General features: G+C 39.8%; 48 protein-coding genes, 5 tRNA genes and 2 pseudogenes (1 of these 55 running past the window's edge). 24 read left to right on the top strand and 31 right to left on the bottom strand.

What is annotated here, in order from left to right; translation table 11 throughout:
* Positions 1–666, top strand: the 3' portion of a protein-coding gene (locus tag AAHJ11_RS20455) for a tRNA1(Val) (adenine(37)-N6)-methyltransferase (protein WP_320975244.1). 45 nt of this gene lie to the left of the window's left edge; the window shows 666 of its 711 coding nt (coding positions 46–711); its start codon lies beyond the left edge, outside the window; its stop codon occupies positions 664–666.
* A 282-nt stretch (positions 667–948) separates the two neighbouring features.
* Here the strand turns inward: AAHJ11_RS20455 and AAHJ11_RS20450 are convergent, their stop codons facing one another.
* The 4 genes from AAHJ11_RS20450 to AAHJ11_RS20435 form a co-directional block, all read right to left on the bottom strand.
* Positions 949–1458 carry a hypothetical protein gene (locus AAHJ11_RS20450; protein ID WP_320975245.1) on the bottom strand — a complete coding sequence of 170 codons (510 nt, stop codon included), beginning with the start codon at positions 1456–1458 and terminating at the stop codon, positions 949–951.
* 536 nt (positions 1459–1994) lie between these two features.
* Positions 1995–2069, bottom strand: a tRNA-Pro gene (locus AAHJ11_RS20445).
* A 35-nt stretch (positions 2070–2104) separates the two neighbouring features.
* A tRNA-Pro gene (locus AAHJ11_RS20440) sits at positions 2105–2179 on the bottom strand.
* A gap of 126 nt (positions 2180–2305) precedes the next feature.
* Positions 2306–3043, bottom strand: coding sequence for a class I SAM-dependent methyltransferase (locus tag AAHJ11_RS20435; RefSeq protein WP_320975325.1), 738 nt, complete (start codon positions 3041–3043; stop codon positions 2306–2308).
* A gap of 149 nt (positions 3044–3192) precedes the next feature.
* Here AAHJ11_RS20435 and AAHJ11_RS20430 point away from each other — a divergent pair, with 149 nt between their 5' ends.
* Positions 3193–3387: a hypothetical protein gene (locus AAHJ11_RS20430; RefSeq protein WP_074558541.1), complete on the top strand. Its 195-nt coding sequence runs from the start codon at positions 3193–3195 to the stop codon at positions 3385–3387.
* A 63-nt stretch (positions 3388–3450) separates the two neighbouring features.
* Here the strand turns inward: AAHJ11_RS20430 and AAHJ11_RS20425 are convergent.
* Positions 3451–3594, bottom strand: a pseudogene (locus tag AAHJ11_RS20425) (ATP-binding protein); the annotation flags it as partial.
* A 496-nt stretch (positions 3595–4090) separates the two neighbouring features.
* Here AAHJ11_RS20425 and AAHJ11_RS20420 point away from each other — a divergent pair.
* Positions 4091–4363, top strand: a complete 273-nt coding sequence (locus AAHJ11_RS20420; RefSeq protein WP_175486903.1) for a hypothetical protein — start codon at positions 4091–4093, stop codon at positions 4361–4363.
* On the opposite strand, the gene AAHJ11_RS20415 is transcribed toward AAHJ11_RS20420, so the two are convergent.
* Both AAHJ11_RS20415 and spt read right to left on the bottom strand, forming a co-directional pair.
* Positions 4306–4872: a DNA-3-methyladenine glycosylase I gene (locus AAHJ11_RS20415; RefSeq protein WP_148366666.1), complete on the bottom strand. Its 567-nt coding sequence runs from the start codon at positions 4870–4872 to the stop codon at positions 4306–4308. The genes AAHJ11_RS20420 and AAHJ11_RS20415 overlap by 58 nt on opposite strands.
* Positions 4873–4962: 90 nt before the next feature.
* The gene (gene spt, locus AAHJ11_RS20410) at positions 4963–6147 is read right to left on the bottom strand and encodes a serine palmitoyltransferase (RefSeq protein ID WP_148366667.1); all 1185 of its coding nucleotides are present in this window, start codon (positions 6145–6147) and stop codon (positions 4963–4965) included.
* A gap of 220 nt (positions 6148–6367) precedes the next feature.
* Between spt and AAHJ11_RS20405 the strand changes: the two genes are divergently transcribed.
* The 3 genes from AAHJ11_RS20405 (at position 6368) to AAHJ11_RS20395 (ending at position 9651) form a co-directional block, all read left to right on the top strand.
* Positions 6368–7393: a diacylglycerol/lipid kinase family protein gene (locus tag AAHJ11_RS20405; protein ID WP_167511853.1), complete on the top strand. Its 1026-nt coding sequence runs from the start codon at positions 6368–6370 to the stop codon at positions 7391–7393.
* Between the two features lie 108 nt (positions 7394–7501).
* Entirely contained in the window at positions 7502–9265 is a 1764-nt protein-coding gene (gene aspS, locus AAHJ11_RS20400) for an aspartate--tRNA ligase (RefSeq protein ID WP_148366668.1), read from the top strand.
* Entirely contained in the window at positions 9262–9651 is a 390-nt protein-coding gene (locus tag AAHJ11_RS20395; protein WP_004295929.1) for a GtrA family protein, read from the top strand. The genes aspS and AAHJ11_RS20395 overlap by 4 nt, the downstream gene beginning before the upstream one ends.
* Before the next feature lie 193 nt (positions 9652–9844).
* On the opposite strand, the gene AAHJ11_RS20390 is transcribed toward AAHJ11_RS20395, so the two are convergent.
* The 3 genes from AAHJ11_RS20390 to AAHJ11_RS20380 all read right to left on the bottom strand — a co-directional run bounded on the left by AAHJ11_RS20390 (position 9845) and on the right by AAHJ11_RS20380 (position 12544).
* A complete protein-coding gene (locus tag AAHJ11_RS20390; RefSeq protein ID WP_413580067.1) occupies positions 9845–10729 on the bottom strand; it encodes a carbon-nitrogen hydrolase in 885 nt (294 codons plus the stop codon).
* A gap of 67 nt (positions 10730–10796) precedes the next feature.
* Positions 10797–11918 (bottom strand): agmatine deiminase family protein, encoded by a 1122-nt coding sequence (locus AAHJ11_RS20385; RefSeq protein WP_195650303.1) that lies wholly within the window; start codon positions 11916–11918, stop codon positions 10797–10799.
* A gap of 83 nt (positions 11919–12001) precedes the next feature.
* Positions 12002–12544 (bottom strand): ferredoxin domain-containing protein, encoded by a 543-nt coding sequence (locus tag AAHJ11_RS20380; protein WP_099147042.1) that lies wholly within the window; start codon positions 12542–12544, stop codon positions 12002–12004.
* Positions 12545–12724: 180 nt separating this feature from the next.
* Here AAHJ11_RS20380 and AAHJ11_RS20375 point away from each other — a divergent pair.
* From AAHJ11_RS20375 to AAHJ11_RS20360, 4 genes and pseudogenes are all read left to right on the top strand, one after another.
* Positions 12725–12829: pseudogene (locus AAHJ11_RS20375) on the top strand (AAA family ATPase); the annotation flags it as partial.
* A gap of 41 nt (positions 12830–12870) precedes the next feature.
* Positions 12871–13491 carry an ATP-binding cassette domain-containing protein gene (locus AAHJ11_RS20370; RefSeq protein WP_148366670.1) on the top strand — a complete coding sequence of 207 codons (621 nt, stop codon included), beginning with the start codon at positions 12871–12873 and terminating at the stop codon, positions 13489–13491.
* A gap of 47 nt (positions 13492–13538) precedes the next feature.
* The gene (locus AAHJ11_RS20365; RefSeq protein ID WP_148366671.1) at positions 13539–14333 is read left to right on the top strand and encodes an ABC transporter permease; all 795 of its coding nucleotides are present in this window, start codon (positions 13539–13541) and stop codon (positions 14331–14333) included.
* Positions 14330–14626 (top strand): hypothetical protein, encoded by a 297-nt coding sequence (locus tag AAHJ11_RS20360; RefSeq protein WP_148366672.1) that lies wholly within the window; start codon positions 14330–14332, stop codon positions 14624–14626. The genes AAHJ11_RS20365 and AAHJ11_RS20360 overlap by 4 nt, the downstream gene beginning before the upstream one ends.
* Positions 14627–14644: 18 nt before the next feature.
* On the opposite strand, the gene AAHJ11_RS20355 is transcribed toward AAHJ11_RS20360, so the two are convergent.
* The gene (locus AAHJ11_RS20355; RefSeq protein WP_259022946.1) at positions 14645–15058 is read right to left on the bottom strand and encodes a DUF4891 domain-containing protein; all 414 of its coding nucleotides are present in this window, start codon (positions 15056–15058) and stop codon (positions 14645–14647) included.
* A gap of 221 nt (positions 15059–15279) precedes the next feature.
* Positions 15280–15783: an RNA polymerase sigma factor gene (locus AAHJ11_RS20350; protein WP_004303051.1), complete on the bottom strand. Its 504-nt coding sequence runs from the start codon at positions 15781–15783 to the stop codon at positions 15280–15282.
* A gap of 278 nt (positions 15784–16061) precedes the next feature.
* Here AAHJ11_RS20350 and AAHJ11_RS20345 point away from each other — a divergent pair, with 278 nt between their 5' ends.
* The 5 genes from AAHJ11_RS20345 to AAHJ11_RS20325 all read left to right on the top strand — a co-directional run bounded on the left by AAHJ11_RS20345 (position 16062) and on the right by AAHJ11_RS20325 (position 24008).
* Complete coding sequence (locus AAHJ11_RS20345; protein ID WP_148366674.1) at positions 16062–17156, top strand: Nif3-like dinuclear metal center hexameric protein; 1095 nt, start codon at positions 16062–16064, stop codon at positions 17154–17156.
* A 5-nt stretch (positions 17157–17161) separates the two neighbouring features.
* Positions 17162–17992 carry a zinc ribbon domain-containing protein gene (locus AAHJ11_RS20340; RefSeq protein ID WP_004295942.1) on the top strand — a complete coding sequence of 277 codons (831 nt, stop codon included), beginning with the start codon at positions 17162–17164 and terminating at the stop codon, positions 17990–17992.
* A gap of 161 nt (positions 17993–18153) precedes the next feature.
* A complete protein-coding gene (locus AAHJ11_RS20335; RefSeq protein WP_320975296.1) occupies positions 18154–19551 on the top strand; it encodes a TolC family protein in 1398 nt (465 codons plus the stop codon).
* A gap of 33 nt (positions 19552–19584) precedes the next feature.
* Positions 19585–20718 carry an efflux RND transporter periplasmic adaptor subunit gene (locus tag AAHJ11_RS20330; protein WP_167511854.1) on the top strand — a complete coding sequence of 378 codons (1134 nt, stop codon included), beginning with the start codon at positions 19585–19587 and terminating at the stop codon, positions 20716–20718.
* A gap of 140 nt (positions 20719–20858) precedes the next feature.
* Entirely contained in the window at positions 20859–24008 is a 3150-nt protein-coding gene (locus tag AAHJ11_RS20325) for a multidrug efflux RND transporter permease subunit (RefSeq protein WP_320975297.1), read from the top strand.
* Between the two features lie 173 nt (positions 24009–24181).
* On the opposite strand, the gene AAHJ11_RS20320 is transcribed toward AAHJ11_RS20325, so the two are convergent.
* The gene (locus tag AAHJ11_RS20320) at positions 24182–24631 is read right to left on the bottom strand and encodes a type I restriction enzyme HsdR N-terminal domain-containing protein (RefSeq protein ID WP_004295946.1); all 450 of its coding nucleotides are present in this window, start codon (positions 24629–24631) and stop codon (positions 24182–24184) included.
* Positions 24632–24694: 63 nt separating this feature from the next.
* Between AAHJ11_RS20320 and AAHJ11_RS20315 the strand changes: the two genes are divergently transcribed.
* The 5 genes from AAHJ11_RS20315 to AAHJ11_RS20295 all read left to right on the top strand — a co-directional run bounded on the left by AAHJ11_RS20315 (position 24695) and on the right by AAHJ11_RS20295 (position 29834).
* Positions 24695–25471, top strand: coding sequence for an AMP nucleosidase (locus AAHJ11_RS20315; protein ID WP_004295947.1), 777 nt, complete (start codon positions 24695–24697; stop codon positions 25469–25471).
* Positions 25472–25494: 23 nt separating this feature from the next.
* On the top strand, positions 25495–26514 hold the full coding sequence (holA, locus tag AAHJ11_RS20310) for a DNA polymerase III subunit delta (RefSeq protein ID WP_074558529.1): 1020 nt from the start codon (positions 25495–25497) through the stop codon (positions 26512–26514).
* A 1097-nt stretch (positions 26515–27611) separates the two neighbouring features.
* Entirely contained in the window at positions 27612–28082 is a 471-nt protein-coding gene (locus tag AAHJ11_RS20305) for a helix-turn-helix domain-containing protein (protein WP_074558527.1), read from the top strand.
* Between the two features lie 76 nt (positions 28083–28158).
* Positions 28159–28935, top strand: coding sequence for a dihydroorotate dehydrogenase electron transfer subunit (locus tag AAHJ11_RS20300; RefSeq protein ID WP_148366676.1), 777 nt, complete (start codon positions 28159–28161; stop codon positions 28933–28935).
* Positions 28923–29834, top strand: a complete 912-nt coding sequence (locus tag AAHJ11_RS20295) for a dihydroorotate dehydrogenase (protein WP_148366677.1) — start codon at positions 28923–28925, stop codon at positions 29832–29834. Before AAHJ11_RS20300 ends, AAHJ11_RS20295 begins: the two co-directional genes overlap by 13 nt.
* Positions 29835–30050: 216 nt before the next feature.
* Here AAHJ11_RS20295 and trmD read toward each other — a convergent pair whose 3' ends face one another.
* The gene (trmD, locus tag AAHJ11_RS20290; RefSeq protein WP_148366678.1) at positions 30051–30728 is read right to left on the bottom strand and encodes a tRNA (guanosine(37)-N1)-methyltransferase TrmD; all 678 of its coding nucleotides are present in this window, start codon (positions 30726–30728) and stop codon (positions 30051–30053) included.
* 75 nt (positions 30729–30803) lie between these two features.
* On the opposite strand from trmD, the gene ligA reads away from it, so the two are divergent.
* Positions 30804–32804, top strand: coding sequence for an NAD-dependent DNA ligase LigA (ligA, locus tag AAHJ11_RS20285; RefSeq protein ID WP_148366679.1), 2001 nt, complete (start codon positions 30804–30806; stop codon positions 32802–32804).
* A gap of 59 nt (positions 32805–32863) precedes the next feature.
* The gene (gene dapA, locus AAHJ11_RS20280) at positions 32864–33757 is read left to right on the top strand and encodes a 4-hydroxy-tetrahydrodipicolinate synthase (protein WP_004303039.1); all 894 of its coding nucleotides are present in this window, start codon (positions 32864–32866) and stop codon (positions 33755–33757) included.
* A 481-nt stretch (positions 33758–34238) separates the two neighbouring features.
* Here the strand turns inward: dapA and AAHJ11_RS20275 are convergent.
* From AAHJ11_RS20275 to AAHJ11_RS20250, 6 genes are all read right to left on the bottom strand, one after another.
* A tRNA-Arg gene (locus AAHJ11_RS20275) sits at positions 34239–34312 on the bottom strand.
* A 29-nt stretch (positions 34313–34341) separates the two neighbouring features.
* Positions 34342–34415 (bottom strand) — tRNA-Arg (locus AAHJ11_RS20270).
* Positions 34416–34435: 20 nt separating this feature from the next.
* A tRNA-Arg gene (locus AAHJ11_RS20265) sits at positions 34436–34509 on the bottom strand.
* A 79-nt stretch (positions 34510–34588) separates the two neighbouring features.
* Positions 34589–36886, bottom strand: coding sequence for a patatin-like phospholipase family protein (locus tag AAHJ11_RS20260; RefSeq protein ID WP_413580066.1), 2298 nt, complete (start codon positions 36884–36886; stop codon positions 34589–34591).
* A gap of 171 nt (positions 36887–37057) precedes the next feature.
* Positions 37058–39103 carry a molecular chaperone HtpG gene (gene htpG / locus AAHJ11_RS20255; RefSeq protein ID WP_148366680.1) on the bottom strand — a complete coding sequence of 682 codons (2046 nt, stop codon included), beginning with the start codon at positions 39101–39103 and terminating at the stop codon, positions 37058–37060.
* 133 nt (positions 39104–39236) lie between these two features.
* Positions 39237–41765 carry an ATP-dependent Clp protease ATP-binding subunit gene (locus AAHJ11_RS20250; RefSeq protein WP_148366681.1) on the bottom strand — a complete coding sequence of 843 codons (2529 nt, stop codon included), beginning with the start codon at positions 41763–41765 and terminating at the stop codon, positions 39237–39239.
* 357 nt (positions 41766–42122) lie between these two features.
* On the opposite strand from AAHJ11_RS20250, the gene gyrA reads away from it, so the two are divergent.
* A complete protein-coding gene (gene gyrA, locus AAHJ11_RS20245; protein WP_148366682.1) occupies positions 42123–44699 on the top strand; it encodes a DNA gyrase subunit A in 2577 nt (858 codons plus the stop codon).
* Between the two features lie 32 nt (positions 44700–44731).
* Positions 44732–45946, top strand: a complete 1215-nt coding sequence (locus AAHJ11_RS20240; RefSeq protein ID WP_074559631.1) for a tetratricopeptide repeat protein — start codon at positions 44732–44734, stop codon at positions 45944–45946.
* 240 nt (positions 45947–46186) lie between these two features.
* Here AAHJ11_RS20240 and AAHJ11_RS20235 read toward each other — a convergent pair whose 3' ends face one another.
* From AAHJ11_RS20235 to AAHJ11_RS20185, 11 genes are all read right to left on the bottom strand, one after another.
* Positions 46187–47308, bottom strand: a complete 1122-nt coding sequence (locus AAHJ11_RS20235) for a universal stress protein (protein ID WP_148366689.1) — start codon at positions 47306–47308, stop codon at positions 46187–46189.
* A gap of 77 nt (positions 47309–47385) precedes the next feature.
* Positions 47386–47676 carry a hypothetical protein gene (locus AAHJ11_RS20230; protein WP_004295969.1) on the bottom strand — a complete coding sequence of 97 codons (291 nt, stop codon included), beginning with the start codon at positions 47674–47676 and terminating at the stop codon, positions 47386–47388.
* Between the two features lie 128 nt (positions 47677–47804).
* Complete coding sequence (locus AAHJ11_RS20225) at positions 47805–48638, bottom strand: tetratricopeptide repeat protein (protein WP_148366690.1); 834 nt, start codon at positions 48636–48638, stop codon at positions 47805–47807.
* An 18-nt stretch (positions 48639–48656) separates the two neighbouring features.
* Positions 48657–50486, bottom strand: coding sequence for a BatD family protein (locus AAHJ11_RS20220; protein ID WP_074559637.1), 1830 nt, complete (start codon positions 50484–50486; stop codon positions 48657–48659).
* 31 nt (positions 50487–50517) lie between these two features.
* A complete protein-coding gene (locus tag AAHJ11_RS20215; protein ID WP_004295972.1) occupies positions 50518–51240 on the bottom strand; it encodes a tetratricopeptide repeat protein in 723 nt (240 codons plus the stop codon).
* Between the two features lie 8 nt (positions 51241–51248).
* Positions 51249–52277: a VWA domain-containing protein gene (locus AAHJ11_RS20210; protein WP_074559641.1), complete on the bottom strand. Its 1029-nt coding sequence runs from the start codon at positions 52275–52277 to the stop codon at positions 51249–51251.
* Positions 52278–52322: 45 nt separating this feature from the next.
* Positions 52323–53306 (bottom strand): vWA domain-containing protein, encoded by a 984-nt coding sequence (locus AAHJ11_RS20205; RefSeq protein WP_148366691.1) that lies wholly within the window; start codon positions 53304–53306, stop codon positions 52323–52325.
* Between the two features lie 49 nt (positions 53307–53355).
* On the bottom strand, positions 53356–54444 hold the full coding sequence (locus AAHJ11_RS20200) for a hypothetical protein (protein ID WP_085930530.1): 1089 nt from the start codon (positions 54442–54444) through the stop codon (positions 53356–53358).
* Positions 54444–55313: a DUF58 domain-containing protein gene (locus AAHJ11_RS20195; protein ID WP_148366692.1), complete on the bottom strand. Its 870-nt coding sequence runs from the start codon at positions 55311–55313 to the stop codon at positions 54444–54446. The genes AAHJ11_RS20200 and AAHJ11_RS20195 overlap by 1 nt, the downstream gene beginning before the upstream one ends.
* An 83-nt stretch (positions 55314–55396) precedes the next feature.
* Positions 55397–56392: an AAA family ATPase gene (locus AAHJ11_RS20190; RefSeq protein WP_148366693.1), complete on the bottom strand. Its 996-nt coding sequence runs from the start codon at positions 56390–56392 to the stop codon at positions 55397–55399.
* 237 nt (positions 56393–56629) lie between these two features.
* Positions 56630–57671 (bottom strand): HU family DNA-binding protein (locus AAHJ11_RS20185; RefSeq protein ID WP_413580065.1); only part of this gene is annotated, 1042 nt, incomplete at its 5' end.

The following is a 57671-nucleotide window of genomic DNA, read 5'->3' as shown; positions in this document are numbered from 1 at the left end:
GATAAATGTGCCATGAAAGTCGGTACGGATGGAGTACTTCTGGGGGCTTGGACTCTCGTTGAGAGTGCGCACCGGATTCTGGACATTGGGACGGGAACTGGGTTGGTGGCTTTAATGTTGGCGCAACGCAGTTTGCCGGATGTAAATATTGTAGCGTTGGAAATAGACGAAGCGGCTGTCGGGCAAGCCAGGGAAAATATCATTCGTTCGCCTTGGAAGGAGCGGGTAGAAGTGGTGCAGGCTGATTTTAAGAAATACAGGTCTTCGGATAAATTCGACGTAATTGTTTCTAATCCTCCTTATTTTGTCGATTCGCTGGAATGTCCGGATCGTCAGAGAGCCGCGGCTCGTCACAATGATTCTTTGACTTATGAAGATTTGTTGGAAGGAGTAAGCGGATTATTGGCAGAAGACGGATTTTTCACAATGGTGATTCCGGCAGATGTAGCTGAACGGGTAAAAAAGATAGCTTATATGAGAAAGCTATATGCAGTCCGTCAACTGAATGTAATCACTAAGCCCGGCGGTATTCCGAAACGTGTTTTGATTACTTTTTCTTTTTCCAATCAAGAGTGTATTGTAGAAGAACTATTGACAGAACTGGCTCGTCATCAATATAGTGAGGAATATATGACGCTAACCCGGGATTATTATTTGAATATGTAAAAGGGTGACGCTATCCGGTAAAGATAGTGACGGTATATGACAGCGATACCGTCACTATCGCGAGCATATACCGTCACTCTTTCAAAGCTGGTTCAAATACGCTATTTTGAGATCTTTGTTTTGTTCCTTTCTAACTCATAATTCAAGAGAGTAATTTCTAGCTTTTGAACACTATTTTTTAGCAGTACTTTCTGAAGTTGCTCTCGAAGTGAAATTATTATTTTGTCTTTTGATAGTCTTAAATTCAATAAGCTGCTGCAATAACTAAACTACTCTCTTAAATTATTTGTTTTGTATATGCTTTATTTTAAATTCTTTCAGTGACTTTTCTATCTTTTGATAAAGGTCTGTCGTTTTTGTTGAGTATGTAGATAAAGAGCCCCTAGGCTCATCTGCAAATCTGAATAATTCATCTGCATCTGCATATATTGATACTAACTCATTATAAGCATCTTTACAATTTGAAGGATAATCATTTAGTTGTGGCATTATAGCCTCAATTGAATCTTTCTTTTGTTTGAGCCTCTTATAGGTGTCTGTTGTGATTATAAACTCCTGATGCTTCGCTAAGGCTTCATTGAAATCAGTACAATATTCTCCATTGTATTCATGATCATAAATCACTTTTCTCCAAGTATCACAATAATGAAGAGCTATTGCTTCACTTAAATCAGCTTCTTTCTCAATCATGGAAGCGGTATTAGAGAGCTTTGCTATATACTCCTTTTCTGAATTACATGAAGCCAAAACGATGGCTAGTATCGCACTCAAATAAAAAAACTTTTTCATCATATCGTTACTTTTGTTATACAATCAATTTATTGGAATCCTGTTTGTAATACTGTATTAGAGTATTACAAGGTTGATATTTTATATTCAAAAAAAACATCTATTTTATTACTTGAAGAATATCCAATGATACGCTTATTTGATTTTTCTGGAATTCTAAAATTCAGAAAGGGACTTTGTGAATGCGAATATAATGAAATGAAAATAACAACGAGCATCAGCAGAGTTTTCTTCATGTGTTTAAGTATTTTGTTTGTTATCGTTTTCTCTATAAACAATGTTTGTATTTCCGCTATAAAGTTAACGCAAAACATTGATAACGCCAATATAAAAGGGGAATAAAGTTAACAAAATAGATTTTTACTCTAAATTAAATAAGAAAATGAAGATAATGCTAGGAATCTGTTCAAAGATATTTCAAAGAATTGCCCTTTTTATTTGTCCCCAAACAGGGATAATTGCACTTATCCTATATATAATAAAAAGCCAATACTAATTGTACTGGCTTTATTTTGTGAATCTTGACTCGATTTTCTTCGTCGGGGTAGCGGGATTCGAACCCACGACCCCCTGCTCCCAAAGCAGGTGCGCTAACCGGACTGCGCTACACCCCGAAAAACTTTGAACTTAATAACCCTCTTTTTTGTAGTCGGGGTAGCGGGATTCGAACCCACGACCCCCTGCTCCCAAAGCAGGTGCGCTAACCGGACTGCGCTACACCCCGAAAACTTTGGGGTTATTATTTCCAAAAGCGGTGCAAAGATAGGGAGTATTTTTTAATTAACAATAGCTAAGCGAATGTTTTTTATTTATTATTTTTCAATACCTTGAATCTCATTGCTTTGCGGCTTCACTTTTTTTTCTTGGCAGAGATCAGAAGCATCATGGGGCGTCGTAGTTCATCTTTCATTCCCGGAATAGTATCCAACAACTTTTCGTCGGGTTGTGGCTCTATCAGTTCGCATATCTCAAATCCGGTTTGAAGGAGGCTGTTTATATAGGTAGTCAATGTTTTGTGGTATTTGACCACTTCTTCGCCCAGAAAGACTGCCGTGCGTTTACCTTCTGTAAAATAATGATCTACCGGCCAATGGATAGGATTCCCCTCCTGGTCGTAATGCCAATCCTGATTGCCGTAAGCTGTAAATATAGGATGCTCGACAGAAAAGACAAAAGCCCCTCCCGGAGTTAAGCAATGATTAATTTTCCGGCATATATCTATAAAAGATTCGAGGTAATGGAAAGCTAATGAGCTGATAACTATATCATAAGAATCCGGCTGAAAATCAAAGTCCTCAATAGCCATACATTGATATCCAATGAGTGGAGACAGGTTTCTTTTCCGGGCTTCTTCGAGCATTTTTTCAGAAATATCAATTCCGGTAACGTGTGTCGCTCCATGTTCTATTGCATAAATGCAATGCCATCCGAATCCGCAGCCTAAATCCAACACCCTTTTTCCTGCAAAATTGGGGAGCATTTTCTGTAATACGTGCCATTCTCCAGCACCTTTCAAACCTTCCACCGAACGGGACATTTGCGAATATTGACTAAAGAAGCGATTATTATCGTATTTGTTTTCTTTCATAATTTATTAAGAGGATAAGTGGAATGAAAGTACAAATATAAGATTTAGTTTGTATATGACGGAAAAGATATACATAAATAATCTGCGGGTATGAACCATCTTTTGCTGTTTTCTGTTCTCTAAATAAGAAATTTAAAATGAAAAGTCTTATGAAAACAAAAAAACAAAACGAAGCAAGTGAAAAAGAAGTGCACTTGTTAGAGCAAAAAGGATATGAAAGAATGGTGAATGAGATTGTCCCCGTACAACAGGGGGAAGCATACCGCAAGCCGAGTAACAAAGCAGTCAAAGAGGCTGTAAAGGAGCTGAATCCCGATGCGAATAGCTTGGGGAGCAGAGGATAATTCCTCTGCTGTTACCCTGATTATTACATCAGTCTCAAAGGTTCAGGAGGCTTTCAGTGATTCTCATTTAGGGAAAGTAAGAATAAAATAACTTCCTTTCCCTGATTCCGATTTTATATTGATACTTCCGTCATGCAAAGTTATGATTTGTTTGCACAGGCTCAATCCGATGCCCGAACCGGATGTTTGGGTAGTAGAGAATTGGATAGGAGGGGTGAGGTAAAAAACAGAGGTTCCGTTTGCTTGAAACGAAGCCTCTGAATGTATCAAACGGAGCCTCTTCCGCACAGGTTTGGAGCCTTCATTTAGGGGATAAAAAAGCGTCTTTTTCCTGAACGCATTGCGAAGGACACGGAAAATATTCCGTCGCAAATTGCGAGAACGGTTTGAAGCCATTGATGATGTAGGTTTCCGTGCCTGTTTTGTCTTCTTTCATTATAAAAAATTAAATTGTATATCAAACCTGTACTGTCGGCTTAATTTCCCGCAAAAGTATGAAAAGGAATTGATTTATAACTGTAAAATAAATTGATTTTTAAGGACGTAAATTAGGTGTGTCAAAATCTATTTTTAGTTTTGTTTTGTCGAATAAATTCGGCTGTTAAATCAGTAAACAATAATTATTAAAAAAGCTGATGAAGAAAGAAGATTTGATTTCGTTTATGGAAGAAATCGCTGTCTTGATAAGTTCAACGAGTTTAAAGTGAACAGCGAAAAATATGAACTCACACTAGCGCTTAACGTGAAAAAGGGTGATTATGCCGCTATCAAGGCCGAGCTGACCAGCAGTAAAGGAATGGAAGTAGCTATTGTAAAAGTTACCACTCGTGCAGCTGCTACTCCCTGGGGTGTAGAACTTACCAGTCCGACATTCAAAGAAGATAAGACGATTGATGTTAACGCTAAGGTAACTTTCTCCTACCGGCAAATACAGTCTGCCAGATGGTCGTTAATAAACCCTGCTGCCTGCAAGTGAGCATAACAAATCGTAGCTCCAAAGAATTTAAATCCTCGTTTCTTCATATCCTTGCTCATGGCATCAGATTCGGGAGATGATACCGGAATCTCACTCAATGACTGAAAGGTATTGATGATCGGTTTTCTTTCGGGAAAGAACGACAGTGTATAGTCGTAAAAACTACCGAATTCTTTTTGTATGGCTAAGAACTGTCTTGCATTTGTAATTGTCGCTTTGATTTTCAGACGGTTTTTCACAATGCCATCAAATTGCATCAGTCGTTCAATATCTTCATCGTTCATTTGTGCCACTCGTTCAGGGTCGAAATCACAAAAGGCTTTGCGATATCCCTCTCGCTTTTTAAGGATAGTTATCCAACTCAATCCTGCTTGAGCACTTTCCAGCACAAGAAACTCAAACAGTGTCTTGTCGTCGGTCACTAACTTTCCCCACTCCTGATCGTGGTATTTCACATACAGTTCGTCAGTTCCGCACCAACCGCAGCGTCCGTTTACTATATCTTGCATAATCACACATATTGTTGTAGGCGTAAAGATAATAAAAAAGTCTGATACATTACTGTACCAGACTTTTTAAGATGATTTATATAAATCGGATTATAAAATATCCAGTGCTTTAAATGCCTTAACCAGCTTCTCTACAGCGCGGTCAATTTGATCTTTTGTATGAGTAGCCATCAATGCCACACGCACCAAAGTATCTTGCGGTGCACATGCCGGAGGAATAACAGGATTGATAAATACACCCTCGTCGAAAGCCAATTTAGTGACCATGAATGTTTTCTCCGTGTCACGTACATAAAGAGGAATGATAGGTGATTCTGTTGCACCGATTTCAAAACCTGCTTCACGGAAACGCTTTAATGCATAGTTGGTAGCTTCCCACAGCGCTTCAAGTCTTTCCGGTTCATTCTGGATGATGTGGAGAGCTTCAAGAGCAGATGCGGTAGCAGCCGGAGTGTTGGATGCACTAAATATATAAGTACGTGCGTTGTGACGTAACCAGTTGATGATAGAAGAATCAGCAGCAATGAATCCACCGATAGAAGCCAGCGATTTGCTGAAAGTACCCATAATCAGGTCAACTTCGTGAGTCAGACCGAAATGGTCGCAAACGCCACGTCCTTGTTTTCCAAATACCCCCAATCCATGAGCTTCGTCTACCATGATAGTAGCGTTGTATTTATGTTTCAAGCGTACGATTTCGGGCAAGTTTGCCAGGTCGCCTTCCATAGAGAACACGCCGTCTACTATGATGAGCTTCACTGAATCCGGGTTGCACTTTTGAAGTTGCTTTTCCAGATCCGCCATATCGTTATGCTTATATTTCAGTTGTTGAGAGAAGGAGAGGCGACGGCCATCTACGATAGATGCATGGTCGCGGTCGTCACAAATGATATAATCATTGCGATCTGTCAAAGCAGGAATAACTCCGGAATTCACCGTAAAACCGGTTGAGAAGCAGAGCGCTTCATCTTTGCCTACAAAGGCAGCCAGTTCTTTTTCCAACTGAACGTGCAGGTCAAGTGTACCATTCAAGAAGCGCGAACCTGCGCATCCGGAACCATATTTATGCATGGCCTTGACACCTGCTTCAATCACTCTTTCATCTCCCGTAAGGCCAGTGTATGCATTGGAACCGAACATCAACACTTCGTGTCCGCCCATTTCTACCTCTGTACCCTGTTTTCCTTCTATCTCACGGAAATATGGGTAAACGCCCTGTGCCATAAACTTTTGTGGCAGGTCGTACTTAGCTAACTTCTCTTGTAATAATCCCATGAATTATAATTTATTATACTCATAATCAGATCGTTCGCTGACGATCTAGCATCTTTTTATCTTAACAAGTGTTTAAAAACAGGGGGCAAAGATAACAAAATTTGCTTTTATCTGTTCTTTTTAAGAGAAAAAAGTTGCTTGCATGTGATTAGAAACCTCTAATAGATTAAAATTTAAGATATTTATATTACTTTTGTCGTCTACAATTGACAAAAATGGCATGAACGAAAGGATGAAAAAAATAAAATTCGTCGTCAACCCTATTTCGGGAACACAAAGTAAAGAATTGATTCTTAACTTGCTGGACGAAAAAATAGACAAGGCGAGATACTCTTGGGAAGTAGTGTATACGGAAAGAGCCGGTCATGCAGTAGAAATAGCTGCCAAAGCTGCCGAAGAGAAAACTGATATAGTAGTGGCTATCGGCGGGGACGGGACAATCAATGAAATAGCTCGTTCGTTGGTGCATACTGATACCGCACTGGGAATTATTCCTTGCGGATCGGGCAATGGACTGGCGCGGCATTTGCATATACCGATGGAACCGAAAAGGGCGCTGGAAGTGCTGAATGAAGGTTGCATGGATGTTATAGATTATGGTAAGATTAATGGTGTGGATTTTTTCTGCACTTGCGGATTGGGGTTCGATGCTTTTGTTAGTCTGAAGTTTGCACATGCCGGTAAACGCGGGCTGTTGACTTATCTGGAAAAGACCCTGCAAGAGAGTCTTAAATATGAACCGGAAACGTATGAACTGGAAACGGAAAACGGAGTTTCCAAGTATAAGGCTTTCCTGATTGCCTGCGGAAATGCGTCGCAATATGGAAACAATGCTTATATCGCCCCGCAAGCTACGCTGACGGATGGCTTGCTGGATGTGACCATTCTTGAACCATTCACCGTATTGGATGTCCCCTCATTGGCTTTCCAGTTATTCAATAAGACAATCGATCAGAATAGCCGTATCAAGACTTTCCGTTGCAAGCAGTTGTGTATCCGCCGCACTTCTCCGGGAGTAGTGCACTTTGACGGCGACCCCATGGAAACGGACGCTAATGTGAACATTGAGTTGATCCAAAGGGGATTGCGCGTAGTGGTGCCGCAAGCGTCGGAAAAGGATGCTGCCAATGTGCTCCAAAGAGCGCAGGAATATATGAATGGCATCAAATTGATGAATGAAGCCATCGTTGACAATATAACAGACAGAAACAAGAAAATATTGAAAAAGCTGACAAAGAAAGTCTGATAAAATAACGGATTACTGACAACGAATTACAAATTATTGCGTACTTTTGCGCAGTTTTGGTTCAATCAAAATAAAAACGCGAGTGATAATCGTTTAAATAAAAAATATATGTTCAGAACGCACACATGTGGAGAACTAAGAATCTCTGATGTAAACAAGCAAGTTACGCTGTCCGGATGGGTACAGCGCAGCCGTAAAATGGGAGGAATGACTTTTATTGACCTCCGCGACCGTTACGGAATTACCCAGTTGGTCTTTAACGAAGAAATTAATGCTGAACTCTGTGAACGTGCTAATAAATTGGGACGTGAGTTCGTCATTCAAGTGACAGGAACGGTTAATGAACGTTTCAGCAAGAATGTAAACATTCCTACCGGAGACATTGAAATTATCGTTTCCGAACTGAACGTACTAAATACTGCAATGACTCCCCCGTTCACCATTGAGGATAATACGGATGGTGGTGATGATATCCGCATGAAATATCGTTACCTGGATTTGCGTCGTAACGCTGTCCGCTCTAATCTGGAACTGCGCCACAGAATGACGATTGAAGTTCGCAAATATCTGGATAGTCTGGGCTTCATCGAAGTGGAAACGCCTGTTTTGATCGGTTCTACTCCTGAAGGTGCACGTGACTTCGTGGTGCCGTCACGTATGAATCCGGGACAGTTCTACGCACTTCCGCAATCTCCGCAGACATTGAAGCAATTGCTGATGGTTTCCGGTTTCGACCGTTACTTCCAGATCGCAAAATGTTTCCGCGATGAGGACTTGCGTGCTGACCGTCAGCCGGAATTTACGCAGATTGACTGCGAAATGAGCTTCGTTGAGCAGGAAGATATTATCACTACTTTCGAAGGAATGGCTAAACATTTGTTCAAAACACTGCGTGGTGTGGAACTGGCTGAACCGTTCCAGCGTATGTCTTGGGCGGATGCCATGAAATATTATGGTAGCGACAAACCGGACTTGCGTTTCGGCATGAAATTCGTGGAATTGATGGATATTATGAAAGGTCACGGATTCTCTGTTTTCGATAATGCTGCTTATGTGGGTGGTATCTGTGCCGAAGGTGCTGCAACCTATACCCGTAAACAACTGGATGCATTGACGGAATTCGTAAAGAAACCGCAGATTGGTGCAAAAGGTATGGTATATGCCCGTGTAGAAGCGGACGGAACTGTGAAATCGAGCGTGGATAAATTCTATACGCAGGAAGTGCTTCAGCAAATGAAAGAGGCATTCGGTGCTAAACCGGGTGACTTGATTCTGATCCTGTCCGGCGACGATGTGATGAAAACACGTAAACAACTTTGTGAGCTTCGTCTGGAAATGGGCGCTCAACTGGGATTGCGTGATAAGAATAAGTTTGTTTGCCTTTGGGTGATTGACTTCCCGATGTTCGAATGGAGCGAGGAGGAAGGCCGTCTGATGGCTATGCATCATCCGTTTACTCATCCGAAGCAGGAAGATATTCCTATGTTGGACACTGATCCGGCAGCTGTACGTGCAGATGCTTATGATATGGTAATTAATGGTGTGGAAGTTGGCGGCGGATCTATCCGTATCCACGATGCGAAATTACAGGCGAAGATGTTCGAGATTCTTGGATTCACTCCGGAGAAGGCAGAAGCACAGTTTGGCTTCCTGATGAATGCCTTTAAGTATGGTGCACCTCCTCACGGTGGTTTGGCATACGGACTCGACCGTTGGGTATCTTTGTTCGCTGGTTTGGATTCTATCCGCGACTGTATTGCGTTCCCGAAAAACAATTCCGGACGTGATGTGATGCTGGATGCACCGTCTGCAATCGACCAGACTCAACTTGATGAACTGAATTTGATCGTTGATCTGAAAGAGGGCGAGTGAAAGAATCTGTACGTATATTCCGTTTTATAGTCATCGGTACAATGAACGCCTTAATTATGGCGTTGGTTGTATGGTTAATGATGAAAGAAATGTCATTCGACGGTGACTATATGGTGGCTAATATAACAGCGTATCTGATAGCTCAAATCCATAACTTTATCTGGTGCAAATACTGGATATTCCCCGTAGAAAATAAAAAGAATAGTATCTGGAAACAGATACTGCTCTTTTGTTCTGCTTTTGCCGTGGCTTACACCGCACAGTTCTTATTTCTTGTGTTATTGGTAGAAGGATTGGACGTGAATGAATATCTGGCCCAATTCCTGGGATTGTTTATTTATGGAGGGGCTAATTTCCTAGCCAACAAAAAAATAACGTTTCAATGAAATAGTTATTTATGATAATATATTGAAAGGGCACAGAGTTCTAAAATTAGATTTGAACTCTGTGCCTTTCTTTTTTTCTTTATTAGATAAACTTTATATAGGAAACTTTATGTGATAAAATTCAGGCAATAAATTTCCTGTAATAAACTTCCTACAATAAACTTTTTGCAGTAAAGTTATGTTGGAGCAATCTTTAATCCAGAAAGCGTTTGGTTAGCCCATCATATTCGTCAATCCGGCGATCACGAAGGAAAGGCCACCAACGGCGAACGTTTTCCGAACGTTCCATATCTATTTCCACTACCATGTTTTCCGGGTGATCGTTTCCGGCTTGTGCCAGAAATTCCCCTTGTGGTCCCGCTACAAAACTGTTTCCCCAGAATAAGATACCGTTTGTTTGTCCGGATGGATCAGGCTCGTGTCCTACACGGTTGACGGAGATAACAGGAAGTCCATTGGCAACGGCATGAGCGCGTTGTGAAATAATCCAGGCATTGAGTTGACGGGCTTTTTCATCGTCCGTATCGCTGCTTTCCCAGCCAATGGCGGTAGGATAAATTAAAAGTTCTGCACCTTTCAGTGCCATCAGACGGGCAGCTTCCGGATACCATTGATCCCAGCATACTAATACGCCCAGTTTTCCTAAAGAAGTTTGAATCGGTTCAAAACCGATGTCTCCCGGAGTGAAATAGAACTTTTCGTAGTAAGCCGGATCATCGGGAATATGCATTTTCCGGTATTTTCCTGCAATGCTTCCGTCTCGGTCGAATACGACAGCGGTGTTATGATAAAGTCCGAGAGCACGTTTCTCAAAAAGAGAGGTGACAAGGACTACTTCATTAGCTGCTGCCAACTCGGAATAAAAGCCTGTGGAAGGCCCGGGAATTGGTTCGGCAAGATCAAACAGGTTAGTGTTTTCTGTCTGGCAGAAATAAAGTGAATTGTGCAACTCCTGGAGCACAATCAGTTGTGCACCGTGAGCGGCACAAGCCTCGATACTCTTTGCGAGGTTCATCAGATTGGCTTTAATATCTGCGGTATTGGATTGTTGGATGATTCCGACTTTTATCTTTCTCATGATGAATAATTAGTGGGTTGATTCATTCATTATTTTATAATTCCTTTATATCTCCTTTGTAATTCCTTTATGACTCCTTTATAACACCCAGCGGATATTGCATGGTGATGCAGTGTAGGGAACCGTGCTGTTTAATCAGGGCACGGCAGTCTATTCCAATTATTTGATGGCTTGGAAAGGCTTGCTGCAATACTTCTCCTGCTTTTTTGTCATTCGCCGGCTGATTGTATGTCGGGTAGAGAATAACGTCGTTCATAATCAGGAAATTGGCGTAAGTTGCAGGCAGGCGTTCACCGTCTTCTTCTATCTTGTCTGCCATGGGTAAGGCCAATAGGCGATAGGGTTCTCCTGCTAAGGTGCGGAATGTTTTCAGCTGTTCTTCCATTGCGAGCAGTGCTTCGTAATGTTCATCTTCTTTGTTTTCACATTTCACGTAAGCAATGGTGTCCGTAGAACAGAAGCGTGCCAAAGTGTCGATGTGGCTGTCGGTATCATCACCGGCCAGATAACCGTGATCTAACCAAAGCACCTTTTGCAGGTGGAAGGTTGATTTCAGGTATTCTTCTATCTCTACCTGATTCAGTCGTCCGTTTCGTTGGGGAGAGAGCAGACATTCGGAAGTGGTGAGTAATGTACCCATTCCGTCGCTTTCGATAGAACCTCCTTCAAGAACGAAGTCAAGATGGTCTATATACTGGCCTTTCAAGGCTCCGGCTTCTACGGCATGCTTGGTAATTTGATTATCCAGTTCGGAAGCAAATTTCAGTCCCCAGCCGTTGAAGGTGAAGTCGAGCAGGGAAGGGGTGCCGGTATCTATCATTGTAATGGCTCCGTGGTCGCGTGCCCATGTATCATTAGTGGCACATTCCAGAAAGCGGACGTTATTCATATTGACAGTGGCAGCTATCTGCTTTTTCACTTCTTCCGGTTCGGGAGTGACGATCAATAATAATTCACGCTTTGCTATTTCTCTGGCAATATTGATAAAACACTCTTGCACTTCTGCTAGCATGTAGGCCCAATCTGTACCGGCATGTGGCCATGTCAACTGTATACCGCTTTGCATATGCCATTCGGCAGGCAAATGAGGTGCTCTCATTTCTACCTGCACGGTCATATTTTTGCCGAAGTTCAACTGCAAATCTTTCTCCGAGCCGCTTGGGCTGGGGAGTCCAACCATGATTCCCATTAGACTATATATATTTAGTTATTTATAAAATCAGTTTATTGTCTGCATCTAAAATCTGTTTGTTTTCTGCATCAATGTGACTGTTATACATTGGTTTCCTGCTTCGGTTTCCGGTCAAAGAACGGATTCTTGGAGGATGCGCTTACGGGGATTGCCATTACCATCTTGCAGTCTTTCAGCCAGTTCAGGCGTTGTGCTGCCAATCCGGCGGAGAACATGACGCGTGTGTCTACGCGTAAATCGGCTGCCGTGGCGCACGCGGAACCTATTGCGATACCTACATCTATGCTGTTCAATGCGCAGGGAACTCCATCAGTACGTCCGGCACAGGTGGTAAATCCGCAATGGCCGCAATTCAAGCCCTGTGTCTGCTCGCGCGTTCCTATTAATACAACACATTCGGCACTTAGGATGTTGTCGGCATCACGAAGGAAGAATTTCATTCCGTGTTCTTCTACCATAGCTATCATAGTGTCCGATAATTGCTTAATCTCTTCATCAGTGATTAGGGCCACTTCAATAATATCGATTCCTTTTCCCTTGGGAGCAGTGCGTGCAGCCGTCATCATCTGGCGGGCTACCTGCAATATATGCTCGTGACGAGTGTCTCTTTCGTTCAGCATCATAACTTTCTTGAATTAATTAGTAAGGCAAAGATAAATGAAAATTGGCAAAATCACACTAGATGATGAAATAAATAGGGGCTATCATTTGAGTCTGATATGAAAAAACTTTCGTATCGGGCTTTGTGTTATTGGGTGGAAAAGGCTATCTTTGTATTTGTCAACTTATAAAGTTATGAGTATATGAGTAATAAAATTTATCCTATCGGCATACAGAACTTCGAGAAAATCCGCAAAGGAGGTTATTGTTATATAGATAAGACTGCTTGGATACTCAAATGTTTAAGATGACAGAACAATTTTGGCAAGATTTTCAAGAGAACAAATAGATGTTACATATTAATAATGCCTGTATTGCTTTTGGTACGGAAGTGCTTTTCTCCGGTTTCAATATGAAGCTGGAAAGGGGAGAAACGGCTTGCATTGTCGGTCAATCCGGTTGTGGAAAGACTTCGTTGCTGAATGCGGTAATGGGGTTTGTGCCTTTGAAAGAAGGATCTATACAGGTAGGGGAAACATTGCTTGATATATCGACTATCGATAGTGTCCGCAGACAGATTGCATGGATTCCTCAAGAATTAGCGCTACCTTTTGAATGGGTCAAAGAGATGGTGGCTCTCCCGTTCGGACTGAAAGTGAATCGTTCTGTACCTTTTTCAGAAGAAAGACTTTTCACTTGTTTCGATGAATTGGGGCTGGAACACGAATTATATACAAAGAGAGTGAATGAAGTATCGGGTGGTCAACGCCAACGTATTATGCTGGCTGTGGCTGCAATGCTCAACAAACCTCTCATTATCATAGATGAACCGACTTCTGCTTTAGATGCCGGATCGACCGGTAAAGTCCTGTCTTTTTTCCGGAGACAGGCAGAAAAGGGAACAGCTGTGTTAGCCGTATCACATGATAATGACTTTGCTTTGGGCTGCCATTATTTAATAGAACTGTAATTAATTGAACTGTAACGCAAATCGGATAGAATTGTTAAGAATAAATTGTGGGAACGATTGATATATCATATTATAATCTCTTTATAGGGTTACTATTGCTTGCCATTCCGTTTTTTTACCTTTGGAAATTTAAAACGGGACTGCTGAAACCTGCCGTGATTGGTACACTACGGATGATTATCCAGCTGTTCTTTATCGGCATGTATCTGAAATATCTCTTTTTATGGAACAATCCCTGGATCAACTTCCTTTGGGTGATAATTATGGTATTCGTGGCCGGGCAGACCGCATTGGTACGCACCCAGTTGAAACGTAGTGTTTTATTAATCCCTATTACGGTAGGATTTCTTTGTAGCGTTGTATTGGTAGGCATCTATTTTATCGGTATTGTTCTCCAGCTGGATAATATATTTAGCGCTCAATACTTTATTCCAATATTCGGAATTCTGATGGGTAATATGCTGTCGAGCAATGTAATAGCCTTGAATACTTATTATAGCGGATTGAAACGTGAACAGCAACTATATCGGTATTTATTGGGAAACGGAGCGACAAGGCAGGAAGCACAGGCTCCATTTATCCGGCAGGCCATCATTAAATCGTTTAGTCCCCTGATTGCGAACATTGCCGTGATGGGACTGGTAGCTCTTCCGGGCACGATGATCGGACAAATTCTGGGAGGAAGCAGCCCGAATGTCGCTATCAAGTATCAGATGATGATTATGGTGATTACTTTCACAGCATCTATGCTATCGCTGATGATTACTATTTCATTGGCTTCACGTCGATCTTTTGATGCATACGGAAAGCTGCTGGAGATAACAAAAGAACCCAGGAAATGACTGTTATTGACCAGATATTCCATAAAGTAGCTGAAATAGCTATTCCACACTTCTTTATAACAGTGGATTTTTCAGCATCCGGCACAGAAATGCCGGAACATATCGAAGCTTTCTTGCAGGAAAAATACGAAGCAATTCTTCGTGGAGCCAGTGGACGTAAATTTATCTATAAGGAAGGAGAGTGGCGGCTTATTTTCACTTTCTTCCCTACGGACAGAGTCGTAGACGAACGGTATGCACTGAAAAACAAGGTACAAATGATAAATAAGGTGCAAATGAAAAGCAAAAGCTAACCGGTTTTAGCGTTTTTGTTATTTGCCTTTCAACATTCCCCATAAGCAGCGAAGCTGCACGAATTGCTCTCCGGGTTGCACATAACCACCTTCAAACATCTTTTCCGTTACTTGAAATTTGGAGAGGTGATGGCGTATATACTTCTCTACATCAGGCGATTGTTTCTTGACGAATGACAGCAAATCAACCTTCCCGTCTTTGCGAATGAGCACCTTAGCTTTGATTGTGCGAAAACCGTACTCTTTGCAGTGTTTGGTTTCTACTTTATCAATCCAGAAGATAGCGGTAGCTTTGACCGTATCTGCTGCACAATTTTCGATACTGTCAATCTTTGCAGCCTCGGCTACGGACATTTCGATACTATCACTTTTCTTGGGCTGGCAAGAAACCATCATAACTAGTAGGAACAGTAAAGTCAAATTTGTTTTCATCGTATTCATTATTTAGATGAAGTAAAAGTACAGAATTTCAATAAATAACGGAAGTTTTAGGCGAAAAATTATAATTAGTTTTTATTCCGGAACCGGTTTTTATCCGAATTTATCCGATGAAAACAGGCAAAAGGCAAAAAGAATATAAACTCTTTTTGCCTTTTGCCTATTGATAAAACTGAAAAATGAAATTAACTGTTTAATCTGAAAATAGTTACGGTTTAGCGGAAGTCTTTCAGTTCTTCCTGTAATTTCTGACGGGTAAAGAAGATCCGGCTTTTTACAGTACCCAACGGAAGATTTAGTTTTTCTGCTATTTCACGGTATTTGAATCCGGAAACGTGCATGGCGAACGGAACCCTGTATTCTTTCGGAAGAGCATTGACTACACGGTGCATCTCTTTCAGGTCGTATGTCCTTTCAGTACTTTCAAACCCTGCATCTTGCGGCAAATTAAGATGATAGAGATTGTCAGTCTTGTCGACAAATGTCTGGTCGCGAACTACCTTACGATAATTGTTGATAAAGATATTGCGCATGATGGTATACATCCATCCTTTGAAATTTGTATCGGGTGTATATTTATCTTCATTATCTAATGCTTTCAATGAGGTTTCCTGCAGCAAATCGTTTGCTTCTTCGCGGTCTGTTGTCAGTTTGTATGCGAAACGTAGTAATTCTTCCTGAACTCCTACCAAATCTTTTCTGAAGCTTAAACTTTTCATATGTGTTGTTTTTAAAATGTGAGTATTCGTTGTAAAAATTTTGATGATGCAATTTTAAGATATTTTGTCGACCTTGGTAGGGGGGAATCAGACGTAATTTAGGGGAATTTCTATCAACAGATAGTTTTTAGGTCCTTTTTGATAGTTTCTGGGTGGTATTTTATATCTTTTACGGTGGTCTCAAAAAATGGATAACGATAAATTCTCTAAAAAACGATCACTTAGTATATTAATTCCTATTTTATTTATTATCTTTGCAACCAAATTTTCTACTAATAATGAAAATTAAGGAAATAGTAAGCGCCCTTGAACGATTCGCGCCTCTGCCATTGCAAGACGGATTTGATAATGCCGGCCTGCAAATCGGATTGACAGAAGCGGAAGCAACAGGGGCTTTGTTGTGTCTTGACGTTACCGAAGCTGTGTTGGATGAAGCTATCGCGTTAGGGTATAATCTCGTTATATCGCATCATCCGCTCATTTTCAAAGGCTATAAATCTATCACGGGCAAAGATTACGTGGAACGCTGTATGCTGAAAGCAATAAAGAATGATATTGTAATCTATTCAGCACATACTAATCTTGATAATGCACAGGGTGGAGTCAATTATAAGATAGCAGAGAAAATAGGGTTGAAGAATCTGAAAGTGCTCGAACCGAAAGAGAACAGTCTGATTAAGCTGGTGACTTTCGTGCCTGATGCACAAGCCGATAGTGTACGTGAAGCACTGTTTGCAGCCGGATGCGGAAATATAGGCAACTATGATTCATGCAGTTACAATCTGAAAGGAGAGGGAACTTTCCGGGCAAAAGAGGGAACGCATCCTTTCTGTGGAACAATCGGTGAGCTACATCATGAAAATGAAGTAAGGATTGAAACCGTTCTTCCTATATATAAGAAAGCGGAAGTTATAAAGGCTTTATTGTCTGCACATCCTTATGAGGAACCGGCATTCGACTTGTATCCGTTGCAGAATAACTGGTCGCAAGCAGGTTCGGGAATTGTAGGTGAATTGGATGAATCGGAAACGGAACTCGAGTTTCTGAAACGTATCAAGAAAATCTTCGAAGTGGGTTGTGTACGTCATAACAAACTGACAGGGAGAGAAATACAGAAGGTTGCCTTATGTGGTGGTGCTGGAGCTTTCCTGCTTCCACAGGCAATTCGGACGGGTGCGGATGTCTTTATTACGGGAGAAATCAAATATCATGATTATTTCGGCCACGAGGGTGATATTCTGATGGCAGAGATTGGTCATTACGAAAGCGAACAATATACAAAAGAAATTTTTTATTCCATAATCCGGGATTTATTTCCTAATTTTGCACTCCAATTGAGTAAAATAAATACGAATCCCATAAAATATTTATAAGTAAAATGGCTAGAGAAGCAAAAAAAGATCCGAATGAGTTGACGGTAGAACAGAAACTGAAGACACTGTTCCAACTGCAAACGATGTTGTCTAAGATTGATGAAATCAAGACATTGAGAGGTGAACTTCCGTTGGAAGTGCAAGACCTCGAAGATGAAATTGCTGGTTTGAGTACCCGTATCGACAAGATCAAAGCTGAAGTGGATGAACTGAAATCTGCTATTGCCGGCAAGAGAGTAGAAATCGAAACAGCAAAGGCTTCAGTAGAAAAATATAAGTCACAACAAGACAATGTTCGCAATAACCGTGAATATGACTTCTTGACGAAAGAAATCGAATTCCAGACATTGGAAATTGAACTTTGCGAAAAGAGAATCAAGGAATATTCTGCTGATAAAGAAGAAAAAGAGGCTGAAGTAACGAAGAACGATCAGATTCTTAACGAAAGACTGAAAGACCTTGAGCAGAAGAAGAGCGAACTGGATGAAATTATCTCTGAAACCAAACAGGAAGAAGAGAAATTGAGAGACAAAGCTAAAGATTTGGAAACTAAGATCGAACCGCGTCTATTGCAGTCGTTCAAACGTATCCGTAAGAACTCTCGCAACGGATTGGGTATTGTATACGTACAGCGTGATGCTTGTGGTGGTTGCTTTAACAAGATTCCGCCCCAGAGACAACTGGATATCCGTTCTCGTAAGAAAGTAATCGTTTGCGAATATTGTGGACGTATTATGATTGACCCGGAATTGGCTGGCGTACAAATCGAACACAAGGTGGAAGAAGCTCCGGTAGCTACTACCAAAAGAGCTATCAGAAGAAAAACTGCTGAATAAGGAAAGCAGTGAAGTAAGTAAAGTTACTTTTTGATATATAGTAAGCCCTGCAGTAATGCAGGGCTTTTTTTTGTTTTAGCAAGTGCTCGTATAAAAAAGAATCGATAAACAAACTTACCCTTTAGTTGTTATCTTTTCATTTCATAAAAACCTGAACTGATATGAATATACGAGTGTGGGGCACATCGCTCCTTATGTTTCTTTCAACTGTGACCGCGGTTGGACAGACTGCAAACCGTTATTTGAAAGCTCCGCTTCCTCAAGATTGGGAAGAGAGCGGGGAAGTGTTTCAACAGATACTTCCGGTGGATGACCATTGGTGGAAGTCATTCCAAGATACCAAACTGGATTCTTTGATAGCTTTGGCAGTAGATCGTAATTACTCCGTTGCCATGGCAATCAACCGTATAGCTGCCGCTCGTGCCAATCTTTGGATAGAACGCAGTAACTTCTTTCCTTCCATCGGATTGAATGCAGGATGGACCCGTCAGGAAACCAGTGGAAATACGAGTTCACTGCCCCAAACAACCGATCATTATTATGATGCTTCGTTAAGCATGAGCTGGGAGCTTGATATTTTCGGTAGTATTCGGAAACGGGTAAAAGCGCAGAAAGAGAATTTTGCTGCCAGCAAGGAAGAATACACAGGAGTCATGGTCTCGTTAGCTGCAGAAGTAGCCTCGGCTTATATCAATCTAAGGGAGTTGCAACAAGAGCTTGAAGTGGTAAAGAAAAACAGTGCTTCGCAGGAAGAAGTCCTGAAAATCACGGAAGTACGCTATAACACCGGGCTGGTTGCTAAACTCGATGTGGCACAGGCCAAGTCTGTATTATATAGCACAAAAGCCTCCATTCCCCAGCTGGAAGCGGGTATCAATCAGTATATTACAACATTGGCTGTCTTATTGGGAATGTATCCCCAGGACATTCGTCCTGTTCTTGAATCCAGTGGCACATTGCCCGATTATATGGAACCTATCGGAGTGGGAATGCCTGTCGATTTATTGCTGCGACGGCCTGATGTACGAAGTGCGGAATTGAGCGTAAATGCACAGGCAGCATTGCTCGGAGCTTCGAAAGCGGATTGGCTGCCGAAAGTTTTCTTGAAAGGTTCATTTGGATATGCCGCCCGTGACCTGAAGGATCTCACCAAAAGTAAAAGTATGACTTATGAAATTGCTCCGTCATTGAACTGGACTATTTTCAATGGAGGACAGCTGGTGAATGCAACACGGCTGGCAAAAGCACAACTGGATGAAGCGATCAACCAGTTTAATCAGACGGTTTTAACTGCCGTACAGGAAACGGACAATGCTATGAATTCCTATCGGAATTCAATCAAACAGATTGTAGCCCTGCGGGAAGTGCGCAATCAAGGTATTGAGACATTGAAACTTTCACTGGAACTTTATAAACAGGGACTTTCGCCTTTCCAAAACGTACTTGATGCACAACGTTCTCTGTTATCTTATGAGAATCAGCTGGTACAGGCACAAGGTAGTTCGCTTTTGCAACTGATAGGCCTCTACAAGGCTTTAGGGGGTGGTTGGAGAGAATAAAAATCAATCTATAAAATATATAACCTAACAGATATGAAAAAACTGATGTATATCCTTCTTGCACTGCCTATATTGACGGGTTGCAAGGAGAAGAAAAGTGCAGGAGCGATGGGAGGTATGCCAACTCCGGAAATTAGCGTGACCAAACCCATAGTGGAGGATATTACTTTGACGAAAGATTATCCGGGTTATCTGACAACAGAAAAGACGGTGAATCTTGTAGCCAGGGTGAACGGAACCTTGCAATCTACCTCTTATGTCGCAGGTGGACGGGTGAAACAGGGGCAACTGTTGTTTGTCATCGAACCAACCTTATACAAAGATCAGGTGGAGCAAGCAGAAGCAGAACTGAGAACTGCCCAGGCGCAATTGGAATATGCCCGTAATAATTATAGCCGTATGAAAGAGGCTGTAAAGAGTGATGCGGTCAGTCAGATACAGGTACTTCAGGCTGAATCTTCTGTGAAAGAAGGTGTTGCAGCTGTCAGCAACGCGGAAGCAGCTTTGAGCACCGCCCGTACAAACTTGGGATATTGTTATGTCCGTGCACCGTTTGACGGCACCATAAGTAAAGCGACTGTAGATATAGGAAGTTATGTAGGCGGTTCATTGCAACCAGTCACATTGGCTACTATTTATAAAGATAATCAGATGTATGCTTACTTTAATGTTGCTGATAATCAATGGTTGGCAATGACGATGGATACCCAGCAGTTACCGACTGATCTTCCTAAAAAAATAATGGTTCAACTGGGAAAGGGGGGAACTGAAAGTTATCCGGCTACGCTCGATTATCTTTCACCAAATGTAGATGTGAATACAGGAACACTGATGGTTCGTGCCAATTTTGATAATCCGAAAGGGGTATTGAAGAGCGGATTATATGTAAGCATAACTTTACCTTATGGAGAAGCTAAAAATGCCATGCTGGTGAAAGAGGGTTCTATCGGAACCGACCAGTTAGGCAAATACTTATATGTTGTAAATGATTCGAATATAGTTCATTACCGGCATATTGAAATAGGGCAGTTGGTCGACGGCACTTTACGGCAGGTATTGGGTGGACTTTCCCCGCAGGAACAGTATGTCACGGAGGCTTTGATGAAAGTCAGAGACGGAATGAAAGTAAAGCCACTTCCTGATTCCCTCCCTAAAAGAGGGAAATAAGGTCTTTTGGATAACTGATTGATTAACAAATGCAATCAATAAAGGTGATGTACTTAAAACCGATTAATTAACAAAAGTAACTTTCTGCTCCCTCTCTTTGGGAGAAGGCTGTAGAGAGGCTGCTTTTAAACCTATACATTATGTTTTCTAAGTTTTTTATCAACCGACCGATATTTGCTACTGTCCTTGCCCTGCTTATTGTAGTAGCCGGTCTGGTCACACTCAATATATTGCCTGTGGCGCAATTTCCGGAGATCACACCGCCAACGGTGCAGGTCTCTGCCGTTTATCCCGGGGCAAATGCTGAAACTGTTGCTCAAACAGTGGGTATTCCTATCGAACAGCAGGTGAATGGTGTAGACGGCATGCTTTATATGTCTTCCAATTCTTCATCTTCGGGAGCATATTCTCTGACTATTACATTCGCTGTTGGTACGGACATCGATATGGCAACTGTGCAGGTACAAAACAGGGTCAGTATCGCACAATCATCACTGCCGGAACCGGTGGTGGTGCAAGGAGTCACTGTGCAGAAACAGTCTTCAAACATTGTGATGTTTTTGACAATGACTTCGCAGGACTCTGTGTACAACAGCCTGTATCTGACTAATTATGCCAAATTGAATTTAGTGGACCAGCTGACACGTGTGCCCGGAGTGGGTGCTGTGAATGTGATGGGAGCAGGGGACTATTCGATGCGCATCTGGCTCGATCCGGAGGCTATGCGTATACGGAATATTTCACCGCAGCAAGTCTATCAATCCATCCAATCGCAGAATGTGGAAGTATCTGCCGGATATATCGGTCAGCCTATCGGACAGGATAATAAGAATGCTTTTCAGTATACTTTGAATGTCCAGGGACGATTGAAATCTCCTGAACAGTTCGGAGATATTATTATTCGCCGTGAGCAGGACGGAGCGATGCTTCGTCTGAAAGATATTGCACGTATTGATTTGGGGTCTGCTTCATACAATGTAGTGTCGCGATTGAATGGAAAACCTACGGCTGCTATTGCTATTTACCAGCAACCGGGTTCCAATTCGCTGGATGTTTCAAAAGGAGTGAAAGCTAAGATGGAAGAACTGGCGGAAAGTTTTCCGTCAGGAGTGGCCTATAATGTCACTTTGGATACGACTGACGTCATCCATGCTTCCATTGATGAAGTGATGGTTACTTTCTTTGAAACAACTTTGCTGGTGATACTCGTTATTTTCTTGTTCCTGCAGAATTGGCGGGCAGTGATTATTCCTTGTATCACTATTCCGGTATCGTTGATCGGTACATTTGCCGTAATGGCGGCATTTGGTTTCTCTATCAATACATTAACATTGTTCGGACTGATTTTGGCAGTTGCTATTGTGGTGGATGATGCGATAGTGGTGGTGGAGAACGCTTCGAGGTTATTGGAAACCGGGCAGTACTCACCTCGTGAAGCGGTGACAAAAGCGATGGGAGAGATCACGGGCCCGATTGTCGGGGTGGTTCTCGTATTGCTTGCCGTGTTCATTCCGACGATGATGATTAGTGGAATTTCAGGTCAGCTGTATAAGCAGTTTGCACTGACTATTGCCGCTTCTACCGTATTGAGCGGTTTCAATTCGCTGACATTGACTCCTGCGCTTTGCGCACTGTTTCTTGAAAAGAGTAAACCTTCTAACTTCTTTATATACAAAGGTTTCAATAAGGCTTATGACAAGACGCAAGGGGTATATGACAAAATTGTCAAATGGTTGCTTCAGCGTCCGGGAATGGCTCTTGCTTCTTATGGCGCTTTGACTGTTATTGCTCTATTGCTTTTTATGCATTGGCCGTCAACTTTTATCCCGGACGAGGATGACGGATATTTTATTGCTGTTGTTCAACTTCCGCCTGCCGCCAGCCTTGAGCGTACGCAAGCAGTGGGAGAAAAGATAAACGGTATTTTGGATTCTTATCCGGAAGTAAAAAATTATATTGGTATTTCCGGCTTTTCTATCATGGGTGGCGGCGAGCAGAGTAACTCCGCAACTTATTTTGTGGTGCTGAAAAACTGGAGTGAGAGGAAAGGGAAGGAGCATACGGCTGCTGCCATAGTCAATCGTTTTAATGGTGAAGCGTATATGACTATTCAGGCTGCGGAAGTGTTTGCTATGGTTCCTCCGGCTATTCCGGGGTTGGGTGCATCCGGTGGTTTACAGCTTCAGTTGGAAGACCGGCGTAATCTGGGACCGACGGAAATGCAGCAGGCCATCAATGTCTTGCTTGCTTCTTATCATTCGAAACCGGCTTTAGCATCTGTATCCAGCCAGTATCAGGCAAATGTTCCGCAATATTTCTTGAATATCGACCGTGACAAAGTCCAGTTCATGGGAATTGCCTTGAACGATGTTTTCTCTACATTAGGCTATTATATGGGAGCGGCTTATGTGAATGATTTTGTTGAATTCGGACGTATTTACCAAGTGAAGATTGAGGCACGCGACCAGGCACAGCGGGTAATTGATGATGTCTTGAAGCTAAGTGTGCCGAATTCGGCAGGAGAGATGGTGCCTTTTTCTTCTTTCACCAAAGTGGAGGAACAGTTAGGCCAAGACCAGATTAACCGCTATAATATGTACTCGACTGCTTCTCTGACTTGTAATGTTGCTCCGGGAAGTAGTACCGGGCAGGCTATTCAAGAAGTGGAAGCATTGTTTAAAGAACAGCTGGGAGATGAGTTTGGGTATGAATGGACTTCCGTTGCCTATCAGGAAACCCAGGCTGGGAATACGACTACCATTGTTCTGATTATGGCGTTAATTGTTGCTTTTCTGGTACTTGCTGCACAGTATGAAAGTTGGACCAGCCCGGTAGCAGCCGTCATCGGATTGCCGGTGGCATTATTAGGTGCCATGATTGGCTGTCTGATTATGGGAACTCCAGTCAGTATTTATACGCAAATCGGTATCATTCTGTTGGTTGCACTTTCTGCAAAGAACGGAATTTTGATTGTGGAATTTGCCCGTGATTTCCGTGCCGAGGGTAATTCAATTAGGGAAGCTGCCTTTGAAGCGGGGCATGTCCGCTTGCGTCCGATCCTGATGACTTCTTTTGCTTTTGTATTAGGAGTGATGCCCTTGTTATTCGCCACCGGTGCAGGTGCACAAAGTCGTATAGCATTGGGTGCTGCTGTTGTATTCGGTATGGCCATGAACACTTTATTGGCTACCATTTATATTCCTAATTTCTACGAATTGATGCAGAAATTGCAAGAGCGGTTCAGCAAAAAGAAAGGAAATGAGGATGGTGGGAAAGATACTGTCATATAGAAGTAAAAAACTGTTTGAAGGCTATCTGAAAGGGTAGTTGATATAGTGACGCTATCTGTTTGGGATGGTGTCACCATAGTAAGCAAATAGCGTCACTATCTTGAATGGATAGTGACGCTATTTTATTCTTGCAGGTAAGTACGTTTTTTTGTGGCAAATGAAGCGGAACATTTTTATAAAGATTTGTAATCAGGAATATCCTGAAGGAACGTATAACTCTGATTCTCATAATCCATCCGGCAACAATAATGTTGCATTCCGTTGCTGACAATCAGATAATCTACTTTCAATACCATATTATACCGGGTGATCTGATCGAAAACAGCCTGTGTGATTTCGATATGGGGTGCTTTATATTCCACAATCATCCGGGCTGATAAATCCCTCCGATAAAGTACGGTGTCGCATCGTTTGGTAGTACCGTTCAACTTTACCATTACTTCATTGGCCAGGAGGGCAGTCGGATATCCTTTGTGTGCAATAAGAAAGTGAACAAAGTGTTGCCGTACCCATTCTTCAGGGGTAAGGGCGACATATCGTTTACGAATTACGTCGAAAATTACATTTTTTCCGTTTCGTACGTTTATTTTAGTGTCGAATACTGGTAGGTTTAACGATAACATTTATTATTTTTGTAAGTTAAATAATGGTTCCCATTATTGGGAGCACAAATTTAATAGATAATTATGAAAACAAAAGAAGAAATCGTAGCTAATTGGCTGCCCCGTTACACAAAACGTAACCTGGAGGATTTTGGAGAGTATATTCTGTTGACTAACTTCAACAAGTACGTCGAGATTTTCGCAAATCAGTTTAATGTTCCCATCTTAGGAAGGGATGCAAATATGATTTCTGCTTCTGCCGAAGGTATCACTATGATTAACTTTGGCATGGGAAGTCCCAACGCTGCCATCATCATGGACTTGCTGGGAGCTATTCAACCCAAAGCTTGTTTGTTTTTGGGAAAATGTGGTGGCATCGACAAGAAAAACCAGCTTGGCGACTTGATTCTCCCTATTGCAGCTATTCGTGGAGAAGGAACTTCCAACGATTATTTCCCTCCTGAAGTTCCTGCATTACCTGCATTTATGTTGCAGCGTGCCGTTTCTTCATCCATCCGTGACAAAGGCCGTGACTATTGGACCGGTACCGTATATACCACCAACCGCCGTATCTGGGAACATGATGATGCATTCAAAGAATATCTGAAAAAGACCCGGGCTATGGCAGTTGATATGGAAACTGCAACTTTGTTCAGTTGTGGCTTTGCCAATCATATTCCTACCGGCGCATTATTATTAGTGTCCGATCAGCCAATGACCCCCGACGGAGTAAAAACAGATAGAAGTGATAATTTGGTTACCAGAAATTATGTAGAAGAGCATGTTGAAATTGGTATTGCTTCTTTGCGTATGATTATTGATGAAAAGAAAACTGTTAAACACTTGAAATTTGACTGGTAATCCGGTCTTTCTGAAAATTATATATGGCAAAACAAGAACTGACCTGTGATGACATCCTCAAGGAACTGAGAGCAAAGCAGTATCGCCCTATCTATTACCTGATGGGAGAAGAGTCGTATTATATCGACTTGATTGCAGATTACATAACGGATAATGTGTTGAGTGAGACGGAAAAAGAATTCAACCTGACTGTTGTGTATGGGGCTGATGTGGATGTGGCAACGATTATAAATGCTGCAAAGCGTTATCCCATGATGTCGGAACACCAAGTAGTAGTAGTAAAGGAAGCGCAGGCGGTACGTAATATGGAAGAGTTGTCGTATTATCTTCAAAAGCCTTTGCTTTCCACCATTTTAGTGATATGCCATAAGCATGGAACGTTGGATCGTAGAAAGAAGCTGGCTGCCGAGGTGGACAAAGTTGGTGTGCTGTTTGAATCTAAAAAAATAAAGGATGCACAACTCCCCGGTTTTATAGCTTCATATATGAAACGGAAAGGAGTTGATATGGAACCTAAAGCAACTGCTATGCTTGCTGATTTTGTAGGTTCAGATTTGAGTCGTCTGACCGGAGAGCTTGAAAAGTTGATTATCACTTTACCTGCCGGACAAAAACGCGTAACTCCTGAACAGATAGAAAAAAACATAGGCATAAGCAAAGATTATAATAACTTTGAATTGCGCAGTGCTTTAGTGGAAAAGGATATATTGAAAGCAAATAAGATAATAAAATATTTTGAGGAAAATCCGAAAACTAATCCGATCCAAATGACGCTGTCTTTATTATTCAGCTTTTACTCCAACCTAATGTTGGCTTATTATGCACCGGATAAATCAGAGCAAGGGATTGCAAATATGCTAGGGTTAAGAACTCCTTGGCAGGCTCGGGATTATATGGTAGCAATGCGAAAATATAGCGGAGTAAAGACCATGCAAATTGTTGGAGAAATACGATATGCTGATGCAAAATCCAAAGGAGTCCAAAATAGTTCTATGACAGATGGAGATATTCTTCGTGAATTAGTGTTCAAAATTTTGCATTAAGTAGGATTAAGAATTACCTATATAATCAGACATATACTTTTACCGTAGATAGAAACGGGAAGTATATGTCTTTTTTTGGTATTCCCGCAATTACTTCCATTATAAAAAAGACTTTCACAATACCAGTGATTATTTTACAAATAGATTTACTCCTTTTATAGTTTTATAGATTTACCCATTTAACGAACTACACAAAGTCTATTTTTAGAATTTTGTATTGATCTACCTTCAAGGAAACTTTTTCTTTTCTCTAAAATCATCCATTAGTGTCATTTTGATAATCCAGGAGTATATTTGATTACTATAAGCCTATTTTTTCTAGTTTAATAGAAAAATAGAATATGAATTATAGTGGTAAGTCTTTGTCTTTCATTTATTTATGCTAAAAATGAACCTCCTAGAATTGAAAAAAAATAAATAAGTGGAGATCGGTACGGAAATATTGCAAGGATTTTCTTTTTAGAGAAGATTGTAAAGGATGATTAGAAAAAAATAGCAATATACATTGGTAAAGTATGAGTGGCTCCCTTCCTTTTATTGCTTTTGCAACTATCAATATTTACTTTTGTGTATATATGTAATTACAAATGTGTAGTATATTTATGTGAACATATTCCAAATGTGATCAATGGTTAGTGTTTACAATAATATATTTGTGTATTTACAAAAATAATACCTGATATACAAATGTAGTTGTTGGGGCATTAACAAATGCTTTTATATCTATTATCTTATTGTAAGCCAGCGTTATATAGTTTATTATGTCAATTTGTACTATAAAAGTCTTCTCTATGTGGTATGTATATTTGTGAATACTCCTATTTGAGGTTTATTTATATTATATATGTAGCTGTATATCTGTGTTTTGCATTTTATAGTTAAACTGAAACTATATATTTATAATAGCTCGTTTTATTCTATATACAAGCGTAATATTCGATTTGTATAATGCTCTATACTTTTGTAATATCAGTATTTTTATATTTGTAATTTGCTTTTGTGAATCTAAATATTTACCTTTGTATAATCAATGAGATCGTGCGTATTTTTGTGAAATAGATACATAACACATACAATTGTAATATAAAGAAGGTAGTATGGAAATAAAAGACAGAATCAGAATGATAATGGAAAGAGAAAAAGTTCCTCCTAGAGTTTTTGCTGAAACAATTGGAGTGCAACAATCTACTCTCTCTCATATTTTAAACGATCGGAATAAACCCAGCTTAGAGGTCGTTATGAAGGTTCATCAAAAGTATGACTATGTAAATCTTGAATGGTTGCTTTATGGTAAAGGCGAAATGATGGTGTCTGAAGAAGGAACTTCCTTTTCTTCTTCTAACCACGATTACCTGCCTTCTTTATTCGACGAGAATCCCGTAAATCCGTCCAAAGAGCCGACTCTTCCGGAAAATCGCAAGGAAATGCCGTTAAGAAACGCCGAAAATGCCCCCAAAGAGATTGTAAAACAAGAGATTAGGTATATAGAAAAGCCTGCCAGGAAAATCACGGAAATAAGAATATTTTTCGATGATAACACCTATGAGACGTTTCGACCTGAAAAATGAAGAGTAAAATCGGTGGTTTGAGCAATTTCCTGTATCTTTGCATCCGGAATACGAATTTATACTTTTATATCCATACATGAAGAAATTTATTTTAGATCTGACAGTGACTGAGAATATCAGATTGAATGCAAACTATGTATTGCTAAAATTGACCTTTCAGTCATTACTGCCCGAAATGTTACCTGGGCAGTTTGCCGAACTCCGGGTGGACGGTTCGCCTACTACATTTTTACGGCGTCCCATTTCTATTAACTTTGTAGATAAACAGCGAAATGAGGTATGGTTTCTGATCCAGCTGGTTGGTGATGGAACAAGACGTTTGGCAGAGGTTAATCCCGGTGAAACAATAAATGTAGTGCTTCCGTTGGGAAATGCATATACAATGCCTCTGGAGGCTTCTGATAAGCTCTTATTAGTTGGTGGAGGTGTCGGAACAGCCCCTATGCTTTATTTAGGTGAGCAGTTGGCTAAAAAAGGCCATAAACCTACGTTCCTGTTAGGTGCCCGTAGCGACAAAGATCTGTTGCAGCTGGAAGAGTTTGCCAAATATGGAGAGGTATATACTACTACGGAAGATGGTAGCCATGGAGAAAAAGGATATGTTACCCAACATTCTATATTAAATAAGGTACGATTTGAGCAGATTTACACTTGTGGTCCCAAACCGATGATGGTGGCTGTGGCAAAATATGCCAAAAGTAATCAGATAGAATGTGAAGTATCTTTGGAAAATACAATGGCTTGTGGTATCGGAGCATGCTTATGTTGTGTGGAAAATACGACAGAAGGTCATTTGTGTGTATGTAAAGAAGGTCCTGTTTTTAATATAAATAAACTACTATGGCAGATTTAAGTGTAAACATTGGTGAATTACAAATGAAAAACCCGGTGATGACAGCATCTGGTACATTTGGATATGGTGAAGAGTTCTCCGACTTCATTGATATAGCGCGAATAGGCGGTATTATTGTAAAAGGAACTACTCTTCACAAACGTGAAGGAAACCCTTATCCGCGTATGGCAGAGACTCCTTCTGGGATGTTAAACGCTGTGGGACTGCAAAATAAGGGTGTTGATTACTTTGTGGAGCATATATATCCCCGTATAAAAGACATCCAAACGAATATGATTGTAAACGTTTCGGGATCTGCCATCGAAGATTATGTAAAAACAGCTGAAATCATTAATGAACTTGACAAAATTCCTGCTATAGAACTAAACATCTCTTGCCCTAATGTAAAGCAAGGTGGTATGGCTTTTGGTGTGTCAGCAAAAGGGGCATCAGAAGTAGTAAAAGCAGTGCGTTCAGCTTACAAAAAGACACTTATCGTAAAACTCTCCCCAAACGTTACGGACATCACTGAAATAGCTCGCGCAGCAGAAGAAAGTGGTGCGGATAGCGTGTCATTAATCAATACATTGCTGGGTATGGCGATTGATGCGGAACGTAAACGTCCTATTTTGTCAACTATAACAGGCGGAATGTCGGGAGCAGCCGTAAAACCTATCGCATTACGTATGGTATGGCAAGTTGCCAATGCGGTAAATATTCCTGTCATTGGATTGGGAGGTATTATGGATTGGAAGGATGCTGTTGAATTCATGCTTGCAGGTGCGACAGCCATCCAGATTGGTACGGCAAATTTCATAGATCCTGCTGTTACTATTAAAGTGGAAGATGGTATAAATAATTACCTGGAAAGACACGGATGTAAGTCTGTAAAGGAAATAATTGGTGCGCTTGAGGTATAATTGAAAACATACAATAACCCTTCGCATTAAGTCTGCAAGAAAAATGCTATTTCTCTTTTAAATAGAGAAAGGATAAACAGGCAGGTAATAGCAGATGAAAAAGAAGTTCGTGTTTAGAGGAATTGTCTACGGATAGGATCTTTAGATTGAAGACAAAATAAAAACGACGGTGAGGATTTACGTAATCTTCATCGTCGTTTTTATTTACACTTTATTTTACTCCCCTAATAGGTCGGGACGAAGTTTTTTGGTGCGTTCCAGGGACTGTTGCAGTTCCCATTCTTTGATCTTTGCTTCATGCCCGGATAATAGAATATCGGGAACTTTCCAGCCTTTATAATCAGCAGGTCGTGTATATACAGGTGCTGCCAGCAAATTATCCTGGAAAGAATCGGAAAGTGCGGATTGTTCATCGGAAATGACTCCGGGAATGATACGTACGATAGCATCTGCCATCACTGCTGCCGCCAGTTCTCCTCCTGTTAATACATAATCGCCGATACTGATTTCTTTGGTAATCAGATGTTCGCGGATACGGTAATCAATGCCTTTAAAGTGTCCGCAAAGAATAATGAGATTCTGTGCCAGAGAGAGTGTGTTGGCCATCGGTTGGTTGAATTGTTCTCCGTCAGGGGTCGTGAAGATAACTTCATCGTAGTCACGTTCTGCCTTTAGAGCATTGATGCAGCGTTCGATAGGTTCTATTTTCATCACCATTCCGGCAAATCCTCCAAAAGGATAATCATCGACACGGCGATATTTATCTTCGGTGTAATCACGTAAATTGTGAATGTGTATTTCTGCAAGTCCTTTATCTTGAGCTCGTTTCATGATAGAACAATTGAAGAAACCTTCAATCATTTCGGGTAAAACTGTTATAATATCAATGCGCATAATCTTTTAATTTTTCGCAAAAGTACAAATATTCAAAGATAAACATGTATTTTTGCCTTAAACAATCGAAGAAATATGGATATAAAAGAAAAAATAGAGGAATTGCGTGCCGAACTTCATCGGCATAATTATAATTATTATGTGTTGAATGCTCCTGAAATCTCGGATAAAGAGTTTGACGATAAGATGCGTGAACTTCAGGATCTGGAACAAGCACATCCGGAATATAAAGATGAAAATTCACCCACTATGCGCGTGGGGAGCGACTTGAACAAGAATTTTACGCAAGTGGCCCATAAATATCCTATGCTGTCATTGGCAAATACATATTCGGAAGCGGAAGTGACGGACTTCTACGATCGTGTCCGTAAAGCGCTAAATGAGGATTTCGAGATTTGTTGTGAAATGAAATATGACGGTACTTCTATTTCGTTGACCTATGAAAATGGGAAGTTGGTTCGTGCCGTCACCCGTGGAGATGGAGAAAAAGGCGATGATGTGACGGATAATGTGAAAACAATCCGTTCTATTCCGCTTGTATTACATGGTGATAATTATCCCGCTTCTTTTGAGATACGTGGGGAAATTCTTATGCCATGGGAAGTGTTTGAAGAGTTGAACCGGGAAAAAGAGGCGCGTGAAGAACCGCTTTTTGCCAATCCGAGAAATGCGGCGTCCGGTACATTGAAGTTGCAGAATTCTTCTATTGTAGCTTCTCGCAAGCTGGATGCTTATTTATATTATTTATTGGGAGATAATCTGCCTTGTGACGGACATTATGAAAATCTTCAGGAAGCGGCAAAATGGGGCTTTAAAATCTCTGATTTGACGCGTAAGTGCCAGACATTGGAGGAGGTCTTTGAATTTATCAACTATTGGGATGTAGAACGTAAAAATCTACCGGTTGCCACAGACGGGATTGTTTTAAAGGTGAACAGTTTGAGACAACAGAAAAATTTGGGTTTTACGGCTAAGTCTCCCCGATGGGCTATTGCCTATAAATTTCAGGCAGAACGTGCATTGACCCGATTGAATAAGGTGACCTATCAGGTAGGAAGAACCGGAGCAGTCACTCCGGTAGCTAATCTGGACCCTGTACAGCTTTCGGGAACTGTCGTAAAACGTGCATCCTTACATAATGCGGATATCATCGAAGGACTTGATTTGCATATCGGAGACATGGTTTATGTGGAAAAAGGTGGTGAAATTATTCCTAAGATTACGGGGGTAGATAAAGATGCACGTAGTTTTATGCTTGGGGAGAAGGTTCGATTCATCGTCAATTGTCCTGAATGTGGTAGTAAATTAGTCAGGTATGAAGGGGAAGCCGCTCATTATTGCCCTAATGAAACAGCGTGTCCTCCTCAAATCAAAGGCAAAATCGAGCATTTTATTAGTCGAAAGGCTATGAATATTGATGGATTGGGACCGGAAACTGTGGATATGTTCTATCGTTTGGGATTAATTAAAAATACGGCCGACTTATATAAACTCACAGCTGATGATATCAAAGGTTTGGATCGTATGGGAGAAAAATCGGCGGAGAACATTATAACGGGGATTGCACAAAGCAAAACCGTTCCTTTCGAACGTGTTATTTTTGCTTTGGGAATTCGCTTTGTTGGTGAGACTGTGGCCAAAAAGATAGCAAAATCGTTTGAGAATATAGATGATTTGCAACAGGCAGATCTAGAAAAATTGGTAAGTATCGATGAAATCGGAGAAAAAATAGCCCAGAGTATACTTGCATATTTTGCGAATGAGTCTAATCGTGAGTTAGTTAGCAAGCTAAAGGAGGCTGGACTACAGCTTTATCGTACCGAGGAAGATTTAAAAGGATATACGGATAAGTTAGCGGGACAGTCTATCGTTATCAGCGGTGTGTTTGTCCATCATTCACGTGACGAATATAAAGAGCTTATCGAGAAAAATGGAGGGAAAAATGTAGGAAGCATTTCTGCGAAAACAAGTTTTATACTGGCTGGGGACAATATGGGACCTGCAAAGCTTGAAAAAGCAAAAAAACTTGGAATAACCATATTAAGCGAAGACGAATTTCTGAAACTTATATCGTAAGATAAGAAAAATATTCGTACTTTTGCGGCTAAATAAATTAGAGATTATAATTAAAACTCATGATACAGACTAAATTGAAAGGAATGGGGGTAGCACTGATTACTCCTTTCAAAGAGGATGAGAGCGTTGACTATGACGCGTTGATGCGTATGGTGGACTATCTATTACAGAATAATGCGGATTTCTTGTGTGTGCTGGGGACTACAGCTGAAACACCGACTCTGACCGAGGAAGAAAAGAAAACTATAAAAAAGATGGTAATTGACCGCGTTAACGGAAGAATTCCTATTCTGTTGGGTGTAGGTGGTAATAATACTCGTGCTATTGTAGAAACATTGAAAAACGATGATTTCACAGGAGTTGATGCTATATTGTCTGTTGTGCCGTATTATAACAAACCTTCTCAAGAAGGTATTTATCAGCATTATAAAGCGATTGCGGAAGCTACGGAGCTCCCCATCGTATTGTATAATGTTCCGGGACGTACGGGGGTAAATATGACTGCTGAAACTACTTTGCGGATTGCCCGTGATTTTAAGAATGTAGTTGCTATTAAAGAAGCATCCGGCAATATTACGCAAATGGATGATATTATTAAAAATAAACCGGAAAATTTCAATGTAATCTCCGGAGATGATGGTATAACCTTTCCGCTTATTACATTGGGAGCCGTTGGTGTGATTTCAGTAATCGGTAATGCTTTTCCTCGTGAATTTAGCCGTATGACGCGCCTGGCGCTTCAAGGAGACTTTGCCAATGCATTAACCATTCACCATCGATTCACGGAATTATTCAATTTATTGTTTGTTGATGGAAATCCGGCAGGAGTAAAATCAATGTTGAATGCCATGGGTATGATCGAGAATAAACTTCGGTTGCCACTGGTTCCTACTCGTATTACCACATTTGAGGCAATACGCAAGGTTTTGAATGAGTTGAATATTAAATGCTAATGCTTCTTCAGCGAGGAATTCATAATAAACATCTAAGTGTTTAAAATAAATATCCCAATGATTGAATTCAATCATTGGGATATTTATTTTAAATCAGCCTATGATTTATTTTAAAACGGCCGCTGTCTATTGTGAAAGAGGTATATTTCTTATTAATTACGTTTTTTGATACAGGTTTTTCACCTTTCTAAAGCATAGCTATTTGAGGGCTTGATAAGAATTCTAATAGCCATTGACATATTTCATTTCCAAACAAGGTGAAAAGGCTGTGTAAGAGTTGCCCTTCACCCGTAAACGACTTATTTGTAGGGAGCCCGGAAGAAAGGTGAAGGTGAAGAGGGTATTGAAAACAAGGGATATGAGGGGATGTATTGCTTGTTTATAATGGCTGACTTTTGAATCTTTTAGTTTAGTTATAGCTAATTTCTTCGATGAAATGGGGGAAAATAAAAATCCTCCGCATCAAATGCAGAGGATTTCGTGATCGCGACAGGATTCAAACCTGTAACCGGCTGATCCGTAGTCAGCTACTCTATTCAGTTGAGCTACGCGACCTCAAATAATATAACTTGTAAATTTTTCAGTGACCGCGACAGGATTCAAACCTGTAACCGGCTGATCCGTAGTCAGCTACTCTATTCAGTTGAGCTACGCGGCCATTCTGTTAATTCAAAAAAGTGATCGCGACAGGATTCAAACCTGTAACCGGCTGATCCGTAGTCAGCTACTCTATTCAGTTGAGCTACGCGACCGTTATTTTGTTTTAACGGGTGCAAAGATACGGACTTTTCCCGAATTAGCAAGCTTTTCACCGACTTTTTTTGTAGAAAATTATTCTATGAACCGATAATTGAATAGTTGTAAACCTATACTTAGTCCGACATTCCACTCCCTTTTCGGTGAGCTATAATGATTTACATATGCAGAGATATCTCCAAAAGGCAATTGACATACAACAGAAATTTCTCCTAAATATTCAAACTTGGAGAAAGCTTTTCCGTAATATGCTTTATTCAACGAGTTTTTTTCGATTGGATAAATAGGCATAAAACCATAGAATTCTCCCCGGAGATGGAACATCTGGCTTAAACGGTAAATAGGCCGAATGCCGGCTCCGACAAATTGATTGGCACGAAAGGCTTCATTGTAGGTCAATTTGCTATGTAATGTAGGGGAAAACTCTCCGGCTTGCATCATTGTTGCCGTATAGTTCTCGGAGAAGTTTTTGGAGGCATACAGGGCTTTCAAATACCATCCTAAAACCCAATGTTCACTCATATTATGATATTTCTCTTTCATATAAGATAATTGCAGCCAGGAGTGATGATCTTTGTTGTTACTGGTCGTACTTCCTTCGCCCGGATAGAATCGTTCTTTTCCAACGAAAATCTGGGCTACAAGGGCTTCTCTGTATCCACGTGTAGGATATTGTTTGGAATTAAGGGTACTTCCATTAAAACTAATTGATCCACCGAACAAATCATAGCGGCTTTTATCAAATTTGTCATTTCCAAAGTCAATGACACTTTTTTGAAAATATTTATCCTCTATTCTTGCAATTCCTACTCCAAACTCTGCTCGTTTGCTCGAAAGGAAAGGTAATCCAACCTGTAATTTCAAGAAACGTTCGTCTTTTTGGTTAAAGGCTGGTTTGTTATTTCGCGAAAAAAGTTTGTCCTTTTTAAAATAGTCGAAAGTGCTGATCGAACCTATGAGACGGTAAGAGGTAGGAATGGCAGTGGCAAAGTCTATTTTTGCCATAAATTGCACGTTGTTATATACCTTTCCAAGCTGTCCGTCAAGAATAAACTCTTTGGCATAGTAGTTTAAGTCCTGATAACTAAGTCCCAGGTAGATCTGATTCGAATTAGAGGTGGATATGTTACCTCCCAGCCGTACAGCAAAGTTGTTTTCCAGTTTGACTTTTAAATGCAGATCATAGGTGTCATCTTCCGGATTATAAATTGCATGCGGTATGATTTCTGAAATCATTTTATCTGATAGCAATCGAAAATAACCTTGTTTTAAATCTTCATAGGTAAATTCTTTGTTATCTGACTTATGAAACTCTTTCTTTATATATGCTTGTTGTTGTGGATTAGCTCCATCAATGATGATATTTTTAAAACGTAGTTCCGGGAAATTACTACGGTATACCATTCTCCTTAAACGAATATTGTCCAGATTCACACGCCGATGGATACGGCTTTTGATAGAATCCATCATGCTGAGGGTTCGATTATATCCTATATCATGTAATTCGTCGATGCGTTGAAAATCCATCAAGTTGACATTGTCATATTTGAACGTCATTAAAATCCCCATAGAGTCCGGAATAGAATAATCGGTTTTCTGCATCACCATATTCTCAATTTGACTCATGAGGTCATTTTCCTTGGGTTTAGTGGGATTGGTGGATACAACGCTTCCTATAATGACATCCGGATGGAAATCATCTCTCATGACGTCCGTGGGAAAGTTATTATAGATACCTCCATCGTAGGCCAGTACATTGTCTATTTCAATGGGTTTAAACATGAAAGGGAAGCTCATGGAAGCTCTGACGGCATCTCCTAAATCTCCTTCCTTCATGACTAACTGTTTTTTATTGTACACATCGGACGCAATGCAACGGAAAGGAACAAAAAGTTTATCAAAATCTCCCTTACAAGCGGCCGTAGCACGTGCATATAGGTCAACAAATACGAGATTCATTTGAATCGGGTTGACAACACTGGTAGGCAGGAATTGAGGTTTTAAACTCTTCAGTGAATCTTTGAATGAAAAACGAATATTGAAAAATTCGGGAGTGGGAAGATTCTTTTTGAAATGGTATACATATTTCTCTTCCACCTCTCCGGAATACCATCGTTTAAAGTCCTCCGATTTGAGCAGTTCTACCATGTCATCAGGAGAATACCCCATAGCATACAAAGAGCCGATAATAGCTCCCATGGAAGTACCTGCAATGTAGTCAATAGGGATGTTATTTTCTTCCAATGCGCGAATGATACCAATGTGTGTCATTCCTTTGGCGCCACCACCGCTTAATACAAGTCCTACTTTTTGGGCATGGATAGCCGGAATAATCAGCCATAAAGTAATGAACACTAAAAAAATCTTTCTCATAACCCAAATCAAACAATTGAATTTTTTGTCTATTAAGTGTTCAAATATATACAATACTTTTCAATTAATCGATATTTTGCCGATCGTTTTAAATTGAAAAAGAGCATTACAACGTGTATTTAACGTTGAATGCTCTTTCTTGAAGTATGTGTTATGTTTAAAGGGGCGATATTAAATCAGCTCAATGCTACGTTTTACGAAGTTATTCAAAGCTTCACCTCTTAACATATTGTTTTGAAGTAAGGCCAGATCGATAAGCTGGCGGATAACTTTGTTATTGCTTGCATAGCCGATAAAGATAGCTTCTTTCTTGCTTTTCAGATCATCCCACTTCTTGTCGAGATCGTTTAATTCATCTTTTTCAGCTGTCGGGATGTCTTCTTCTTTTTTATCCTTCTGTTTGTCTTTCAACTCATTACGTTGTTTGTTGACGTTATCCATTTCGGAGAGTATCGGAGCTACTTCTGCTTGACAGGCATTCTCTTCTTCATTCAATACTTGTTTTATCAACTTGTGGTCTGAATTCAGGATCAGATTGAACATGTCAGGCATTTCGCCGTAGAAGCTCATTCCGGCTTGAATATTCGCCATTTCTTTCATACGACGCATATATTCGCTTTGAGTAATCATGACCGGAGCCGAATTTTCTCCCAACGCCTGCGTCATCACATTGAATTCAACCTTATCCATTTTAGGCAATTGGCTCTTGAAGGCTGTTGTGATTGCATCTTGTTTGTTGGCTTCCAGAGTTTCACCTTTCTTGTCTTCTTTTACAATCAGATTGTCAACAACATCACTGTCTACACGAGTGAAACGGGATTTCTCAAGTTTTTGCTCCAACATACTTACCATAGCTACATCTAACTGGCCATCCATGAGTAAGACATTGTAGCCTTTGTTGGTTGCAGCTTCAATATAGCTGTATTGTTCGTCCTTGTTATTTGCATACAGATAGATTAGATTTCCATCTTTGTCTGTCTGGTTATCTTTAATAAGGGTCTGGTATTCATCGAATGTGTAATGCTTGTCATTTGTATCGGTGAAAAGGGCGAATTTTTGCGCTTTATCATAGAAATCCTCTTGTGTGAGCATTCCATAATTGATAAATATTTTCAAGTCATTCCACTTTTCTTCAAACTGCTTACGATCATTCTTGAATATAGACTGCAAACGGTCGGAAACTTTCTTGGTGATATAAGTTGAAATCTTCTTCACGTTTGAGTCGCTTTGCAAGTATGAACGGGAAACGTTCAACGGAATATCCGGAGAATCTATTACTCCATGTAACAAAGTCAGGAAGTCCGGCACAATGCCTTCAACAGAGTCTGTTACATATACTTGATTGCAATATAACTGAATCTTGTTCTTATTTAATTCAATATTGCTCTTTACCTTCGGGAAGTAGAGGATACCAGTCAGATGGAATGGATAATCCACATTCAAGTGAATCCAGAAGAGTGGTTCATCAGACATCGGATATAGCTTGCTATAGAATGATTTGTAATCTTCATCCGAAAGTTCGCTAGGCTTGCGTGTCCACAAAGGAGTGGTATCATTGATTATATTATCTTCAGCCGTTTCTACCTGTTTGCCGTCTTTCCATTCTTTCTTTTTTCCAAATGCAATAGGAACAGGAAGGAAGCTGCAATATTTCTTCAGAAGTTCGGAGATACGTGCTTCTTCGAGGAATTCTTTGCAGTCATCATCAATGTATAAGATGATATCTGATCCACGGTCGGCTTTTTCTATTTCTTCAATAGTGAATTCAGGGCTGCCATCACAAGTCCATTTTACGGCTTTTGCATCGTCTCTGTATGATTTAGTGATGATCTCCACTTTCTTTGCAACCATAAAGGCAGAGTAGAAGCCAAGTCCGAAATGTCCGATAATGGCATTTGCGTCGTTCTTATACTTCTCCAGGAAGTCATTAGCTCCGGAGAAAGCTATTTGATTGATGTACTTCTCTATTTCTTCTGCAGTCAAACCGATACCACGATCAGAAATGGTAATAGTATCTTTGCCTAATTCAACGTGAACAGTTAAGTCACCCAGTTCACCTTTGAATTCGCCAATAGAAGCAAGCGTATTCAACTTCTGAGTGGCATCTACCGCATTGGATACTAACTCGCGCAGAAAAATCTCATGGTCACTGTACAAAAACTTTTTAATGATAGGGAAAATGTTTTCTGTTGTAACCCCAATATTACCTTTTTGCATAATACGTATATTTTTTAGTTTATCTATTGATTAATTTTAATTGATGTTTGTCCATATAGAGACAAAAAAAATGCCAGACCCGAAGGTCTGACATTATGGCATATAAAATTATTTTCTTATTCAGGAAATAACTCTATTTCGGAGAAACAACTTTCATCTCCAATTCGCCTTTTTCTTCATTAAGGGTTACTTGAATAGTATCTCCCTCTTTTAAAGACGAGGAAATGATGAGCTCGGATAAACCATCCTCCAGATAGGTTTGAATTGCGCGTTTCAAAGGACGGGCGCCATATTGTACGTCATATCCCTTGCTAGCGATGAATTCTTTCGCCTTATCTTCAATAACAAGCTTGTAACCAATAGATTCTATTCTATTGTACAATCCTTTTAACTCTATATCTATAATCTTTGTTATCGCTTCCAGAGAAAGTTGATCAAACGTGATAATCTCATCTACACGATTGATGAATTCAGGCGCGAATGATTTATTTAGAGCTTTTTGTATTACACTTCGCGAGAATTCTTTATCATCCAGGCGACTTTGTGTCGCAAAACCGACACCACGTCCAAATTCTTTCAGCTGGCGGGTTCCGATATTGGAAGTCATGATAATAACGGTATTTTTGAAATCTACCATTCTGCCATAACTGTCAGTCAGACGACCCTCATCCATTACCTGAAGCAGGATATTGAATACATCCGGATGTGCTTTTTCTATTTCATCAAGCAATACAATAGAGTATGGTTTACGGCGCACTTTTTCTGTCAGCTGGCCACCTTCTTCATATCCTACGTATCCCGGAGGTGCTCCAACCAAACGTGAAACAGTGAACTTTTCCATATATTCACTCATATCGATACGAATCAGTGCATCGGCAGAACCGAACATATACTTGGCCAATTCTTTTGCTAAGTGAGTTTTACCAACTCCTGTCGGACCTAAGAACATAAACGTGCCAATGGGCTTATTGGGGTCTTTGAGTCCTACACGGCTTCGCAAAATGGCTTTGACCAACTTTTCTATCGCTGTGTCTTGTGCGATGACTTTAGCTTGCAAATCTTCTTTCATACCTGCTAACTTGATGCCTTCAGCCTGTGCCATTCGTTGTACTGGAATGCCTGACATCATTGAGATAACATTGGCAATTTCTTCTGCATCAACAGTTTGCCTGTTTTCTTTTAGATTGGCTTCCCATTCTTTTTTCATCTCATCCAATTGGATAGAAAGCTCTTTTTCCTTATCGCGGAAGCTAGCTGCAAGTTCAAAATTCTGCGATTTTACAGCTTCATTTTTCTTATTTTTAGCTTCTTCGATCAGTTTTTCCTGTTCTTCTATCTCTTTGGGTACATTGACATTAGTAAGATGTACACGTGAGCCGGCTTCATCTAAAGCATCAATGGCTTTATCAGGGAAATTACGATCTGTGATATAGCGGTCTGTCAGCTTGACACATGCTTCCAATGCTTCATCCGTATAATACACATTGTGATGATCTTCATACTTATCCTTGATATTACGCAAAATCTGCAGAGTTTCGGCAGCAGTAGTCGGTTCTACGATTACTTTCTGGAAACGGCGTTCCAAAGCGCCATCTTTCTCAATATTCTTACGATATTCATCAAGAGTGGTGGCACCGATACATTGTATTTCTCCTCTTGCCAATGCTGGTTTTAACATATTGGCAGCATCCATAGAACCTGCTGCAGAGCCTGCACCAACAATCGTGTGAATTTCATCAATGAATAATATAACATTCGGATTCTTCTGCAATTCATTGAGAATGGAACGGATACGTTCTTCAAATTGTCCACGATACTTTGTTCCCGCTACAACAGCAGTCATGTCAAGAGCAACGACTCGTTTATCAAACAGGATACGTGAAACCTTTTTCTGAATGATTCTCAATGCAAGGCCTTCAACAATCGCTGATTTTCCTACACCGGGTTCACCAATCAGAATCGGGTTATTCTTTTTGCGCCGACTTAAGATCTGCGCTAAACGTTCGATTTCTCTTTCTCTGCCCACGACAGGATCCAACCGCCCTTCTTCTGCCGCTTTTGTCATGTCAGTACCAAAATTGTCAAGTACCGGCGTATCATTAGACGGCTTCTTGGAAGCGGTTTGCGCCTGTTGGCGTTCATCCGAACCACCTCTGCCGGAACGAGGAGAAGACATTTCTTCGTCATCCTCATCGTCTTCCGAAAAGCCCATACCGGAATTGATATCCGGCTGCAATGTAGCTTGCTCCAGTACTTTCACATAGTTTATATCGTTTGCTTCAAGTACGGAAGCCGCCATATTGTTTTTTTCTCTTAAAATAGCCAATAATACATGTTCTGTATCAGCGATGTTACTTTTCATTCCACGAGCTTCTAAAATACACATTTTTAATATTTTTGCCGCATCATTAGATAACGGTACCTCTGCATCAGGCAATAACATATCATCAGCTTCTGCCTTCAGCTGAGCTTCAATCTGTTGCTTTATAGCAGCCAGATTGGTGTTGAGTTTAGACAATATCTCGATAGCTTTTCCTTCACCGTCACGGAGTATTCCCAGAAGCAGGTGTTCGGGACCTATATACCTACTTCTCAACCGATTCGCTTCTTCCTTACTATAGACGATAATGTCGGAAACTCTTTGTGAGAATTGATTATTCATACTTTTTTCCTCTTCTTCTAAGGGTTATTCACTGGCAAATATACGCATTTAATCAAGTTTGTATTGCAATATTTGCTTTATTTCTTATATCTACAAATGGCGTGCCATAAAAACAGTGTATTTGTATTATATATATAAGGTATAACAAATAACAGGCTCTTTTTTGCCGATGTTATTTATCTTTCCATATTATATTTATCGTTTTTATCTTTTTATTTTCGTATTTTAAAGTTTAGTGGGTTATCGTCCCGGTCATGATAAAACTTTCTTTCTAAAAACTTTCGTATATCGGGGAAAAGTAGTACTTTAGCGTGGTTTTTCACAAACCGTAGAATGTATAATTAATAATCATTTTAAATGCTTGAACAAGACAGAATTATAAAGATTAACATCGAGGAGGAAATGAAGTCATCGTACATTGACTACTCCATGTCGGTCATCGTTTCGCGTGCCCTTCCGGATGTTAGAGATGGATTTAAGCCTGTTCACCGTAGAATTTTATACGGAATGATGGAATTAGGCAATACTTCAGACAAACCTTATAAAAAGTCAGCGAGAATCGTGGGTGAGGTACTTGGTAAGTATCATCCTCATGGGGATTCTTCTGTCTATTTTGCAATGGTACGTATGGCGCAGGAATGGGCAATGCGTTATCCTTTGGTAGATGGACAGGGGAACTTTGGTTCTGTGGATGGTGATAGCCCTGCTGCTATGCGTTATACAGAAGCTCGTCTTAATAAGTTGGGTGAAGCAATGATGGATGACCTGTATAAGGAAACCGTTGATTTTGAACCTAACTTTGATAATACACTGGTGGAACCTAAGGTGATGCCGACGCGTATCCCGAACCTTTTGGTGAACGGAGCATCCGGTATTGCTGTTGGTATGGCTACCAATATGCCTCCTCATAATCTTTCGGAAGTGATTGAAGCATGTGATGCATATATTGATAATCCGGAAATTACGGTAGAGGAACTGATGGAATTTGTCAAAGCACCGGATTTCCCTACCGGCGGATATATATATGGTGTGAGTGGGGTACGCGAAGCATATTTGACAGGTCGCGGACGTGTAATTATGCGTGCGAAAGCTGAAATTGAAAGCGGACAAACACATGACAAGATCGTAATAACAGAGATTCCTTATAATGTAAATAAGGCCGAACTGATTAAATATATTGCTGATCTTGTAAATGATAAGAAGATAGAAGGTATCTCAAATGCCAACGATGAGTCTGACCGTGATGGTATGCGTATTGTTATTGACATAAAACGTGATGCAAATGCAAGTGTAGTGTTGAATAAACTCTATAAAATGACAGCTTTGCAGACCTCTTTTGGCGTTAACAATGTGGCTTTGGTTCATGGACGTCCAAAAACGTTGAATCTAAGAGATTTAATTAAATATTTCATTGAGCATAGACACGAAGTTGTTATTCGTCGTACTCAGTTCGATCTTCGTAAGGCGAAAGAGCGTGCGCACATTCTTGAAGGTCTGATCATTGCTTCGGATAATATTGATGAAGTAATTCGTATCATTCGTGCTGCAAAAACTCCGAATGATGCTATAACAGGCTTGATTGAGCGATTTAACCTGACAGAAATTCAGGCTCGCGCAATTGTAGAAATGCGTTTGCGTCAGTTAACTGGTCTGATGCAGGATCAACTTCATGCAGAATACGAAGAAATAATGAAGCAAATAGCTTATTTGGAAAGTATTCTGGCTGATGAGGAAGTATGCCGTCAGGTAATGAAAGAGGAATTGTTAGAAGTTAAAGCGAAATATGGAGATGTACGTCGTTCTGAAATTGTTTATTCTTCAGAGGAATTTAATCCGGAAGACTTCTATGCAGATGATCAGATGATTATTACAATTTCTCATATGGGGTATATTAAACGTACACCATTGACCGAATTCCGTGCACAAAATCGTGGTGGAGTAGGTTCGAAAGGAACGGAAACCCGTGATGAAGACTTTGTTGAGCATATTTATCCTGCTACTATGCACAATACCATGATGTTCTTTACACAAAAGGGTAAGTGTTATTGGTTGAAAGTATATGAAATACCTGAAGGAACGAAGAATTCTAAGGGCCGTGCTATTCAGAACTTGTTGAATATTGATTCAGATGATAATGTAACTGCATACTTGCGTGTGAAGAGTTTAGAGGATTCAGAGTTCATCAATAGTCACTATGTATTATTCTGTACTAAGAAAGGTGTAATAAAGAAGACATTGCTTGAACAGTATTCTCGTCCCCGTCAGAATGGTGTAAATGCTATAACTATCCGTGAAGATGATAGCGTAATTGAAGTTCGTATGACGAATGGAAATAATGAAATCATCATTGCAAACCGCAATGGACGTGCAATTCGTTTCCATGAGGCAGCAGTTCGTGTAATGGGACGTACAGCAACAGGTGTACGTGGTATTACGTTGGATAATGATGGTCAGGATGAAGTAATAGGAATGATTTGTATTAAAGATTTGGAGACAGAATCTGTAATGGTAGTTTCTGAACAAGGATATGGTAAACGTTCTGAAATTGAGGACTATCGTAAAACGAACCGTGGAGGTAAGGGTGTGAAGACTATGAATATTACCGAAAAGACAGGTAAGTTGGTAACAATCAAATCAGTAACCGATGAAAATGACTTGATGATTATCAATAAGTCTGGTATCACTATTCGTTTGAAGGTAGCGGATGTTCGTATAATGGGCCGTGCTACTCAAGGCGTTCGTCTGATAAATCTTGAAAAACGTAACGACCAGATTGGTTCGGTATGTAAGGTTATGACAGAAAGTCTTGAAGATGAAATTCCGGCAGAAGAGGCAGAGGGTACAATCGTGAGTGATCCGAATGCTGATGCTCCTGATATTGATGATGTAGCGGACGTAAATGAAAACGAAAGCAATAACGAAATTGAGGAATAGACATAATATTAATAATTAATCAAACAACAATCATGAAAAGAGTATTATTTTCGATGGTTTTATTGATGGCTGTTAGCTTCTCATTCGCACAAATGAAGAATGTAAAGGAAGCAAAGAGTATGGCTAATGACGTAAAACCTAATTTTAAGCAGGCTGAACAGCTTATTAAGGAAGCTATGAAGAATCCTGAAACGAAGGATCTTGCTGACACATGGGACGTTGCTGGATTTATTCAGAGACGTATCAACGAGGAGCAAATGAAAAATGCTTTTTTGAAAAAGCCGTATGATACATTGAAAGTATACAATAGTATTTTGAAAATGTATGAGTACTATAATAAGTGTGATGAATTAGCGGAAATACCTAATGAAAAGGGAAAAGTTAAAAACAAATATCGGAAGGCTAATGCTTCCAGTATGTTGGCTGAACGTCCAAATTTGATTAATGGTGGTATTCAGTATTTCAATCTGGACAAGAATAAAGAAGCTTTGAAGTTTTTTGCAACCTATGTGGAGTCAGCTTCTTATCCGATGTTAGCTGATAAAGAATTGGCTAAAAATGATACTCTTATTCCGCAAATTGCTTATTACGCAACATTAGCTGCTGATAGAGTGGGTGATAAAGATGCAATTATCAAATATGCTCCTATGGCTTTATCTGATAAAGATGGTGGCAAATTTGCAATGCAGTTGATGGCTGATGCTTACAAGGCTAAAGGGGATACTGCTGCATGGATTAAGTCTTTGGAAGAGGGCATCCTTAAGTTCCCTGGAAATGATTATTTCTTCGCTAATTTGGTTGATTATTATAATAGTTCTAATCAAGCTTCTAAAGCTATGGAGTTTGCTGATAGAATGTTAGCTAATGATCCTAATAACAAGTTGTATTTGTATGTAAAAGCATATCTTTATCATAATATGAAAGAATATGATAATGCAATCGAATACTACAAAAAAGCTATTGCTGCTGATCCGGAATATGCAGAAGCATACTCTAATGTAGGTTTGGTATATTTGATGAAAGCACAGGATTATGCTGATAAAGCAACAACGGACATCAATGATCCTAAGTATGCTGAAGCACAGGCTGTGGTTAAGAAATTCTACGAAGAAGCTAAACCATTCTATGAAAAAGCCAGAGCTTTGAAACCCGATCAACAAGATTTATGGTTGCAAGGTCTTTACAGAGTTTACTATAACTTGAATATGGGACCTGAATTCGAAGAAATCGATAAGATGATGAAGTAAGATCGTTTTCTGAAAAAATATAAGAAGGCTACTAGAAATAGTAGTCTTCTTTTTTATTCATATAATTTAAAGTAGTAATTGAAAAATCTTATATTTGATATGGACTTGAGTGGAACAGATAATTTTCTTCATTTAAATAAAAATAGAAAAAGGAGTAAGGTCATTATATTACTCCTTTTTCTATTAAACATAATATTAATTATTCCCTAATCTTAGACGCTTATTTTTTGCCTGATCTGATCAGCTGTTAATAACAAGCAATGGTGTATCTGAATGAAAAACCATTTTTCTGGCAATACTTGGATTAAATAATCGAGCAAATATATTCCTTTTGTAAGAAGTCAAAGTGATTATATCTATATGATTATCTTTGATATACTGATCAAGTCCCTTTAATAAATTATCATTCATCACTACGTCATAATGAATTTCAAGCCCCGGATATTGCTTGTGAAAATATTCTTTTATACCTGCCAGTTTTATTTCATTCCAGGTGTCTTTAGAATCTGTAAGGTGTATCAAAGATACAGAAAAATGGAATGATTTCCAAGTATTAAAGAATGCCTCGAAAGCAATTAGATCTCTTTGATCAAAATTGGTAATAAAGGCAATTCGTTTTGCTTCACTAAACTGTTTGAATGGTGTATTTTCTGGAATAGCCAATACAGTCGTGCGACTTCTGTCAATAACTTCAGCGGTTACACTGCCAATTAAATCAATGTCTTTCTGATTTTTACCTCGGGTACCCATAATGATAACCATAGGACGCTGTTCTTTGGCATATCTTAAGATTTCCTCCTCTGGAATACCTTCACGTAAGATGCAGCTATATTTAACGTTGGGAAATTCGCCTGATGCAACTTTTTCTTTTATCTTCTCTGATAAAGCATTGAGATCAGAATGGACTTTTTGGATAATCGTTTTTACAGATTCTTCATCTCCAATCTGGTAATTGAAAACATCTCCATAAGGCAACGACGAAGCATATATAGGCGTAAAATAGACATGCAACAGGATGACTTCCGCATTTTCTATTTTTGCCAGGTTAAATGCAAATTCACATGCTTTCATCGAATAATTAGAGAAGTCGACAGGAATTAAAATCTTATTTGATTTATCTTTCACTTTGGGCTCCTTCTCTCCCACTATACTTTCAGACAGCCATGTAGAACTTTCTGTTATTTTTAAAGCACGTGGCAAATCGCTTTCTTTAATTCTTAAACGCACTCCCGATGAAACAACCGGTTGTATTTGATTAACGTTATGAATGTAGGTTTCTATACCTTCATTTTCCAAGACATTCTTTAAGATCTGCGCTTTGGTGTATGTCAGAATGGCCAGGGTTACTAATTTGTCTTCCATAAATGTACATTTTATAAGGTGAAAACAAATAAGAAATCCCAATTGTTTGATTCAATTGGGATTCAGTTTGTTATATTTTAAACTTGCACAGATTCGGTAGCCTGTTCTTTTTGCATACTCATATTCAATTCATCTAGGATTTTTAAAGCCCGATCAAGAACGGTCGTGTCATCCAACATTACAAGCCCACCATCTGGACCGGGCTCGAGATGTATTCCGACGCTTTTTCCCTCCTTGAAATTGTGTCCTCCGAAGAAGTTTCGCACTGTATCTACGTGCAAACCAAGTTCGTCTGCTATTCTATGCATGCTACCGCTAGGCAATGAATCTTTAATTTTACGAAGTTCATTAAACGTTATTGTTCTCATGTCTCATAAATTTAATGGTTAATACTATGTGATTTTTTTATCACGCTATAAACTTAAGCAAAAAAAAAGATAAAACAAATTATTTGCTTATCTTTTTTTCTTGAATATATAAAATCTATTAATGACCTTTATATCACCTCGATAGCAGAAGCAGGTACCCACCCGACTTTTCCATCTTCCAGTCGAATTTCTTTCCATTCTTTCATGGAGTTGTCTTTGACACTTACCTTTCTTCCTTCATGGAGAATAAACAAGCTAGTTCCACTCTCGCTTGGAGTACTCCGTACTGTTACACTCGGATTCATTACTATCGCCTCACTTCGATTAACCAAATGTTCTTTTTGTTGCGAAGCAAAAAGATTAGAGCAAATGGTGACAATCAGCAAAATGATTCCTGATATGAATCCTATTTTCTTTAACATAATCTGTTTGGAGAATATAAAGAAATAGAGAGCGATAATCAATAGAATAAAGGAGACAATCCCCCATGTGGCCCATGCATCTACACTCATACTATTTGTCAGAGACTTGATCCATGAAACAAAGAACACTTCAGGAACAGGTTCAACCTTGTCTATTGTTTTTGCACGTGCCACTTCAAGATTAGCACGGATGTCACCATTTCCTGGTTGTAATAGCAGAGCACGCTCATAATTTAAAACAGCTTTCGCTATCTCCCCTATTTTATAATAACTATTTCCCAGATTGTAATAGACATCGGCAGCTTCTCCATTTTTCAGTAATGCTTCATATATCTGAATAGCTGCTGCATAATCTTCTTTTATATATGCGGAATCTCCTTCAGCTTTTGTTGCATCTTCCAGTGTATTACTGGAAAATGTGGTATGCGAAGCGTGGATAGAATCAACTCCATTCGTTTGTCTAGTATCAATGCTTAACGAATCTTGTCCGAAACAAGTAAGCGACATTGATAATAATATAAAAAATAATATCTTTTTCATGACATAATCTCTTCTGGGTTAATGTTTTATTGAATTCTCCATTTTGCTTATTACTTCTATTGAAGAAGAATAAACTTTATCCATAGCTTGATTCTCATCACCTGGAGCAAACCGGGCAAATTCACAATCATTCAATGCGTTCAGGAATTCTTTGATCAGTTCCTCATTTACTCCGTGATTTCTTAGTTTCTCTTCAATATTATCTTTAGATAAACGAGATACCGGAATATTCAGTTTGTCACTTATATATCCCCACAATGCCTTTAATACCTCATCGTAGAAAGCATCTTTTTTATTTTCGGAGAGTAATTTTCCTGCAAGCTTCATTCGCTTCGTTGCCACTTTATTTGCTTTTTTCGTACGCATTTTAGCAACATTTGCATTTTCAGCAGCTTGTTTACGATAAATAATGAAGAAAATAATAAAGGCAAGAGCCGGAATGATATAGAACAACCAATATGTCATTGAACCATAGAAGAAACTTCCTTTAGGTTGGAGAGTAACTTCATTCTGTTTGATATAACGGATGTCTTCACCTAATACTTTCAAGTCCTCTTTATTCGTGAAGTTAGCAATTACTTGATCCGCATTACCTGCACCTTTCTCAACATTTACTACATAATCTTCTGTTTTCAGTGTTTTGTAAGACTTGGAGCGAATATCAAAATAGCTGAAAGATACTCCCGGAATCTTATATGTTCCGGCATGTCTCGGAATTGCCAAATATTCAATAACTTTATTGCCTGTGAGTCCTTCCCGGGTTAATCTGACTTGATTGTCTACTTTGGGATCATATACTTCAAAATCATCCGGGAATTTAATTTCCGGATTAGAAATCAACTTCAGGTTACCTGTACCGGATATTACCAGTTTAATAGTAATAGCATCATTGGTTTTCAGTTCCTTACTGTTGATAGAAGAAGATATATTGAACTCTCCCACTCCACCTGAAAAATCTGCAGGTTTACCCGTAGGAAGCGGATTGACATTTATTGCTATCTTAGGAGTGGAAATATTTTTTTTAATTTCAATGACATTACTTCCTCCATTGAAGAAGGCATCAAAAGGATCATCTGATTGCACAGGTTTTCCGATAGTCATCTGGAACTGTGCCGGATCAATATATAGCTTTCCTGATTGTTGCGGGAAGAGAACAAACTGGCGATAAACCGTTGTATAGTAATTACGTCCCTGATAATGCTCCGGAGTCCATCTTGCATTAGTTGTCATTTCTATTTCTTGAGAATGGAAACCTTTGAAGTCGGGCAATTTCGCATTATTAAGTTGTAAGTTGGATTCTCTGGTGTATATTTTATAGGTCAGGACAAAAGCCTCCTGTTCATACACATTTGTTTTACTGGCACTTGCCATAATAAAAAGGTCCTGATTAGAGACACTTGTACTAGATGAGGAATGTATAGAACCACTACTACTATTATTTTGCCCGTTATTGCCACCTTGATCTTGTGGCAATACCTTAATCTTTACTGAGTTTGACACCATTTGGTCACCATCGGCAACAATGGAGGCACCGGGTATTGTGTATTCTCCGGCATTATTAGCCATTAATATGTATGTAAATGTAATACTACTAGTAGATGTAACATTACCATTCACTATTTGAGTACTACTTTGTTGTGAACGGCTTGGACCCATCAATACATCAAAACCTTTGATTGATGGTGCCCGAAAATCTTTCACTTTTTGTGTAGTTACAATATACGACAGCCTGAATTGTTCGCCTACTACCACTGCATCAGGAGCAGAAGCAGTAAAAGACACCTTATCAGCAAACACATGAGTGCTATATGCTATCAATGCCATCAATATAATAATCAGTTTTTTCATTGCTTATGAAATTTATATCATCAACTTTATATTACCAATCTTTTTCCAAGCGACCGCCTTGCATAACTTTTTGTTGTTTCTTCACTTTATCCTGCACATCTTTCTCGTCCTGCATGACAGAATTCAGTAATTGTTCAGCATTCTCCTTCGACATCTGATTGTCTTGTTTCTTTTCAGATTTCGGTGGTTGCTGCTGATCTTTCTTTTCATCTTGTTTCTGATCCTTCTGTTTGTCTTTATTCTGGTCTTGTTTCTGATCTTGCTTTTGCTGATCTTTGTTTTGGTCCTGATTTTGATCTTGATTCTGCTGATTTTGTTGGTCTTTCAGCATTTTCTGTGCGAGAGCCAAATTGTACCGGGTTTCATGATCGGTAGGATTATTACGCAGTGACATTTTATATGCATCTACAGCTTTGGCATAGTCTTTACCAGCCTGGAAAATTACTCCCATATTGTGGTAAATATGGGCGAGTTTCATTTTATCTTTTTCTATTTTGCTGGCCGATACATATTGTTCCATGGCATCCTGAAACTTTTGCTGTTGCGAAAGGGTATTTCCTAGATTATACATGGATACCGTAGACTTGGGATTAGCTTCCAAGGCCTTCCGGTAGTTCACCTCTGCATCAACAAATACGCTATCATTAAACAGACGGTTTCCCTTACGGATATAGTCGCGTTCTGCTTTCTGAGCCGATACACCAGCTGCCGCTAACAGAAATACAGCGAATAGAATATATTTACTTTTTAACATACGTATAACTATTTCTTATTAGAAAACAGGTGAATGTTCTTAAATAAAGGATTTTTGCGATCCAGAATTAAGATTTCTGCCAATAACAATAGTAGAATAACCCATGCAATAGCCTGGAATTGTTCGTTAAACTCCGTATATACTTTCGACTCTACATCAGACTTCGCCATTTTATTTACTTCTTGATTGATGGCCTTTTGGGCTGAATTAGAATTATCTACTCGTACATATATACCTTTTCCTTCTTTTGCAATTTCCTGACACATAGCTTCATTCAAACGGGTAACGATCACATTACCTTCCCGGTCGCGGCGGTAATCATTCGTTCCTTCCACCGGTATTGGAGCGCCATCAGGCATACCTACTCCCAATACACTTACCTGAATACCCTTTTCTGCCGCAGCTTTGGCAGCTTCCACTGCACCACCTTCATGATTTTCACCATCAGTAATGACAATAATGGTGCGACCTACCCCTTCTTGCGGGGTGAAACTACGGGCTGCCAGATTGATTGCTTCCCCAATAGCTGTACCCTGTTTAGAAATCAACGAAGGACTAATGGATTCTAAGAACATCTTAGCGGAAATATAGTCACTTGTAATTGGCAGCTGTGTAAAAGCGTCACCGGCAAATACAATCATACCTACCTTATCATTATCAAGCTCATCTACTAACCTGGATATTAATCTTTTTGCTTTTTCCAAACGGCTAGGCTGTACATCCTGCGCTAACATAGAGTTTGAAATGTCCAAAGCAATAATTACCTCTACTCCCTTACGTTTAACCGTTTCCAGTTTTGAACCGAATTGAGGGCGTGCCAGTAATACGGAGAACAAACCAATAGCAACAAAAATAATCCAGAATTTTACATCCGGACGATATTTGGATACGTCAGGCATTAACTGAGCCAACAAAGTCGGATCTCCGAAATGTCGGATATTCTTTCTCCTCTTGTAATTGGAATACAAGTAGAAAGCTGCTAAAAAAGGTAATAGCAGCAATAAATATAAATATGTAGGTTCTCCAAATCGAAACATCTTCTTACTATTTTATGATTGGCAAATAACGATTGACAAACATCCTTATGGAATTTTCTTGAGTACCGAATTACGTAATAGTACTTCCAACAAGACACAGAGGAAAGCTGCTAAAGCAAACCAATGATATTCTTCGTCCCGCTTACTATACTCTTTTACATTCAGTTTAGTCTTTTCCAGTTTATCAATTTCTTCATATACTTCTTTAAGCTTCGAGTTGCTAGTAGCCCGGAAATAGTTACCATCTGTCGTTCCGGCGATCTCTGTCAATGTCTTTTCATCAATTTCTACCGGCATACTTACATATTGCACCGTATTTCCGACTGGATAAGGATAAGGAGCCATTCCATTGGTACCTACTCCGATGGTATATACACGAATACCAAAGCTTTTTGCTATTTCTGCCGCTGTCATTGGCGAAATATCTCCCTTATTATTAGTACCATCCGTCAATAGGATAATAACTTTGGATTTTGCTTTGCTATCTTTTAAGCGGGTTACAGCATTTGCAATACCCATACCGACAGCAGTACCGTCAGTGATAAGACCACATTTGATATTATGTATCATATCCAACAATACAGCATGGTCTACAGTCAACGGACATTGGGTAAAAGTTTCTCCTGCAAATAATGTAATACCGATATTATCATTGGGACGTCCATTGATAAACTCTGCAGCTACGTCTTTAGCAGCTTCCAGTCTGTTCGGCTTCAAGTCTTCAGCCAGCATACTGGTAGAAACGTCGATAGCCAGCATAATATCAATTCCTTCTATCTCACTGTTCTGCCACTTATTAGTAGTTTGCGGGCGTGCAAGAACCAAAATAACCAGTACTAAAGCAAGGCAGCGTAATAGAAATGGAACATGCAACAAATAATTCTTATAACTTTTAGGTGTATGTGCATATACCCGGGCATCCGAAATTTGAAGAGTTGCTTCACTTTTCTTTCGCTTCAGGATATACCATACAATATACGGTATAAGCAATAATAGCAAAAACAGATATTCAATATTGGCAAAAACCATTTTATTTATGATTTAACAGTTTACTATTTAGTATTAAGCTATACATCCTTTATACAAAAAGATTGTATAACTGTAGACCTATATATATAAAGGTACCGATCAATGCTGCTGATAACAATGCAATTCCACAAATCAGCATAGCTTTAACACGTAAAGAACGTTTCTCAATAATAGTGATTTCCGTTGGTTGCGGTTTCTGATTTTCCTCTTCCGGTTGTTTGGTCTCATTGATAAAATCAATGGCATTGATCAAATTAGCATCGTTTTCATTCATCTGAGGATTATGCTTCGCGAACTTCACTAAATCAGCAGTCTGGAACAATAGTTTTAGGTCTGATATGGCTTCTTTATCATTCATTTCCAATAACTGATCGATTATTTCAGAAGAAGTCATTTCCAATGCATTAAATCCGAAACGGTCCTTAATATATGTACGAATAGCATCGGTTAGTTCGGTATAGTACTCCTTCGATTGCCCTTTCTGCCATACCTTCTCTGTCTTGATACGTTCTATCTCTTTCATTGCAGCCTGATGTGGCGGCAATTTGGGTTCAACTTTAATTTTACGGATAATCGGCTTATTATCACGTATACGAACAATCAGATAAATCAGTAAACCAAGCAAAGGTAAAGCCAGGAATGAGCAAGCGATCAATCCATACCAGTCTTCCCATGCGAAAGGTGCTTTCATCACAGGTTTTTGTCCGAAGAACTGGTCAGGATGTAAGGTGTCAACCGGCATTGAATATACTTTTAATGCCAAAGCTTTGGAGTTGTACACTTTCCCATCTACGGTAACCGGCATTGGCGGCAGATAATATAGAGCAGAGTCAAAAGAAGTGATAATGTACTCCTGCGTAATCACCATCCGCTGGCGATCGTTCAGGAATTGGGTATCGGGTTTGACTGTTTCTATAATTTCCACACCTCTTACCAACGTATCAGTGTAAGCAGGAAAAATAGCACGCTGTTTGGCATCCATGGCTACTTGCAATTGCACTTTCGCCTGTTCGCCGATCAGTATCTGCAATGAATCAATTTTTGCTTCTACTGTAACAGACTGCGCTACTGCTTTACTGACAAACAATAGACCTAATAATGCTATCAGAATAATATTTCTATTCATCTTTGATTCCATTAATTTCGTTTGGCAAATAAATTCAACAATGCCTTTACGTAATCCTGATCGGTTCTGACGGATACAGCATCTACGTTGCTTTTGGTAAAAGTATCGTTCAGTTCAGTCTGCTTTTGTATCCACCAGTCGCGATGTGCCCGGCGTACAGCTTTGGAAGAGGTGTCAATCCATTGTTCATGCCCAGTTTCTGCATCTTTGATTCGCATCAGTCCTACTGGAGGAAGATCACTAAGTCTCCTGTCGTATACTTGCAATGCTACTACATCATGTTTCCTGTTAGCAATGGTCAGCGCATTCTTAAAGCTTTCCTGGTCAATAAAATCTGATAAGATAAATGCAGTGCAACGTCTTTTCATTACGTTTGTCAAATATTCCAAGGCAAGACGAATATTTGTGCGACGGCTTTCCGGTTGGAAATCAATCAATTCTCGGATAATATATAAGATATGTTTACGTCCTTTCTTGGGAGGAATAAACTTCTCTATCCGGTCTGAAAAGAAAATCACACCTATTTTATCATTATTCTGGATGGCAGAGAAAGCAAGAGTAGCAGCGATTTCCGTCACCATATCTTTCTTTAGCTGCTTGATCGTACCAAATTCCAAACTTCCGGAAACATCAACCATTAACATAACTGTCAGTTCACGTTCTTCTTCAAACACTTTCACATAAGGTTTATTGAAGCGCGCAGTCACATTCCAGTCTATGTCACGTATATCATCACCGAATTGATATTCACGGACTTCCGAAAATGACATACCCCTACCCTTGAAAGCCGAATGATACTGGCCTGCAAAGATATTGTTAGACAATCCTCGTGTCTTTATTTCAATTTGGCGAACTTTTTTTAGTATTTCACTTGTTTCCATTTATACAGTAGTTAATTAGTAGGTAGTTAAGTAGTCATGCATAGATACTTATGACTACTTATTGACTGTATTATAACTACAAATTAGGGCACTTCAACCTTATTCAGAATCTTACTGATAATTTCGTCCGAAGTCATGTTGTTAGCTTCAGCTTCGTAGGTCAATCCGATACGGTGGCGAAGAACATCATGTGCTACAGCACGTACATCTTCCGGAATAACGTAGCCGCGACGTTTGATGAATGCATACGTACGAGCAGCTAATGCCAGATTGATAGACGCACGAGGTGAACCTCCGAATCCGATCATATCTTTCAGTTCCTTGAGGTCATATTTATCAGGGAAACGAGTTGCAAATACAATATCTACAATATAACGCTCGATCTTCTCATCCAGATAAACTTGACGAACAACTTTACGTGCTTCAATAATTTCATCCGCTCTTAGAATAGGCTTCACATTAAACTTCTCACCATTGATATTCTGACGAATAATCAATTTTTCTTCTTCCAACTTCGGATAATCAATGACTACTTTCAGCATGAAACGGTCAACCTGTGCTTCAGGAAGCGGATAAGTACCTTCCTGTTCGATAGGATTCTGAGTTGCCAATACAAGGAAAGGTTCCGGTAACATGAATGTTTCTTTACCAATAGTAACCTGACGTTCCTGCATTGCTTCCAGCAAAGCACTTTGTACTTTTGCAGGAGCACGGTTAATTTCATCAGCTAATACAAAGTTTGCGAAAATAGGTCCGCGCTGCACTTTAAAAGATTCATCTTTCTGACTGTAAACCATTGTACCGATAACGTCTGCAGGCAATAAGTCCGGCGTAAACTGGATACGGCTATATTTCGCATCAATCAGAGAAGCGAGTGTCTTAATAGCCAAAGTTTTCGCCAAACCAGGCACACCTTCCAAGAGGACATGGCCATCGGAAAGTAATCCGATAAGCAGTGATTCAACCAAATGTTTCTGACCAACAATGATTTGGTCCATACCTGTCGTAAGATTGGTAACGAAAGCACTTTGTCTTTCAATCCGCTCATTTAGCTCGCGGATATCAATTGATTCAGCCATAAATACTTAATATTTTATTATTTAAATCCCATTAATTTTATGTAAGCCTTGCCTGTGTCATAAGGCTTTTTATTTTGCCCCAAAAGTACGCCATATAATTAACGATTGCAACTAATTTTTATTAAAAAACAATGCGAAATCTTTAGATTAAGGTACTTTCATACGCTTTTGTACATCCATAACACTTCACCCGACCAATACAGGATTTGCATGGTCGGGTGAATGGATTATAACTACTTATTCTTTTGTAAGTTCCGGTATTTCAATAGTTGTGCCATACGGTACATTGTTGGGGTTCTTAATAACCTTCGGATTGTGTTTCACAATGTATGGCCACATTGCCTTTGTACCATAAAAACGTAAGGAAACCCTAGTCAAAGTTTCTCCTTCTTTGATTGTATATTTCGTCTTAGTTCCTGTAATCTTATAAGATGCTGAATCCAGATAGACAGGAGTAGCAGGTTGTTGTGTGACCGTTTGAGGTTCTGCTTTAACAGGAACAGCTTCTTCTTTTTTTGGGGTAACCGGTTGTGTCGTGGTAGCGACTTTGGATACATCAGGCGTTATTGCCTTTGCAGTATCCTTATGTGCAATCGTATCAGAAAGCTGCGCTTCCGGTTGAACGGGTTGGGTGGTTACAGGCGGCATATCCATTGCATTCTTGTCAGATGAAGAAGAAAATAAATCCGGATAATAAATAAAAAGAATGACACCTCCGCATAATAGCAAAACGACTACAATAACAGCTATTAAATAAGGTACAGGAGATTTTTCCTTCACTGGGGCTGTCTTTTTAGAAACCGGTTGGGATACTTGTTCCGGTTGGACCGGTTTTATCATTTCTTTTTCAGCAGGAGGCACTATGGGAGTCACAGGTTGCAGATTTGCTTTTAGAAGCTCTTGCTCTATAATCTTTTCGGCAGTGATCTCTTCTTTTTCTTCTTCTATAGATGCTGCTTGCTGCTCATCGATTATCACTTCCTCTTCCGGAACCTCTTCATCTTCCAGCTGTTCTATCTTTTCTTCGATATCAGTCTCTGTAATGGCTTCTTCGGGCTCTTTAGGAGACGTCTGTTCTGTCGATTCCTGTGCTATTGCAGATTCCTCAGTAATAGCAGGTTTTTCAATAGACTCTTCCACAGGTGGCTGACTGGCTATTTGCTCTTCCTGAATCGGCTCTTCTTCCGAAAGACCATCATCAGTACCTTCATTTTCTTCTATCACAGTAGTTTTAGAATCACCACCCACCTCATTCAAGACTGCCTGTGCTGATGCTTCC

Origin of the sequence: Bacteroides sp. 90-K9/2, from assembly GCF_047310725.1 — a bacterium.
GTDB lineage: Bacteria > Bacteroidota > Bacteroidia > Bacteroidales > Bacteroidaceae > Bacteroides > Bacteroides vicugnae.
This window is presented reverse-complemented; position numbering and strand designations above follow the sequence as displayed.

Bases quoted from the DNA above. Each gene is read 5' to 3' on its own strand.
- AAHJ11_RS20450 (WP_320975245.1), bottom strand. From the start codon at position 1,458: ATGATGAAAAAGTTTTTTTATTTGAGTGCGATACTAGCCATCGTTTTG.
- AAHJ11_RS20435 (WP_320975325.1), bottom strand. From the start codon at position 3,043: ATGAAAGAAAACAAATACGATAATAATCGCTTCTTTAGTCAATATTCG.
- AAHJ11_RS20430 (WP_074558541.1), top strand. From the start codon at position 3,193: ATGAAAACAAAAAAACAAAACGAAGCAAGTGAAAAAGAAGTGCACTTG.
- AAHJ11_RS20415 (WP_148366666.1), bottom strand. From the start codon at position 4,872: ATGCAAGATATAGTAAACGGACGCTGCGGTTGGTGCGGAACTGACGAA.
- spt (WP_148366667.1), bottom strand. From the start codon at position 6,147: ATGGGATTATTACAAGAGAAGTTAGCTAAGTACGACCTGCCACAAAAG.
- AAHJ11_RS20405 (WP_167511853.1), top strand. From the start codon at position 6,368: ATGAACGAAAGGATGAAAAAAATAAAATTCGTCGTCAACCCTATTTCG.
- aspS (WP_148366668.1), top strand. From the start codon at position 7,502: ATGTTCAGAACGCACACATGTGGAGAACTAAGAATCTCTGATGTAAAC.
- AAHJ11_RS20390 (WP_413580067.1), bottom strand. From the start codon at position 10,729: ATGAGAAAGATAAAAGTCGGAATCATCCAACAATCCAATACCGCAGAT.
- AAHJ11_RS20385 (WP_195650303.1), bottom strand. From the start codon at position 11,918: ATGGGAATCATGGTTGGACTCCCCAGCCCAAGCGGCTCGGAGAAAGAT.
- AAHJ11_RS20380 (WP_099147042.1), bottom strand. From the start codon at position 12,544: ATGATGCTGAACGAAAGAGACACTCGTCACGAGCATATATTGCAGGTA.
- AAHJ11_RS20370 (WP_148366670.1), top strand. From the start codon at position 12,871: ATGTTACATATTAATAATGCCTGTATTGCTTTTGGTACGGAAGTGCTT.
- AAHJ11_RS20360 (WP_148366672.1), top strand. From the start codon at position 14,330: ATGACTGTTATTGACCAGATATTCCATAAAGTAGCTGAAATAGCTATT.
- AAHJ11_RS20355 (WP_259022946.1), bottom strand. From the start codon at position 15,058: ATGAAAACAAATTTGACTTTACTGTTCCTACTAGTTATGATGGTTTCT.
- AAHJ11_RS20350 (WP_004303051.1), bottom strand. From the start codon at position 15,783: ATGAAAAGTTTAAGCTTCAGAAAAGATTTGGTAGGAGTTCAGGAAGAA.
- AAHJ11_RS20345 (WP_148366674.1), top strand. From the start codon at position 16,062: ATGAAAATTAAGGAAATAGTAAGCGCCCTTGAACGATTCGCGCCTCTG.
- AAHJ11_RS20340 (WP_004295942.1), top strand. From the start codon at position 17,162: ATGGCTAGAGAAGCAAAAAAAGATCCGAATGAGTTGACGGTAGAACAG.
- AAHJ11_RS20335 (WP_320975296.1), top strand. From the start codon at position 18,154: ATGAATATACGAGTGTGGGGCACATCGCTCCTTATGTTTCTTTCAACT.
- AAHJ11_RS20330 (WP_167511854.1), top strand. From the start codon at position 19,585: ATGAAAAAACTGATGTATATCCTTCTTGCACTGCCTATATTGACGGGT.
- AAHJ11_RS20325 (WP_320975297.1), top strand. From the start codon at position 20,859: ATGTTTTCTAAGTTTTTTATCAACCGACCGATATTTGCTACTGTCCTT.
- AAHJ11_RS20320 (WP_004295946.1), bottom strand. From the start codon at position 24,631: ATGTTATCGTTAAACCTACCAGTATTCGACACTAAAATAAACGTACGA.
- AAHJ11_RS20315 (WP_004295947.1), top strand. From the start codon at position 24,695: ATGAAAACAAAAGAAGAAATCGTAGCTAATTGGCTGCCCCGTTACACA.
- holA (WP_074558529.1), top strand. From the start codon at position 25,495: ATGGCAAAACAAGAACTGACCTGTGATGACATCCTCAAGGAACTGAGA.
- AAHJ11_RS20305 (WP_074558527.1), top strand. From the start codon at position 27,612: ATGGAAATAAAAGACAGAATCAGAATGATAATGGAAAGAGAAAAAGTT.
- AAHJ11_RS20300 (WP_148366676.1), top strand. From the start codon at position 28,159: ATGAAGAAATTTATTTTAGATCTGACAGTGACTGAGAATATCAGATTG.
- AAHJ11_RS20295 (WP_148366677.1), top strand. From the start codon at position 28,923: ATGGCAGATTTAAGTGTAAACATTGGTGAATTACAAATGAAAAACCCG.
- trmD (WP_148366678.1), bottom strand. From the start codon at position 30,728: ATGCGCATTGATATTATAACAGTTTTACCCGAAATGATTGAAGGTTTC.
- ligA (WP_148366679.1), top strand. From the start codon at position 30,804: ATGGATATAAAAGAAAAAATAGAGGAATTGCGTGCCGAACTTCATCGG.
- dapA (WP_004303039.1), top strand. From the start codon at position 32,864: ATGATACAGACTAAATTGAAAGGAATGGGGGTAGCACTGATTACTCCT.
- AAHJ11_RS20260 (WP_413580066.1), bottom strand. From the start codon at position 36,886: ATGAGAAAGATTTTTTTAGTGTTCATTACTTTATGGCTGATTATTCCG.
- htpG (WP_148366680.1), bottom strand. From the start codon at position 39,103: ATGCAAAAAGGTAATATTGGGGTTACAACAGAAAACATTTTCCCTATC.
- AAHJ11_RS20250 (WP_148366681.1), bottom strand. From the start codon at position 41,765: ATGAATAATCAATTCTCACAAAGAGTTTCCGACATTATCGTCTATAGT.
- gyrA (WP_148366682.1), top strand. From the start codon at position 42,123: ATGCTTGAACAAGACAGAATTATAAAGATTAACATCGAGGAGGAAATG.
- AAHJ11_RS20240 (WP_074559631.1), top strand. From the start codon at position 44,732: ATGAAAAGAGTATTATTTTCGATGGTTTTATTGATGGCTGTTAGCTTC.
- AAHJ11_RS20235 (WP_148366689.1), bottom strand. From the start codon at position 47,308: ATGGAAGACAAATTAGTAACCCTGGCCATTCTGACATACACCAAAGCG.
- AAHJ11_RS20230 (WP_004295969.1), bottom strand. From the start codon at position 47,676: ATGAGAACAATAACGTTTAATGAACTTCGTAAAATTAAAGATTCATTG.
- AAHJ11_RS20225 (WP_148366690.1), bottom strand. From the start codon at position 48,638: ATGAAAAAGATATTATTTTTTATATTATTATCAATGTCGCTTACTTGT.
- AAHJ11_RS20220 (WP_074559637.1), bottom strand. From the start codon at position 50,486: ATGAAAAAACTGATTATTATATTGATGGCATTGATAGCATATAGCACT.
- AAHJ11_RS20215 (WP_004295972.1), bottom strand. From the start codon at position 51,240: ATGTTAAAAAGTAAATATATTCTATTCGCTGTATTTCTGTTAGCGGCA.
- AAHJ11_RS20210 (WP_074559641.1), bottom strand. From the start codon at position 52,277: ATGTTTCGATTTGGAGAACCTACATATTTATATTTATTGCTGCTATTA.
- AAHJ11_RS20205 (WP_148366691.1), bottom strand. From the start codon at position 53,306: ATGGTTTTTGCCAATATTGAATATCTGTTTTTGCTATTATTGCTTATA.
- AAHJ11_RS20200 (WP_085930530.1), bottom strand. From the start codon at position 54,444: ATGGAATCAAAGATGAATAGAAATATTATTCTGATAGCATTATTAGGT.
- AAHJ11_RS20195 (WP_148366692.1), bottom strand. From the start codon at position 55,313: ATGGAAACAAGTGAAATACTAAAAAAAGTTCGCCAAATTGAAATAAAG.
- AAHJ11_RS20190 (WP_148366693.1), bottom strand. From the start codon at position 56,392: ATGGCTGAATCAATTGATATCCGCGAGCTAAATGAGCGGATTGAAAGA.